Annotated in this window: 53 protein-coding genes and 1 tRNA gene (1 of these 54 only partly in view); 33 read left to right on the plus strand and 21 right to left on the minus strand. The window is 63.7% G+C overall.

Features of this window, described 5'->3' with window-relative positions:
* Positions 1-381: 381 nt before the first annotated feature.
* Complete coding sequence (locus IAE40_RS09990; protein WP_054891716.1) at positions 382-1,488, minus strand: GlxA family transcriptional regulator; 1,107 nt, start codon at positions 1,486-1,488, stop codon at positions 382-384.
* 390 nt (positions 1,489-1,878) lie between these two features.
* On the minus strand, positions 1,879-3,255 hold the full coding sequence (locus tag IAE40_RS09995; RefSeq protein ID WP_063542272.1) for an L-serine ammonia-lyase: 1,377 nt from the start codon (positions 3,253-3,255) through the stop codon (positions 1,879-1,881).
* 442 nt (positions 3,256-3,697) lie between these two features.
* Here IAE40_RS09995 and IAE40_RS10000 point away from each other — a divergent pair, with 442 nt between their 5' ends.
* The 3 genes from IAE40_RS10000 (at position 3,698) to choV (ending at position 6,885) form a co-directional block, all read left to right on the plus strand.
* Positions 3,698-4,645, plus strand: a complete 948-nt coding sequence (locus IAE40_RS10000) for a choline ABC transporter substrate-binding protein (RefSeq protein WP_153772446.1) — start codon at positions 3,698-3,700, stop codon at positions 4,643-4,645.
* Between the two features lie 216 nt (positions 4,646-4,861).
* The gene (gene choW / locus IAE40_RS10005; protein WP_172964837.1) at positions 4,862-5,710 is read left to right on the plus strand and encodes a choline ABC transporter permease subunit; all 849 of its coding nucleotides are present in this window, start codon (positions 4,862-4,864) and stop codon (positions 5,708-5,710) included.
* Entirely contained in the window at positions 5,707-6,885 is a 1,179-nt protein-coding gene (choV, locus tag IAE40_RS10010; protein WP_054891712.1) for a choline ABC transporter ATP-binding protein, read from the plus strand. The genes choW and choV overlap by 4 nt, the downstream gene beginning before the upstream one ends.
* A gap of 114 nt (positions 6,886-6,999) precedes the next feature.
* Here choV and hisF read toward each other — a convergent pair whose 3' ends face one another.
* From hisF to IAE40_RS10040, 6 genes are all read right to left on the minus strand, one after another.
* Positions 7,000-7,770: an imidazole glycerol phosphate synthase subunit HisF gene (hisF, locus tag IAE40_RS10015; RefSeq protein ID WP_008091498.1), complete on the minus strand. Its 771-nt coding sequence runs from the start codon at positions 7,768-7,770 to the stop codon at positions 7,000-7,002.
* Positions 7,771-7,780: 10 nt separating this feature from the next.
* Positions 7,781-8,518: a 1-(5-phosphoribosyl)-5-[(5-phosphoribosylamino)methylideneamino]imidazole-4-carboxamide isomerase gene (hisA, locus tag IAE40_RS10020; protein ID WP_003257484.1), complete on the minus strand. Its 738-nt coding sequence runs from the start codon at positions 8,516-8,518 to the stop codon at positions 7,781-7,783.
* 28 nt (positions 8,519-8,546) lie between these two features.
* A complete protein-coding gene (locus IAE40_RS10025) occupies positions 8,547-8,807 on the minus strand; it encodes a DUF2164 domain-containing protein (RefSeq protein ID WP_054891710.1) in 261 nt (86 codons plus the stop codon).
* Positions 8,808-9,446: an imidazole glycerol phosphate synthase subunit HisH gene (hisH, locus tag IAE40_RS10030; RefSeq protein WP_054891709.1), complete on the minus strand. Its 639-nt coding sequence runs from the start codon at positions 9,444-9,446 to the stop codon at positions 8,808-8,810.
* Positions 9,446-10,039: an imidazoleglycerol-phosphate dehydratase HisB gene (hisB, locus tag IAE40_RS10035; RefSeq protein ID WP_054891708.1), complete on the minus strand. Its 594-nt coding sequence runs from the start codon at positions 10,037-10,039 to the stop codon at positions 9,446-9,448. Before hisB ends, hisH begins: the two co-directional genes overlap by 1 nt.
* 189 nt (positions 10,040-10,228) lie before the next feature.
* Positions 10,229-11,887: an OFA family MFS transporter gene (locus IAE40_RS10040; protein ID WP_197889769.1), complete on the minus strand. Its 1,659-nt coding sequence runs from the start codon at positions 11,885-11,887 to the stop codon at positions 10,229-10,231.
* 474 nt (positions 11,888-12,361) lie between these two features.
* On the opposite strand from IAE40_RS10040, the gene IAE40_RS10045 reads away from it, so the two are divergent.
* The 4 genes from IAE40_RS10045 to IAE40_RS10060 all read left to right on the plus strand — a co-directional run bounded on the left by IAE40_RS10045 (position 12,362) and on the right by IAE40_RS10060 (position 16,116).
* Positions 12,362-14,617 carry an AsmA family protein gene (locus IAE40_RS10045; RefSeq protein WP_200603110.1) on the plus strand — a complete coding sequence of 752 codons (2,256 nt, stop codon included), beginning with the start codon at positions 12,362-12,364 and terminating at the stop codon, positions 14,615-14,617.
* Positions 14,614-15,681, plus strand: coding sequence for an A/G-specific adenine glycosylase (mutY, locus tag IAE40_RS10050; protein ID WP_153772450.1), 1,068 nt, complete (start codon positions 14,614-14,616; stop codon positions 15,679-15,681). The genes IAE40_RS10045 and mutY overlap by 4 nt, the downstream gene beginning before the upstream one ends.
* Complete coding sequence (locus IAE40_RS10055; protein ID WP_054891704.1) at positions 15,678-15,950, plus strand: oxidative damage protection protein; 273 nt, start codon at positions 15,678-15,680, stop codon at positions 15,948-15,950. Before mutY ends, IAE40_RS10055 begins: the two co-directional genes overlap by 4 nt.
* Positions 15,951-16,040: 90 nt before the next feature.
* Positions 16,041-16,116: transfer RNA gene (locus IAE40_RS10060), tRNA-Phe, on the plus strand.
* Between the two features lie 71 nt (positions 16,117-16,187).
* Here the strand turns inward: IAE40_RS10060 and IAE40_RS10065 are convergent.
* Complete coding sequence (locus IAE40_RS10065; protein WP_151925521.1) at positions 16,188-16,400, minus strand: hypothetical protein; 213 nt, start codon at positions 16,398-16,400, stop codon at positions 16,188-16,190.
* A gap of 190 nt (positions 16,401-16,590) precedes the next feature.
* On the opposite strand from IAE40_RS10065, the gene ppk2 reads away from it, so the two are divergent.
* On the plus strand, positions 16,591-17,574 hold the full coding sequence (gene ppk2, locus IAE40_RS10070) for a polyphosphate kinase 2 (RefSeq protein WP_234465118.1): 984 nt from the start codon (positions 16,591-16,593) through the stop codon (positions 17,572-17,574).
* Positions 17,575-17,628: 54 nt separating this feature from the next.
* Here the strand turns inward: ppk2 and IAE40_RS10075 are convergent, their stop codons facing one another.
* From IAE40_RS10075 to IAE40_RS10085, 3 genes are all read right to left on the minus strand, one after another.
* The gene (locus tag IAE40_RS10075) at positions 17,629-17,826 is read right to left on the minus strand and encodes a hypothetical protein (RefSeq protein WP_054891701.1); all 198 of its coding nucleotides are present in this window, start codon (positions 17,824-17,826) and stop codon (positions 17,629-17,631) included.
* Positions 17,827-18,010: 184 nt separating this feature from the next.
* Positions 18,011-19,117: an agmatine deiminase gene (aguA, locus tag IAE40_RS10080; RefSeq protein ID WP_054891700.1), complete on the minus strand. Its 1,107-nt coding sequence runs from the start codon at positions 19,115-19,117 to the stop codon at positions 18,011-18,013.
* A gap of 240 nt (positions 19,118-19,357) precedes the next feature.
* The gene (locus IAE40_RS10085) at positions 19,358-22,258 is read right to left on the minus strand and encodes an aminotransferase (protein ID WP_200603111.1); all 2,901 of its coding nucleotides are present in this window, start codon (positions 22,256-22,258) and stop codon (positions 19,358-19,360) included.
* A 277-nt stretch (positions 22,259-22,535) separates the two neighbouring features.
* Between IAE40_RS10085 and IAE40_RS10090 the strand changes: the two genes are divergently transcribed.
* The 13 genes from IAE40_RS10090 to IAE40_RS10150 all read left to right on the plus strand — a co-directional run bounded on the left by IAE40_RS10090 (position 22,536) and on the right by IAE40_RS10150 (position 34,791).
* Positions 22,536-23,282, plus strand: a complete 747-nt coding sequence (locus IAE40_RS10090) for a WbqC family protein (protein ID WP_200603112.1) — start codon at positions 22,536-22,538, stop codon at positions 23,280-23,282.
* The gene (locus tag IAE40_RS10095) at positions 23,279-24,007 is read left to right on the plus strand and encodes a class I SAM-dependent methyltransferase (RefSeq protein WP_054891698.1); all 729 of its coding nucleotides are present in this window, start codon (positions 23,279-23,281) and stop codon (positions 24,005-24,007) included. The genes IAE40_RS10090 and IAE40_RS10095 overlap by 4 nt, the downstream gene beginning before the upstream one ends.
* On the plus strand, positions 24,004-24,855 hold the full coding sequence (locus IAE40_RS10100; RefSeq protein ID WP_197889765.1) for an NAD-dependent epimerase/dehydratase family protein: 852 nt from the start codon (positions 24,004-24,006) through the stop codon (positions 24,853-24,855). Before IAE40_RS10095 ends, IAE40_RS10100 begins: the two co-directional genes overlap by 4 nt.
* Entirely contained in the window at positions 24,852-25,829 is a 978-nt protein-coding gene (locus tag IAE40_RS10105; protein WP_197889764.1) for an ATP-grasp domain-containing protein, read from the plus strand. Before IAE40_RS10100 ends, IAE40_RS10105 begins: the two co-directional genes overlap by 4 nt.
* Positions 25,810-26,529: a metallophosphoesterase family protein gene (locus IAE40_RS10110; protein ID WP_153772457.1), complete on the plus strand. Its 720-nt coding sequence runs from the start codon at positions 25,810-25,812 to the stop codon at positions 26,527-26,529. The genes IAE40_RS10105 and IAE40_RS10110 overlap by 20 nt, the downstream gene beginning before the upstream one ends.
* Positions 26,526-27,671 carry a dTDP-4-amino-4,6-dideoxygalactose transaminase gene (gene rffA / locus IAE40_RS10115; RefSeq protein WP_153772458.1) on the plus strand — a complete coding sequence of 382 codons (1,146 nt, stop codon included), beginning with the start codon at positions 26,526-26,528 and terminating at the stop codon, positions 27,669-27,671. Before IAE40_RS10110 ends, rffA begins: the two co-directional genes overlap by 4 nt.
* Before the next feature lie 62 nt (positions 27,672-27,733).
* Positions 27,734-28,816 carry a dTDP-glucose 4,6-dehydratase gene (rfbB, locus tag IAE40_RS10120; RefSeq protein WP_125930979.1) on the plus strand — a complete coding sequence of 361 codons (1,083 nt, stop codon included), beginning with the start codon at positions 27,734-27,736 and terminating at the stop codon, positions 28,814-28,816.
* The gene (rfbA, locus tag IAE40_RS10125; RefSeq protein ID WP_125930980.1) at positions 28,813-29,688 is read left to right on the plus strand and encodes a glucose-1-phosphate thymidylyltransferase RfbA; all 876 of its coding nucleotides are present in this window, start codon (positions 28,813-28,815) and stop codon (positions 29,686-29,688) included. The genes rfbB and rfbA overlap by 4 nt, the downstream gene beginning before the upstream one ends.
* Positions 29,685-30,230, plus strand: a complete 546-nt coding sequence (gene rfbC, locus IAE40_RS10130; RefSeq protein ID WP_200603113.1) for a dTDP-4-dehydrorhamnose 3,5-epimerase — start codon at positions 29,685-29,687, stop codon at positions 30,228-30,230. The genes rfbA and rfbC overlap by 4 nt, the downstream gene beginning before the upstream one ends.
* Complete coding sequence (rfbD, locus tag IAE40_RS10135; protein WP_200603114.1) at positions 30,227-31,087, plus strand: dTDP-4-dehydrorhamnose reductase; 861 nt, start codon at positions 30,227-30,229, stop codon at positions 31,085-31,087. Before rfbC ends, rfbD begins: the two co-directional genes overlap by 4 nt.
* Before the next feature lie 37 nt (positions 31,088-31,124).
* Positions 31,125-32,939 carry a sensor histidine kinase gene (locus IAE40_RS10140; protein ID WP_054891730.1) on the plus strand — a complete coding sequence of 605 codons (1,815 nt, stop codon included), beginning with the start codon at positions 31,125-31,127 and terminating at the stop codon, positions 32,937-32,939.
* A complete protein-coding gene (locus IAE40_RS10145) occupies positions 32,936-34,339 on the plus strand; it encodes a sigma-54-dependent transcriptional regulator (protein WP_200603115.1) in 1,404 nt (467 codons plus the stop codon). The genes IAE40_RS10140 and IAE40_RS10145 overlap by 4 nt, the downstream gene beginning before the upstream one ends.
* The gene (locus IAE40_RS10150) at positions 34,336-34,791 is read left to right on the plus strand and encodes a thioesterase domain-containing protein (RefSeq protein WP_112897131.1); all 456 of its coding nucleotides are present in this window, start codon (positions 34,336-34,338) and stop codon (positions 34,789-34,791) included. The genes IAE40_RS10145 and IAE40_RS10150 overlap by 4 nt, the downstream gene beginning before the upstream one ends.
* Before the next feature lie 29 nt (positions 34,792-34,820).
* Here IAE40_RS10150 and cysQ read toward each other — a convergent pair whose 3' ends face one another.
* Complete coding sequence (gene cysQ, locus IAE40_RS10155) at positions 34,821-35,648, minus strand: 3'(2'),5'-bisphosphate nucleotidase CysQ (protein WP_200603116.1); 828 nt, start codon at positions 35,646-35,648, stop codon at positions 34,821-34,823.
* Positions 35,645-36,211 (minus strand): ADP compounds hydrolase NudE, encoded by a 567-nt coding sequence (nudE, locus tag IAE40_RS10160; RefSeq protein WP_200603117.1) that lies wholly within the window; start codon positions 36,209-36,211, stop codon positions 35,645-35,647. The genes cysQ and nudE overlap by 4 nt, the downstream gene beginning before the upstream one ends.
* A 65-nt stretch (positions 36,212-36,276) precedes the next feature.
* Between nudE and yrfG the strand changes: the two genes are divergently transcribed.
* Positions 36,277-36,939 (plus strand): GMP/IMP nucleotidase, encoded by a 663-nt coding sequence (gene yrfG / locus IAE40_RS10165; protein WP_065864469.1) that lies wholly within the window; start codon positions 36,277-36,279, stop codon positions 36,937-36,939.
* Between the two features lie 45 nt (positions 36,940-36,984).
* On the opposite strand, the gene lysM is transcribed toward yrfG, so the two are convergent.
* The gene (gene lysM, locus IAE40_RS10170; RefSeq protein ID WP_200603118.1) at positions 36,985-37,425 is read right to left on the minus strand and encodes a peptidoglycan-binding protein LysM; all 441 of its coding nucleotides are present in this window, start codon (positions 37,423-37,425) and stop codon (positions 36,985-36,987) included.
* Positions 37,426-37,600: 175 nt separating this feature from the next.
* On the opposite strand from lysM, the gene fdhD reads away from it, so the two are divergent.
* From fdhD to IAE40_RS10195, 5 genes are all read left to right on the plus strand, one after another.
* Entirely contained in the window at positions 37,601-38,431 is an 831-nt protein-coding gene (fdhD, locus tag IAE40_RS10175; protein WP_153772466.1) for a formate dehydrogenase accessory sulfurtransferase FdhD, read from the plus strand.
* A gap of 5 nt (positions 38,432-38,436) precedes the next feature.
* Positions 38,437-40,782 (plus strand): FdhF/YdeP family oxidoreductase, encoded by a 2,346-nt coding sequence (locus tag IAE40_RS10180; RefSeq protein ID WP_200603119.1) that lies wholly within the window; start codon positions 38,437-38,439, stop codon positions 40,780-40,782.
* 234 nt (positions 40,783-41,016) lie between these two features.
* Positions 41,017-41,502, plus strand: coding sequence for a YMGG-like glycine zipper-containing protein (locus tag IAE40_RS10185; protein ID WP_054891683.1), 486 nt, complete (start codon positions 41,017-41,019; stop codon positions 41,500-41,502).
* Positions 41,503-41,717: 215 nt separating this feature from the next.
* Positions 41,718-42,521 (plus strand): CheR family methyltransferase, encoded by an 804-nt coding sequence (locus IAE40_RS10190; RefSeq protein ID WP_200603120.1) that lies wholly within the window; start codon positions 41,718-41,720, stop codon positions 42,519-42,521.
* 118 nt (positions 42,522-42,639) lie between these two features.
* Positions 42,640-43,296 (plus strand): response regulator, encoded by a 657-nt coding sequence (locus IAE40_RS10195; protein ID WP_063542230.1) that lies wholly within the window; start codon positions 42,640-42,642, stop codon positions 43,294-43,296.
* Here the strand turns inward: IAE40_RS10195 and IAE40_RS10200 are convergent.
* The 3 genes from IAE40_RS10200 to hslO form a co-directional block, all read right to left on the minus strand.
* Entirely contained in the window at positions 43,286-43,720 is a 435-nt protein-coding gene (locus IAE40_RS10200) for an acyl-CoA thioesterase (RefSeq protein WP_063542228.1), read from the minus strand. The two genes, IAE40_RS10195 and IAE40_RS10200, sit on opposite strands and share 11 nt — an antisense overlap.
* A 138-nt stretch (positions 43,721-43,858) precedes the next feature.
* Complete coding sequence (locus IAE40_RS10205; RefSeq protein ID WP_153772470.1) at positions 43,859-45,406, minus strand: phosphoenolpyruvate carboxykinase; 1,548 nt, start codon at positions 45,404-45,406, stop codon at positions 43,859-43,861.
* A gap of 179 nt (positions 45,407-45,585) precedes the next feature.
* Positions 45,586-46,485, minus strand: a complete 900-nt coding sequence (gene hslO, locus IAE40_RS10210) for an Hsp33 family molecular chaperone HslO (protein WP_153772471.1) — start codon at positions 46,483-46,485, stop codon at positions 45,586-45,588.
* Between the two features lie 116 nt (positions 46,486-46,601).
* On the opposite strand from hslO, the gene IAE40_RS10215 reads away from it, so the two are divergent.
* Positions 46,602-47,405: a phosphatase PAP2 family protein gene (locus tag IAE40_RS10215; RefSeq protein ID WP_063542224.1), complete on the plus strand. Its 804-nt coding sequence runs from the start codon at positions 46,602-46,604 to the stop codon at positions 47,403-47,405.
* A 20-nt stretch (positions 47,406-47,425) separates the two neighbouring features.
* Here IAE40_RS10215 and IAE40_RS10220 read toward each other — a convergent pair whose 3' ends face one another.
* Positions 47,426-47,827: an RNA-binding S4 domain-containing protein gene (locus tag IAE40_RS10220; RefSeq protein ID WP_197889754.1), complete on the minus strand. Its 402-nt coding sequence runs from the start codon at positions 47,825-47,827 to the stop codon at positions 47,426-47,428.
* A gap of 109 nt (positions 47,828-47,936) precedes the next feature.
* Here IAE40_RS10220 and rimB point away from each other — a divergent pair, with 109 nt between their 5' ends.
* Both rimB and rimK read left to right on the plus strand, forming a co-directional pair.
* The gene (gene rimB, locus IAE40_RS10225; RefSeq protein ID WP_063542222.1) at positions 47,937-48,419 is read left to right on the plus strand and encodes a retropepsin-like aspartic endopeptidase RimB; all 483 of its coding nucleotides are present in this window, start codon (positions 47,937-47,939) and stop codon (positions 48,417-48,419) included.
* Positions 48,416-49,321 (plus strand): 30S ribosomal protein S6--L-glutamate ligase, encoded by a 906-nt coding sequence (gene rimK, locus IAE40_RS10230; protein WP_015268602.1) that lies wholly within the window; start codon positions 48,416-48,418, stop codon positions 49,319-49,321. Before rimB ends, rimK begins: the two co-directional genes overlap by 4 nt.
* A gap of 54 nt (positions 49,322-49,375) precedes the next feature.
* On the opposite strand, the gene IAE40_RS10235 is transcribed toward rimK, so the two are convergent.
* Together IAE40_RS10235 and ompR are read right to left on the minus strand one after the other, a co-directional pair.
* A complete protein-coding gene (locus IAE40_RS10235) occupies positions 49,376-50,689 on the minus strand; it encodes an ATP-binding protein (protein WP_063542220.1) in 1,314 nt (437 codons plus the stop codon).
* 98 nt (positions 50,690-50,787) lie between these two features.
* Positions 50,788-51,528, minus strand: a complete 741-nt coding sequence (gene ompR / locus IAE40_RS10240) for an osmolarity response regulator transcription factor OmpR (protein ID WP_054891673.1) — start codon at positions 51,526-51,528, stop codon at positions 50,788-50,790.
* A gap of 228 nt (positions 51,529-51,756) precedes the next feature.
* On the opposite strand from ompR, the gene IAE40_RS10245 reads away from it, so the two are divergent.
* The 3 genes from IAE40_RS10245 to gshA form a co-directional block, all read left to right on the plus strand.
* Complete coding sequence (locus IAE40_RS10245) at positions 51,757-54,081, plus strand: Tex family protein (protein ID WP_063542218.1); 2,325 nt, start codon at positions 51,757-51,759, stop codon at positions 54,079-54,081.
* Positions 54,081-54,464: a PaaI family thioesterase gene (locus IAE40_RS10250; protein WP_054891671.1), complete on the plus strand. Its 384-nt coding sequence runs from the start codon at positions 54,081-54,083 to the stop codon at positions 54,462-54,464. The genes IAE40_RS10245 and IAE40_RS10250 overlap by 1 nt, the downstream gene beginning before the upstream one ends.
* Before the next feature lie 271 nt (positions 54,465-54,735).
* On the plus strand, positions 54,736-56,004 hold the 5' portion of the coding sequence (gene gshA, locus IAE40_RS10255) for a glutamate--cysteine ligase (protein WP_162714340.1). 309 nt of this gene lie beyond the right edge of the window; the window shows 1,269 of its 1,578 coding nt (coding positions 1-1,269); the start codon lies at positions 54,736-54,738; its stop codon lies beyond the right edge, outside the window.

Here is a 56,004-nt window from a genome sequence, read left to right on the forward strand (position 1 = left end):
ATCCCTGTGGGAGCGGGTTTACCCGCGAAGAAAGCGCCGCCGTCTCCCACAGGGATTGGGCTGGCCTTCAGATTTTGAGCAAGACAGTTGCTACACAGGGTCACGCGCCCCCTGTGGGAGCGGGTTCACCCGCGAAGAAGGCGCCGCCGTCTCCCACAAGGATTGGGCTGGCCTTCAGATTTTGAGCAAGACAGTTGCTACACAGGGTCACGCGCCCCCTGTGGGAGCGGGTTCACCCGCGAAGAAGGCGCCGCCGTCTCCCACAAGGATTGGGCTGGCCTTCAGATTTTGAGCAAGACAGTTGCTCGCACGGGGTCACGCGATCCCTGTGGGAGCGGCGGTTCGGCGCTCCGATTTACCCGCGAAGAAGGCGACCCCGTCTCAGAGCCTCACACTGGCAAAGGTCGACTCGTTACGCGCCTGGCTCAGGGCCGCCATCGGCCCGCTGTGCGGCGACAGCGCCATGGCCTGCGGAATCGGCATCATCGCCACCTGCTGCGCGGTATTGGAACCTACACGCTCGTCACGCGGCGGAATGCCGAAGTATTCGCGGTAGCACTTGGAGAAGTGCGGCGTGGAGACGAACCCGCACACCGACGCCACCTCGATGATCGACATCGGCGTCTGCTTGAGCAACTGCCGTGCACGGATCAGCCGCAGCTTGAGGTAGTAACGCGACGGCGAGCAGTGCAGGTACTTCTGGAACAGGCGCTCGAGCTGACGCCGCGACACGTTGACGTACACCGCCAGCTCGTCCAGGTCGATCGGCTCTTCGAGGTTCGCCTCCATCAGCGCAACGATCTCCTGCAGCTTCGGCTGGTTGGTGCCGAGCATGTGCTTGAGCGGCACGCGCTGGTGGTCCTGCTCGTTGCGGATGCGCTCGTAGACGAACATCTCGGAGATGGCCGCCGACAGCTCACGGCCGTGATCGCGGCTGATCAGGTGCAGCATCATGTCCAGCGGCGCAGTGCCGCCGGAGCTGGTGAAGCGGTTGCGGTCGAGGGTGAACAGGCGCGTGCTCATGTTGACCCGTGGGAAGGCCTCCTGCATCGCCGCCAGACACTCCCAGTGCACGCTGCAGTCGAAGCCGTCGAGCAGGCCGGCACAAGCCAATGCCCAGCTGCCAGTGCACACCGCGCCAAGCCTGCGCGACTGGCGCGCCTGGGCCTGCAGCCAGGTGACGTGTTCGCGGGTCACGGTGCGCTGGATACCGACGCCACCGCAGACGATCACGGTGTCCACCGGCGGTGCGCTGTGCATCGCGGCGTCCGGAGTGATCTGCAAGCCATCACTGGCCCAGACCTGGCCGCCATCGACGGTCAGCGTATGCCAGCGGTACAGCTCGCGCCCCGACAGCTGGTTGGCCATGCGCAGCGGCTCTACGGCCGAGGCGAGCGAGATCAGGGTGAAGTTGTCCAGCAGGAGAAAGCCGATGGACTGGGGGGCTGTGCGGTTCTGGGTTGGGTTCCCGGAGGTGTACGACGTCATCGCGGTTTCTCCTCACACAATGCAGGGTGTGCCTCAGGCGGGCACCGTTTCTTGTCATGGCCCCGATTCGTATGCAGGGGCTTTGCCAATCTCAACGCAATCGCCGTGCCTGAAATTGAACGGCTATCCAAAAAAACCCAAAAACGACGTTGCCGTGCGAGTTGTAGGGCCTTTCAAGGGGCGTTGGGTGAACACCGCAAACAGGCGTGCCAGCGCCTCTGCGTGTAACGACTGAGCAGTTCGGTAGCACTTGTGGGAAGGCTGCCCAGAAGCGACATTCATAAGTGTCACCGACAATGACACCACTGGTCGCGACAGCCGACAGCCGGTCGGCACCGGCTGTTGCACAATAAAGCAGCACAACCGCCGCAAGAGGGCCAGATCAGCGCATCAGCATTCGATGACGCTGACTGCCAACCCGCCGCGGGAGGTCTCCTTGTACTTGTCGTGCATATCGGCACCGGTGTCGCGCATGGTGCGGATCACCTGGTCGAGGGAGATGAAGTGTTCGCCGTCGCCACGCAGGGCCATCTGCACGGCATTGATCGCCTTTACGGCAGCGATGGCGTTACGTTCGATGCAAGGCACCTGGACCAGCCCACCGACCGGGTCGCAGGTCAGCCCGAGGTTGTGCTCCAGGGCGATTTCAGCAGCGTTCTCCAGTTGTGCCGGGGTAGCCCCGAGCACTTCGGCCAGACCCGCTGCAGCCATGGCGCAGGCCGAACCGACCTCGCCCTGGCAGCCCACTTCGGCCCCGGAGATCGAAGCGTTCTTCTTGCAAAGGATGCCTACCGCCGCTGCACCCAGGAAGAACTCCACCACGTTGGACTCATCCACCGCGTCGGAGAAGCGCATGTAGTAGTGCAACACCGCCGGGATGATGCCGGCCGCGCCGTTGGTAGGCGCAGTGACCATGCGCCCACCCGCGGCGTTTTCTTCGTTGACGGCCAGGGCGAACAGGTTCACCCACTCCATGGCACTCATGGTCGAGCCGATCACGTTGGGCTTGCCGATCTCCTGCAGGCTGCGGTGCAGCTTGGCTGCGCGGCGCCGCACATTGAGCCCGCCGGGCAAGATGCCTTCGTGCTTGAGACCGTTGTTCACGCATTCCTGCATGGCGCCCCAGAGCTTGAGCAGACCGGCGCGAATCTCGGCTTCGCTGCGCCAGACCTTCTCGTTCTCCATCATCAATTGCGACACGCGCATGTCGTTTTGCTTGCACAGGCGCAGCAGTTCGGCGGCGCTGTTGAAATCGTAGGGCAACACCGTCTGGTCGGCGTCCAGTACTCCGCTCGCGGCCTGCGCCGCATCGACCACGAAGCCGCCACCCACCGAGTAGTAAGTGTCGCGATGCAGCTCGCCCTCGGCACCTTCGGCCACCAGGGTCATGGCATTGGGGTGGTAGGGCAGGTTCTCGTCGAGCAGCAGCATGTCGCGGGCCCAGATGAATTCGATGGGCAGGCGGCTGTCGAGCTGCAAGGTGTTGGTTTCACGCAAGTCGGCGATACGCGGGGTGATCTGCGTGGGGTCGATTGCGTCGGGCCACTCGCCCATCAGCCCCATGATCGTGGCGTTGTCAGTGCCGTGACCGATGCCGGTGGCCGACAACGAGCCGTACAACCGTACCTCGATGCGCCGAACCCGCTCCAGATCGCCGCGTTCGCGCAGGCCCTGGACGAACAGCGCTGCGGCGCGCATGGGGCCGACGGTATGCGAGCTGGAAGGCCCGACGCCGATCTTGAACAGGTCGAACACGCTGATGGCCATTGTCGAATCACCTCTTGATGGGCTTGTCTCTGCGCGCCATGTGGCGGCGCAGCCAGCTGCTAGGCTGATAGCGGCGAGTTGCCGCGAATGCACGCATCATCGGGCTTTTACCCCTCCCCTCGCCGTCTGCAACCGACGTACTTTTGTCCGGCAGCGCCCTGTTGCGAAAGCCATCATTGCGCCGCTTTCAGGCGAACGGGTGACGCAAAGACACGGGCCGGGGCGGGGAAAAATCCGTAAGCGACATTGCCCGTACTGGATGCGACCTGTCCTGCACTGGTTACGACTCCACCAGTAGGCGATTGCCGAACGCTGGGGGATTATCGAAAGCGACTCGTATTGCACGGCCACGCAACCTGCCCTCTGCAGGCCAGATCGATCGACGCCCCAGAAAGCGACGACGATTACGCGAACCCGAAGAAAAAATCACAGGAGTCCACCCATGAAAGGTTCACCCTCGCTGTTGTTGGTTGCGTTGCTCGCAGCACCCGTGTTCGCCCAAGCCGCCGAACCGGAACAGTGTCAGACGGTCCGCTTCTCCGATGTCGGCTGGACCGACATCACCGTGACCACGGCAACCACCAGCGTTGTCCTCGAAGCGCTGGGCTACAAGACCCACACCACCATGATCTCGGTGCCGGTGACCTACAAGTCGCTGGCCACCGGCAAGGACCTCGACGTGTTTCTCGGCAACTGGATGCCGACCATGGAAAACGACATCAAGCAGTACCGCGACGCCGGCACTGTCGAGACGGTCCGCGCCAACCTGGAAAACGCCAAGTACACCCTGGCAGTGCCCCAGGCTCTGTATGACAAGGGTCTGAAGGATTTCAGCGATATTCCCAAGTTCAAGAAGGAACTTGACGGCAAGATCTATGGCATCGAACCGGGCAACGATGGCAACCGCACCATCCAGAGCATGATCGACAAGAACGCCTTCGGCCTGAAGGACGCCGGCTTCAAGATCGTGCAGTCGAGCGAGGCCGGCATGCTGTCGCAGGTCGATCGGGCCCAGAAGCGCGGCGAGGCCGTGGTGTTCCTGGGCTGGGAGCCTCATCCGATGAATACCCGCTTCAAGATGCAGTACCTGACCGGGGGTGATGAGTTCTTCGGTCCAGAATTCGGCAAGGCCACTGTACTGACCAATACCCGCAAGGGTTATGCGCAGGAATGCAGCAACGTCGGCCAGCTGCTGAAGAACCTGGTGTTCGAGCTCAAGGATGAAAGTACCATGATGGGTTATGTCCTGGACGACAAGATGAAGCCCGAGGCGGCCGCCAAGAAGTGGCTCAAGGACAACCCTGGCAAGCTGGATACCTGGCTGGCCGGCGTCACCACCGTGGATGGCAAACCAGGCCTGGAGGCAGCCAAGGCCAAGCTGACGCAGTAGCTGTCGGCTCTGTATGAAAAGTCTTGAGACGAAGGTCAGGCAAGGCGAAAACAGCCGAGGAAGCGGAGTTTACAAGTTGTAAATGAGCATTCCGAGGCTGTTTTCAACGCAGCATCACCGAGTATCAAGGCTTTTCGTACAGAGCCCAGGCACTACCTCGGGGTGGGACCGTGCTCACCCCGGACTGATTCCAATCATTGCAGGTGGAAGCTCGCTATCATGCTTATCGATCAGAAAATACCTCTGGGGCAGTACATCGCCTCATTTGTCGAATGGTTGACCCAGAACGGCGCCAACTACTTCGACGCTATCGCCCAAGGCCTGGAGTTCATGATCCATGGCGTCACCAGCGCCCTGACCTGGTTCAACCCCTTCGTCCTCATCGCCCTGTTCGCCGCCCTCGCGCACCTGATCCAGCGCAAGTGGGCGCTGACCGTCTTCGTCGCCCTGTCGTTCCTGTTGATCCTCAACCTCGGTTACTGGCAGGAAACCATGGAAACCCTGGCGCAAGTGAGCTTCGCCACAGTGGTCTGCGTAGCCATCGGCGTGCCGCTGGGCATCATTGCCGCGCACAAGCCGATGTTCTATACCGCCATGCGTCCGGTACTCGACCTGATGCAGACCGTACCCACCTTCGTCTACCTGATCCCGACCCTCACCCTGTTCGGCCTGGGAGTAGTACCGGGGCTGATTTCCACCGTGGTGTTCGCCATCGCGGCCCCCATTCGCCTCACCTACCTGGGCATCTGCGACGTACCGCAGGAGTTGATGGACGCCGGCAAGGCCTTCGGCTGCTCGCGTCGCCAACTGCTGACCCGTATCGAACTGCCGCACGCCATGCCGAGCATCGCTGCCGGCGTGACCCAGTGCATCATGCTGTCGCTGTCGATGGTGGTGATCGCCGCCCTCGTCGGCGCCGATGGCCTGGGCAAGCCGGTGGTCAACGCTCTCAACACCGCCGACATCTCGCTCGGCTTCGAAGCGGGCCTTGCGATCGTGCTGCTGGCGATCATGCTCGACCGTATCTGCAAGCAACCGGAACTGCCGGCAAGGAGTGAAGCATGAGCATCATTCGCTTCGAAGATGTCGATGTCATCTTCTCCAGCAAGCCGCGCGAAGCGCTGTCGCTGCTCGACGAGGGCAAGACCCGCGAGCAGATCCTCAAGCAGACCGGGCTGGTGGTCGGCGTCGAAAAGGCCAACCTGGATATCGAGAAAGGCGAAATCTGCGTGCTGATGGGCCTGTCAGGCTCGGGCAAGTCGAGCCTGCTGCGCTGCATCAATGGCCTGAACACCGTAAGCCGCGGCAAGCTGTTCGTCGAGCACGAAGGCAAGCACATCGACATCGCCCATTGCACCCCGGCGGAGCTGAAGATGATGCGCACCAAGCGCATTGCCATGGTGTTCCAGAAATTCGCCCTGATGCCCTGGCTGACCGTACGCGAGAACATCAGCTTCGGCCTGGAAATGCAGGGTCGCCCCGAGAAGGAGCGGCGCAAGCTGGTCGATGAAAAACTCGAGCTCGTGGGCCTGACCCAGTGGCGCAACAAGAAACCGGACGAACTGTCCGGGGGCATGCAGCAGCGAGTGGGCCTGGCCCGTGCGCTGGCGATGGACGCCGACATCCTGCTGATGGACGAGCCCTTCTCTGCACTCGACCCGCTGATCCGCCAGGGCCTGCAGGACGAGCTGCTGGAACTGCAGCGCAAGCTGAGCAAGACCATCGTCTTCGTCAGCCACGACCTGGACGAGGCGCTAAAGCTGGGTAGCCGCATCGCGATCATGAAGGACGGCCGGATCATCCAGTACAGCAAGCCGGAAGAAATCGTGCTGAATCCGGCCGATGAATACGTGCGTACCTTCGTCGCACACACCAACCCGCTCAATGTCCTGTGCGGGCGCAGCCTGATGCGCAGCCTGGACAACTGCAAGCGGATCAACGGTTCGGTGTGCCTGGACCCGGGTGGTGATTCATGGCTGGACCTGGGCGAGGGCGGCTCGATCAAGCGCGCGCGCCAGGGGCAGAACGGGTTGGACCTGCAGAATTGGGTGCCGGGGCAGGATGTGGAAAGCCTGGGTCGCCTGCCAACGCTGGTGCACGCCGACATCGGCATGCGCGAGGCACTGCAGATTCGTTATCAGACGGGCAACAAGCTGGTGCTGCAGGAGAACGACAAGGTGGTCGGGATTCTGGGCGACAGCGAGCTGTATCACGCATTGCTCGGCAAGAATCACGGTTGAAGCAATTGGGGCCGCGTCGCGGCCCTTCGCGGGCAAGCCCGCTCCCACAGGATTTACACAACCTGTGGGAGCGGGCTTGCCCGCGAAGGCTGCAAAGCAGCCCCAATCACTGATTCAGCGTACGACGATCCCGCGCGAAGCCATGTAGGCCTTGGCCTCGGGCACCGTGTACTCCCCGAAGTGGAAGATGCTCGCCGCCAGCACCGCGCTGGCATGCCCTTCCAGAATCCCATCGGCCAGATGCTGCAGGTTGCCCACACCACCGGAGGCGATCACCGGAATCCCCAGCGCATCGCTGATGGCACGGGTCACGCCAAGGTCGAAGCCGTTCTTCATCCCGTCCTGGTCCATGCTGGTCAGAAGGATCTCACCGGCGCCCAGCCCTTCCATCTTCTTCGCCCACTCCACCGCATCCAGACCGGTGGGCTTGCGCCCGCCATGGGTGAAGATCTCCCAGCGCGGCGTTTCGCCTGGGCCAGAAACCTTCTTGGCATCGATGGCCACGACAATGCACTGCGAACCGAAACGGTCGGCAGCTTCGCCAACGAACTCAGGGTTGAACACTGCGGCGGTGTTGATCGAAACCTTGTCGGCACCAGCGTTGAGCAGGTTGCGGATGTCCTGCACGGTACGCACGCCACCCCCGACGGTCAGCGGGATGAACACCTGGCTGGCCATGCGCTCGACGGTATGCAAGGTGGTATCACGGCCATCGACACTGGCGGTGATGTCCAGGAAGGTGATCTCGTCGGCGCCCTGCTCGTTGTAGCGACGGGCGATTTCCACCGGATCACCCGCATCACGGATGTTCTCGAACTTGACGCCCTTGACCACCCGGCCGTTGTCCACGTCCAGGCAAGGGATGATGCGCTTGGCCAGTGCCATGGTTCAGTCCTCAGCCTTGGTAGTTGTCGCAGAAGGCCTGGGCCTCGGCGACATCGAGGGTGCCTTCGTAGATGGCACGCCCGGTAATGGCGCCGATGATGCCTGGGGCCTTGGCGTCCAGCAGGGCCTTGATGTCACCCAGGTTGTGAATGCCGCCCGAGGCGATCACCGGGATCGAGGTCGCTTCGGCCAGGGCCTTGGTGAAGGGCACGTTGCAGCCCTGCATCATGCCGTCCTTGGCGATGTCGGTGTAGACGATCGCCGACACGCCATCGGCCTCGAATCGCTTGGCCAGGTCGATGACCTGCACCGAGCTCACTTCCGCCCAGCCGTCGGTGGCGACGAAACCGTCCTTCGCGTCCAGGCCGACGATGACCTTGCCCGGGAACGCCTTGCACGCCTCGGCGACGAACTCAGGCTGCTTGACCGCCTTGGTGCCGATGATCACGTAGCTGACGCCAGCCTTGACGTAGTGCTCGATGGTTTCCAGCGAACGGATGCCGCCGCCGATCTGGATCGGCAGTGTCGGGTAGCGCTTGGCGATGGCAGTGACCACTTCGCCGTTGACCGGCTGGCCCTCGAAGGCGCCGTTGAGGTCGACCAGGTGCAGGCGGCGGCAGCCACCCTCGACCCACTTGGCAGCCATGCTCACCGGGTCGTCGGAGAATACCGTCGAGTCTTCCATGCGGCCCTGGCGCAGGCGCACGCAGGCACCGTCCTTCAGATCGATAGCGGGGATAATCAGCATCTTGGAAACCTGTTCTAATCGGTGGAGTTCAGGGCTTCTCGAGCGCCCACAAGTCGCTTTCGATGCTCTCGAACCGCTCCTTGAGGTGCAGTTGAACATCGGCAATCGCCCTGTTGTAGTAATGGGGTGCAATTTCCTTGCTGAACAATTCGAGGACCTCGGCCACCTCGAACGAGCCGAGGGTCAGCTCGAAGCGGTCTTCAAGGAAGCGCTTGAGCACATCGAGTGCCTCGCGCTCCTGCTCGGGGGCCAGAGTGATGACCGGGGCCTTGGTCTTCGACCTGCTCATTTACCAGCGCCCGTCCCAGGCGACGAAGTTCTGCAGCAGCTGCAGACCGTGCGTGTGGCTCTTTTCCGGGTGGAACTGCACGGCAAAGCGCGAGCCGTCGGCCAGCGCAGCGGCGAAGTCGACGCCATAGTGGCCGCGACCGACCACCTGGCCCGGCTTGCCGGCATTGATGTAGTAGCTGTGCACGAAATAGAAACGCGCGCGGTCCGGGATGTCGTGCCACAGCGGGTGGTCGATGCACTGGCTGACTTCGTTCCAGCCCATGTGCGGCACCTTCAGGTGCTCGCCGTCTTCCTCCAGGCCCTTGCCGAAGAAGCGCACCTGGCCGGGGAACAGGCCGATGCAGTCGACGCCTTCGTTTTCCTCGCTGTGCTCGAGCAGCGCCTGCATGCCGACGCAGATGCCGAGGAAGGGGCGGTCCTGGCTGACTTCACGCACCAGGCTGTCGAAGCCCAGGCGACGGATTTCAGCCATGCAGTCGCGGATCGCGCCGACGCCTGGGAACACCACGCGATCGGCCTCGCGGATCACCGCCGCGTCGCTGGTGACCAGCACCTTGCCGGCGCCCACGTGCTCGAGAGCCTTGGCCACCGAGTGCAGGTTGCCCATGCCATAGTCGATGACGGCGACAGTCTGCATTACAGGCATCCCTTGGTCGACGGCATCTGGCCAGCCATGCGCTCATCGAGCGTCACGGCCATGCGCAGGGCGCGGCCGAAGGCCTTGAACACGGTTTCGATCTGGTGGTGGGTGTTGTGGCCACGAATCGTGTCGATGTGCAGGGTCACCAGGGCGTGGTTGACGAAGCCCTGGAAGAACTCCTGGAACAGGTCGACGTCGAAGCCGCCGACCGAGGCGCGGGTGAACGGCACATGCATCTGCAGGCCGGGACGGCCGGAGAAGTCGATGACCACGCGCGACAGCGCTTCGTCCAACGGCACGTAGGCGTGGCCGTAGCGGAAGATGCCCTTCTTGTCGCCAATGGCCTTGGCGAAAGCCTGGCCGAGGGTGATACCGACGTCTTCGACGGTATGGTGATCGTCGATATGCAGGTCGCCCTTGCATTCGATGTCCAGATCGATCAGCCCGTGCCGGGCGATCTGGTCGAGCATGTGTTCAAGGAAAGGCACACCGATATCGAATCGGGCCTTGCCGGTGCCATCCAGGTTGATCGAGGCCTTGACCTGGGTTTCCAGGGTATTGCGCTCGACGGAAGCCTTACGTTCGACCATCACCAGCTCCGCAAAATCATTGGGCGAAAAGGGCTCCATTATAGGCCCAGAATGCGCCGGCTTGAAACGCGGATGACGTGTGGCAGCACAAAGCATTCGCGGGCGAGCCCACTCCCACAAGGGCAACATCGCCTTGCAGGAGCGGGCTCGCCCGCGAAAGGGCCCTTTCAGGCCCGGCAAATCAGTGCATCAGTGGAACAGCACCGCCGTCTTCTGCAGGGTGATCCACACGCCCCAGGCCAGCGGAATCACCACCACGGCCCAGGCCAGCAGCACCAGCGGCAGGCTGCCAGGCGCTGCATGCCACTCCAGCGACTGCGCGCCATCGGCGCCCTTGTCGTGGCTCAGCGCGCGCTCGGCAGCGAGCTCGGCGTCGGTCATGAAGTACTTGTCGGCTACCGGACGCACCAGCAGGTTGCAGATGAAGCCCAGTACCAGCAGGCCGGCGAGGATGTACAGGGTCATGTCGTAGGCTGCCGCGCGCGGTACACCGGCCGCCAGCTGCGACTCGCGCAGGTAGGTGATCAACACCGGCCCCAACACGCCGGCCGCAGCCCAGGCGGTCAGCAGGCGACCATGGATGGCGCCGACCATCTGCGTGCCGAACAGGTCGGCCAGGTAGGCCGGAACGGTGGCGAAACCACCACCGTACATCGACAGGATGATGCAGAACGCCGCCACGAACAGCGCGACGTTGCCGATGTGGCCCATGTTCGGCACCAGGGTGTACAGGCCCACGCCGATGGCGAAGAAGGCGAAGTAGGTGTTCTTGCGCCCGATGTAGTCGGAGAACGACGCCCAGAAGAAGCGCCCGCCGATGTTGAACAGGCTCAGCAGGCCGGTGAAGCCGGCAGCGATGGCAGCGATCTGCGCCAGCTGCGCGGCATTCAGCTCGCTGAAGCTCAGGTCGTTGCCCAGCAGCTTGCCGCCGAACACTTCCTGCAGCAGTGGCGAGGCCATGCCCAGGATGCCGATACCGGCCGAGACGTTCAGGCACAGCACCAGCCACACCAGCGCGAACTGTGGGGTCTTCCAGGCCACGCTGACGTGCACGTGACGGTCGGTGACCATGGCGTTGGCCTTCTTCACCGGCGGCGTCCAGCCTTCAGGCTTCCAGCCGGTCGGCGGCACGCGGTACGCCAGGGCGCCAGCGGTCATGAACACGAAGTAGATCGCCGCCATGGCGATGAAGCTCTGCCATACGCCGACTTCCTGGCCGTTGGCGAAATGCCCCATCAGTGCAGTGGCCAGTGGCGCCCCCACCATCGCGCCGCCGCCAAAGCCCATGATCGCCATGCCGGTCGCCATGCCGCGCTTGTCCGGGAACCACTTGATCAGCGTCGAAACCGGCGAGATATAGCCCAACCCCAGGCCAATACCGCCGATGACGCCCGAGCCCAGCCACATCAGCCAGAGCTGATGGGTCTTGATGCCGATTGCCGAGATGACCAGGCCGCCGCACCAGCACAGCGCCGATACCAGGCCAGCCTTGCGCGGGCCGGCGTGTTCCAGCCAACCGCCCAGCACGGCGGCCGAGCAGCCGAGGAAGACGAAGAACAGGGTGTAGATCCAGCTGAGCATCGAAATCTGCCAGTCGCAGTCGGCGCTGAACAGACGGGCGATGAAGCCCATGTCAGGCGAGCAGGCGACCGGTGCGGTGATGCCGATGGCCTGGGACAGGGGCAGCCAGAACACCGAGAAGCCATAGGCCATGCCGATGCACAGGTGAATGGCCAAGGCGGCCGGTGGAACCAGCCAGCGATTGAACCCTGGCCGGGCGATGATGCGCTCCTTCGACAGGAAGCCCGGCGCGCTCGTCGCCGCTCCTGCCGTAATACTGCTATTCATGGATTCGATCCTTTTATGTATGGTTGCGCTTTCGGATCGTTTCCCTGGCTGTTTCGCGGCACACAAGGCGAAATTGGCACCGTTTTCGGCGTCGTTGCCCCGCGACAATAGGTCGCGGTCACTCCGGAAGCTGCGCAAGGTTACCAGCATAAGATGACGGCGAGATCAATCTGACATCATTATTTTTCATAAAACTGAACCGGTACAGGTCGGACGCGCAACCGTTTGCGATGTGCAGCGACCTCTTCGCGGGCTAGCCCGCTCCCACAACGGCGGTACCACGCGGCTTTCGTGGGAGCAGGCTTGCCCGCGAACGAGACCGACGCCGACTCGAACGTGGAACTGCCCAAGCCAGAACTGTCGAATCCGATTCGCAGGAAACGCCCTGTATCTCTTGTCAGATACTCAGAAGCGATGGTCGCGGCGCTATACTCTGCCGCTCGAATTCACCTATCGGACTACAAGGACTCGCCCATGAAAGCGTTCGGCAAATTCCTGGGGCTGGGACTTCTCGGGTTGTTGCTGATCATCGTGGCGCTGGGCTTCGCCCTGACCCACCTCTTCGATCCCAACGACTACAAAGACGAAATCCGCCAGCTGGCCCGCAACAAGGCCCACGTCGAGCTCACCCTCAACGGTGACATCGGCTGGAGCCTGTTCCCCTGGCTGGGCCTGGAACTGCACGAGGCGAGCATCGCCACGCTGAACAACCCCAAGCAGCCGTTCGCCGACCTGCAGATGCTCGGCCTGTCGGTGCGCGTGCTGCCGCTGCTGCGCCGTGAGGTGCAGATGAGCGACGTGCGCATCGAGGGCTTGAACCTTACGTTGCTGCGCGACGAACACGGCCATGGCAACTGGGAGGATATCGGCAAGCCGCTCCCCGACCCGAATGCCACGGCCAGCAACCAGCCTGCCCCTGCCGCAGGCGCGCCCGCGCAGCCATCGGCGCAGGCGCAGGCCAGCAGCGAACGCGCGGTGAAGCTGGACATCGACAGCCTGACCGTCAACAACGCGCGAGTGCAGTTCACCGATGAGCAGAGCGGCAAAAGCTATGGCGCCGAAAGCATCCAGTTGAGCAGCGGGCCCATTCACGATGGGGTCAACACCCCAATCAAGGCCAGCGCCTTCCTCAGCGCCAGCGAGCCGAACATCAAAGCCCGCACCGAACTGGTCGGCGACCTGCGCTTCGACCGCAAGCTCAAGCGCTACAGCCTCGAAGACATGCGCCTGTCCGGCGAAACCTCGGGCGAGCCGACCGCTGGCAAGACCGTGACCTTCGCCGCCCAGGGCCAGGTGCTGGTCGACCTGGGCGCCAACGTCGCGTCCTGGAGCGGCCTGAAGGTCTCGGCCAACCAGTTGCGCGCCCTCGGCGAGCTGAGCCTGCGCGACCTGGACAAGGCGCCGCAAATCAGCGGCGGGCTGTCCATCGCCCAGTTCGACCTGCGTACCTTCCTCGACGGCATCGGTCATCCGCTGCCAGCAACTGCCGACCCGGCGGCCTTCGCCAAGCTGGAACTGGTCGGTCGCCTGCAAGGCACCCAGAACTCGATCGCCATGGAAGACTTGGCGGTGAAACTCGACCAGAGCACCTTCACTGGCCGTGTCGCCGTCGAAGACTTCGCCAAGCAGGCCCTTCGCGTGCAGCTCAAGGGCGACACCTTCGATGCCGACCGCTACCTGCCTGCCAAGAGCGATGAGGCCAAGGGCGCCAAGGCCGCGCGCCAGGCCGAGGTCAAGCAACAGGAAGCCAGCGCGGTCGCCGGTGCCGGCACCACGCCGCTGCCCAACGCCCCCACTCAAGTAGCCTGGAGCAACGACAAGCTGTTGCCGGTCGATCGCCTGCGCGCCCTCGACCTGCAGGCCGATCTCTCGTTCGGCGCGCTGACCCTCGACAAGCTGCCGATCACCGACGCCCAGCTCAAGGCCAATGGCCAGGGCGGCCTGGTCACCCTGGAGACCCTCCGCGGTGGCCTGTACAACGGCACCTTCGAAGCCAAGGGCACCGTCGACGTACGCCCTGCCGTGCCGCAACTCGGGGTGAATACCAGGATCAACCGGGTACCGGTCGAGCACTTCATCAAGCGCGAAAGCCCGGATCAGGCACCGCCGGTCAAGGGTCTGCTGACCTTGTCGAGCGACCTGACCGCCACCGGCAACAGCCAGAAAGCGCTGATCGATACGCTCAACGGCAACGCCAGCTTCACCATCAACGACGGTGTGCTGGTCAACGCCAACCTCGAGCAGCAGCTGTGCCAGGCCATCGCCACCCTCAACCGCAAGCAGCTCAGCGGCGAGCCACGGGCCAAGGACACGCCATTCCAGGAGCTGCGCGGCACGCTGGTGGTACGCAATGGCGTGGCCAGCAACCCAGACCTCAAGGTGCGCATCCCGGGCTTGACCGTGAACGGCCAGGGCGACCTGGACCTGCGCGTACTGGGCATGGACTACGGCGTCGGCGTGGTGGTCGAGGGCGACCAGCGCGCCATGCCGGACCCGGCGTGCCAGGTCAATGAGCGCTATGTCGGCGTCGAAGTGCCACTGCGCTGCCGCGGCCCGCTCGAACTGGGGGCCAAGGCCTGCCGCCTGGACCAGGACGGCCTGGGCAAGGTTGCCGCGAAGCTTGCCGGCAACCGCCTGAAAGACAAGATCGACGAAAAGCTCGATGAAAAACTCGGCGACAAGGTGAGCCCTGAATTGAAAGACGCGCTCAAGGGGCTGTTCAAACGATGAGCCCCCAGCAGTTCTCCAGCGCCGTGCTGGCGTGGTTCGACCAGCACGGGCGTCATGATCTGCCCTGGCAACAGGGCATCACTCCCTACCGGGTGTGGGTGTCGGAAATCATGTTGCAGCAGACCCAGGTCAGTACCGTGCTCAACTACTTCGACCGCTTCATGCAGGCCCTGCCCACCGTGCAGGCCCTGGCCGAGGCGCCGGAGGACGAGGTCCTGCACCTGTGGACGGGCCTGGGCTACTACACCCGCGCGCGCAACCTGCAGAAGGCCGCGAAGATCGTCGTCGCCCAGCATGGCGGCGAATTCCCGCGCAGCGTCGAGGCGCTGACCGAGCTACCCGGTATCGGCCGTTCCACCGCAGGCGCCATCGCCAGTATCAGCATGGGCATCCGCGCACCGATCCTCGACGGCAACGTCAAGCGCGTCCTGGCGCGCTTCACCGCCCAGGCCGGTTACCCCGGCGAGCCGAAGGTGGCCAATGCGCTGTGGGCCGCAGCCGAGCGTTTCACCCCCATGACCCGGGTCAACCACTACACCCAGGCGATGATGGACCTGGGCGCCACGCTGTGTACACGCAGCAAGCCCAGTTGCCTGATCTGCCCGCTGCAGCAGGGTTGCGAGGCGCACCTGCTCGGTGACGAGAAACGCTACCCCGAACCCAAGCCGCGCAAGGCCCTGCCCCAGCGCAAGACGCTGATGCCGCTGCTGACCAACAACGAAGGCGCCATCCTGCTCTACCGCCGCCCCTCCAGCGGCCTGTGGGGCGGCCTGTGGAGCCTGCCAGAGCTCGACAGCCTGGCGCAGCTCGACGACCTCGCCTACCAGCACGGCCTGCGTATGACCGAAAGCCAGGCACTGCAAGGCCTGACCCACACCTTCAGCCACTTTCAGCTGGCGATCGAGCCGTGGCTGGTGCGTGTCGACCCGGTCGGATCGCACGTGGCCGAGCCTGACTGGCTCTGGTATAACCTCGCCACCCCGCCGCGCCTGGGCCTGGCAGCCCCGGTCAAGAAGCTGCTCGCACGCGTGGCCGACGAATTGATTGCAGGAGAAGCCCGATGACCCGCACCGTGAAGTGCCGCAAGTACAACGAAGAACTGCCAGGCCTGCCACGCCCGCCCTACCCTGGCGCCAAGGGCCAGGACATCTACGAGCACATCTCGCAGAAGGCCTGGGACGAGTGGCAGAAGCACCAGACCATGCTGATCAACGAGAAGCGCCTGAACATGATGAATGGCGAGGATCGTAAATTCCTCCAGGCGGAAATGGACAAGTTCTTCGCCGGCGAGGACTACGCCCAGGCCGAAGGCTACGTTCCACCCAGCGAATGACCAGCAAAACCGTAAGCAACGGAATTAATTTAAAAAATTTTCAAAAAGTCGTTGACGCAAACCTGAAAAAGCCTTTTAATGCGCCCCGTTGCCCAGATAGCTCAGTCGGTAGAGCAGAGGATTGAAAATCCTCGTGTCGGCGGTTCGACTCCGTCTCTGGGCACCAAAACACTAAAACCCTGAATCGAAAGATTCAGGGTTTTTTTATGCCTGCCACTTTTTATTCCAGCGACCTCACTAGTCCTGCGGATACAGAGAGCCGAACTCCTCCTCGCTCATGCACCCCAGGTAAGACACCGCCACCAGCTCCAGACCTTCGATAGACTCCAGCATCGGCCGGATAGCCGTACCCGGCAGTTTCTGTTCATCCTGGACAAAGACGTGACCCCGAAAGAACTGTACGCCGTCGTCGCCATAGCCGGTGCAGGTTGCGTAAAAGTAATGCTTCATCTCAACACTCCATATACCCCCGCGTTGTGCGAGGACTGCCACCAAGCTACGCATCAGCCAACCAAAGCATCAGTTGGAAAGCTGACGCTTCGTGTTCACACGATCAGCTCTGCGTTGATCAGCATCAAGGGGCCGGCGGGCAAGTATCCATACACTGCTTGATGGATACCCGATCCCCGAAAGGACCTCCATGAGCGACGATTCCCCCCTCCCCCTGCCCAACCCCGTCGAAGCTGCTCCGGCTACGCCACTGCGTACACCGCGCCCTCGCAAGCGCAAACCGCAAGCGTCCATCACCCGGATCAGCCAGCAGCCTACCGCCCTGGAAGTCGCTACCGCCCCTAAAGGCAGTAACGAAGACAGCACCAGCGCGCGCCTGCCGGCCAGCTACCCCTACCGCACGCGCATGCGCCGCCAGGAGTACGAAAAGGCCAAGCACGCGCTGCAGATCGAGCTGCTGAAGGTGCAGAGCTGGGCGAAAGATACCGGCCAGCGCATCGTGGTGCTGTTCGAGGGGCGCGATGCAGCGGGCAAGGGCGGAACCATCAAGCGCTTCATGGAGCACCTGAATCCGCGAGGGGCTCGCATCGTAGCGCTGGAGAAGCCGTCCGAGCAGGAAAAGGGCCAGTGGTACTTCCAGCGCTACATCCAGCACCTGCCTACGGCGGGCGAAATGGTGTTCTTCGACCGCTCCTGGTACAACCGCGCCGGGGTCGAGCGGGTCATGGACTTCTGCTCACCGCTGCAGTACCTGGAGTTCATGCGCCAGGCACCTGACCTTGAGCGGATGCTGTGCAACAGCGGCATCCTGCTGTTCAAGTACTGGTTCTCGGTGAATCGCGAAGAACAGCTGCGCCGCTTCATCTCCCGGCGGGACGACCCACTCAAGCACTGGAAGCTGTCGCCAATCGACATCAAGTCGCTGGACAAGTGGGACGACTACACCGCCGCCAAGGAGGCGATGTTCTTCCATACCGACACCGCCGATGCGCCCTGGACAGTGATCAAGTCCGACGACAAGAAGCGCGCCCGGCTCAACTGCATCCGGCACTTCCTCCACTCGCTGGATTACCCGGGCAAGGATCACAGCGTCGCCCACGCGCCAGATCCACTGCTGGTGGGTCGTGCCGCTCGCGGGTTCGAGGAAGAGGACGCTGCCGAGCTGGCCAGCTGAAACAAAAACGCCACCGTCGATACGGTGGCGTTTTCGTTATGCGATGCCTTGCCTTCAGTGCCAGACAGCAACCAGAGCCTCGAGCTCCGCTTCACTGAGCAGGCCTTGAGGGTAACGACCATCCAGAAGGCGGCGCGTATCGGTCTTCCTGACCCGGATGTTTCCATGGTGCTTCAACCATTGCGCCAGCACCTTGAGCGATTCGTGATTGATCGCCATTGGAGACAAAGCCGACTCACTTGTTGCATTCATTCGACACGTACTCCCTGGGGCCGTGAGCGGCTAAATTACTGTGAGATTGTTACAGAACAGCGTGGACCGCCGCCCCGAAACACCCCAGGGAAATGCAATACAAGAGCTGTGCCAGCGCGTGGATAAATCGTTTGCGCGAAGCAAAAGGGCCTGTCATTCGACAGGCCCTTTGAGTGTTCGGCGATCAGCGCTTGACCGGTGCCGGTTGCTGCTGGGTGAGGCAGTGGATGTTGCCGCCCCCCAGCAACAGCTCGCGACCCGGGATCATCACCACTTCATGGTCCGGGAAGACCTTGGCCAGAATCGCTCTAGCCTGGGCATCTGCCGGGTCGTCGAAGCTCGGCGCGATGATGCCGCCGTTGACGATCAGGAAGTTCACGTAGGAGCCGGCCAGGCGCACCGACGGGTCACGCTCCTGGCTGCCAGCGACCTGGTCAACGCCGGCGCATTCTTCCTCGGTGGCGAACAGCGGCCCGGGAATGGGCATCTTGTGCACCACGAACTCGCGCCCCTTGGCATCGCGGGTGTTTTTCAGCACCTCGTAGGCAGCGTGGCAGCGCGCATAGTTGGGGTCGTTGGAATCATCGGTCCAGGCCAGTAACACTTCGCCCGGGCTGACGTAACAGCAGAAGTTGTCGACGTGGCCGTCGGTTTCATCGTTGTACAGGCCTTCGGGCAGCCAGACGATGGTCTCGACTGCCAGATGTTCGCGCAGCACGTCTTCGATCTGCTCACGCGTGAGGTGCGGGTTGCGGTTGCGATTGAGCAGGCACTCTTCGGTGGTGATCAGGGTGCCTTCGCCGTCCACGTGGATCGAACCGCCCTCGAGCACGAAGCCTTCAGTGTGGTAGCGCTGGCAGCGCTCCATCTCCATGACCTTGGCGGCCAGTTCTTCGTCACGGTTCCAAGGCGCATACAGGCCGCCATCGAAACCGCCCCAGGCATTGAAGCCCCAGTCCACGCCACGCACTTCGCCATGATCGTTGATCACGAAGGTCGGGCCGGTGTCGCGGACCCAGGCGTCGTCGTTGCTGATCTCGACCACGCGAATATTGGGCAGGTCGAGCTGGCGGCGGGCATTTTCGTACTGGCCCGCAGATACCGCCACGGTGACCGGCTCGAAGCGGGCAATGGCCTTGGCCAGGGTGACGTGCGCCGCCTGCGCGGGCTTGCCGCCCAGACGCCAGTTGTCCGGGCGCTCCGGCCAGACCATCCATACCTGGGTTTGCGGGGCCCACTCGGCGGGCATGTGGAAACCGTCGGCGCGGGGAGTCGAGTTCAGGGTCTTCATGAGTAGCCTCTGGATGGCCCGGCAGGCTGGTGCCAGGGTTGATTGTGCGGGTGTCTGTCAGGGCCTCTTCGCGGGCAAGCCCGCTCCCACAGCGGCAGCATCAATTACCTGTGGGAGCGGGCTTGCCCGCGAAGGGCCAGCGAATACGACCAATCTAACCGATAGATATCGACTTTTAAAGCCTGAAATAAAATCAAAATAGATATTTCAAGAAATTTAATCGATATAAATCGATTTAGATCAACTCAGTTCCGCCAACACACGGTCCACGCAATCGACGAAGTAGTCCACGCTCTGCCGCGTGGTGCACATCGGCGGCTTGATCTTGAGGATGTTCAGGTAGTCTCCCGTGGGCTGCATGAAGATCCCCAGGTCGCGCAGGCGATCGCACAGGACCATGGTCTCCTCGGTGGCTGGTTCCAATGTCTGGCGGTCACGCACCAGTTCCAGCCCCAGGTAGAAGCCCGAGCCGTGGGCAGCACCAGCAAGCGGATGTTTATCGACCAACGCTTGCAAGCGCGCCATGAAGTGGCGGCCAACATCGCGGGCGTTATCCCACAGCCCTTCGTCGCGCATCACATCCAGCACTGCCATGCCGATGCGGCAGCTCACCGGGCTGCCCCCGGCCGAGGAGAAGAAATAACCCTCGGCCTCGAGCGCTTCGGCGATGTCGCGCCGGGTGATCACCGCCCCCAGCGGCTGGCCATTACCCATGCCCTTGGCCATGGTGATGATGTCCGGCACCACGCCCTGCTCCTCGAAGCCCCAGAAGTACTCGCCCAGGCGGCCGTAACCAACCTGCACTTCATCGGCGATGCACACACCGCCGCGCGCCCGCACCTTTGCATAGGCCTCGCGCAGGTAGCCCTGGGGCAGCGAGATACCGCCGGCATTGCCGTACACAGGCTCGCAGATCATCCCTGCAAGCTGGCGGCCACGGGCATCCAGGTCGGCGAGCTTGGCGTCGACATCGCGCAGGTAATCACTGGCACTGTCAGCGCCGCGGTAACGGCCGCGGAACGTATTGGGCGCCTCTACCGGATGCACCCAGTCCGGTCGGGTTTCCAGAGCCTGGGGATTGTCGGCGATCGAGGTGGAGATAGCATCGGTGGCCACCGACCAGCCGTGATAGGCCTCCAGCACGCTGAGCAGGTCACGCCCGCCGCTGTAGGCCCAGGCCAGACGGATCGCCAGATCGTTGGCCTCGGTACCGCTGTTGACCAGGAACACCCGGTCGAAGCCTTCCGGCGCTAATTCGAGCAGACGCTCGGAGAACTCGGCGACGGCCGCGTAGTGGAAGCGCGAGTTGGTATTGACCAGCGACCACTGCCGCGCCGATTCGGCGACCATGCGCGGATGCCCATGCCCGAGCACCGCCACGTTGTTGAGCATGTCCAGGTAGGAACGCCCCTGCATGTCGATCAGGTAGTTGCGCCAGCCGCGCTCGATATGGGGCGGCTGGGCATAGTAGTGCTTCTGCGAGCGGGCGAAGCTGGCATCGCGCCGCGCCAGCAGGGCCTGGGCATCGACCAGCGGCTCGGCATCGCAGTCGAAGCCCAGCAGTGCCGCCGGCGACGGGCAAAGCGCCAGCCAGGCCTGTGCCTGGGACGGTTTGGCAAAGAACGGCGGCGCAATGTTCGGATCCAGGCACAGCTGTACGCTCAGGAAGCCACAGGTCGAACCGAGCATCTGGCCCTTGCGCACCGATTCGCCATCCTCCGGCGCCTGCTCCAGGCCGCTCAGCCACAGCCCCCAACCGGCGGAGCTCAGGCACCCGCGGCCATCCCCCGTGCTCAGCCAGATACCGGTTTGCGGCGCGTGCAACACCGTGCCGCCCGGCAGGTTCAGTTCCACGCCCAAGGCACAGGTGGCAGGCTCGTCAGGGCGGTCAAAATGGGTTTGCGACAGACGGTACTGCCCATGCAGCGTGGTGGCGGGAGCCGGGGTGGCAAGCAACAGGTGCTGGTCGAATCCAGGCTGCTGCCAGTTTCCAGCCTCGCAGTGCGGGCTCAGCACCCCCAGATCGAGCCGACGCACGGTCTGGCCGGCCAGGCTCGGCAGCAGTGCTGCACAGTCGCCGAGGTCCAGGGTGTCCGGGGCAAGGCCCGCGGCCTGCAGGATCGCCGCTTCCATCAGGGCGGCAGGCACCGCAGTGGCGGTATCGAAGATTTCCCACTCATGGGCGATGTTGTCGCGGGTGTACTGGTTGTCCGGATCGACGGTGAGTTGCTGCTCGCTGCTGAGCACCAGCACCGCGGAACGGTTGAGCACCAGCGGCCACAAGGCGCGCAATTCGGCTTCGCTCAGCGGATTGACCGCCTGGTAGGCCGCAACCACCGGCAAGATCCGTAGCGGATCGCCTTCGGCATGATGCAGCAAGGCCGCGCAGGTGACCGAGAGGTCGGCGATACGCCAGGTGTGTGACAGGTCGCCGAAGTCGATAACGCCTTGCGCCTGCCACTGACGATGCTCGTCAAGCGCCCAGACCACGTTGTCATCGGTGATGTCCAGATGCACCGCCTGCGTCGGAAGCTGTCCGACCAGCGGCTGCAGACGCGCCCGCGCCTGACTGGCCACACCCTCGACGCGCTCGCGCCGGGCCTCATCCTTGATGACCGGCAGCAGGTGCTCGATCAACTCCTCGGCATGGCGTGGGTCCCACTGCAGCGTGCGCTCCAGCCCCGGGTGCTCGAAACCGGCCAGGGCCTTGCCAAGTTGCGCACACAGCGCCCCCAGCTCGGCCATCAGCCTATCCGGCATGTGCTTGAGGCGGGTCAGCGGCTGGCCTTCAATGTACTCGAGCAACCGGCCACGCAGGGCCTGCCCGCCGATTTCCAGCGCCAGCAGCCCCTCACCATTGAGCGCCGGGCGCACCGCAGGCACCGGTAAACCCTGCCCGCGCAGGTAGGCCAGTGCAGCATGCTGCGCTTCGAGCTCAACCTGGGCATAGCTGCCATGGCACAGCTTGAAGACGAAGCGCCCCTGCTCGCTGTCCAGCCGGAAGTTCACGTCCTGCTGGCTACCGAGGGGCACCAGCGCGCCGTGCAGGCCGTAATAGGCCTGCAGGGCATGGCTGGCCTGCACCTCGGAAACCTCGGGACGTGGAAGGCTGGAGCGGTGGATCAGGGTGTGCAACGGCATGGTGCGAACCTCGGCCTCTTTTTTGCTTATATCGCCATTACCACTGCCCGGAAGCAAGGGGGTGAAGCGCAGACTGTCGTTGCCAATCTGCAACGATCATTGCCAAAGCCGCGCCCCAGAAGGCCTGGCCTCGCCCGCTGTCCACCAGGAGCTCGATGTCGATGCACGCTGCACCACTGTTGTTGTCGCCTCTCCCGCACCGGCTCCTTGACGCCGTGGCATCGTCGCGCCAACTGCCTGCGTCAGAAGTCCGTCATCCAGACACAGGGGCAGGGTCATGAAGAAAGTCGCCATCCTGCAATCGAACTACATCCCCTGGAAGGGCTACTTCGACCTGATCGCCGCCGTGGACGAGTTCATCCTCTACGACGACATGCAGTACACCAAGAACGACTGGCGCAACCGCAACCAGATCAAGACGCCCAAAGGCGTGGAATGGCTGACCGTCCCTGTCGGCCAGGGCATCGACCGGCGCATCCGCGACGTCGAGCTGCACGACCAGCGCTGGCAGGTCAAACACTGGAAGACCTTGGAAGCCAACTACGCCAAGGCCCCGCATTTCAAGGCTATCGCCGAATGGCTCAAGCCGCTGTACATGGAACAGGCCCACCGCCATCTCAGCACCCTGAACCACAGGCTGTTGCAGGCCATCTGTGGGTATCTGGGCATCGGCACACGCATCAGCCACTCCTGGGACTATCGCCTGGGTGAAGGCAAGAGCGAACGCCTGGTCGACTTGTGCCTGCAAGCCGGTGCCAGCGAATACCTTTCCGGCCCCGCCGCGCGCGACTACCTGGATGAAAGCCTGTTCGCCGCACAGGGCATCACCGTCAGTTGGTTCGACTACAGCGGCTACCCCCAATACCCGCAGCAGTGGGGTGATTTCACCCATGGCGTGACCATCCTCGACCTGCTGTTCAACTGTGGCCCGGACGCACCGCGCTTCATGAAGCATGTGCGACCACCGGCTCCTGAATCCACCGCGCCGACGGGCGCAGCACCCGACATGCGAGTCTCCCCATGAGCAATGCACTAGACAGCTACATCGGCGCCTACAGTGATCGTTTCGGCTTCGCTTTCGACAACGACATCATGCTCAACTGGTATCCCCAGCGGATCATGAAGCTATGCCAGGAACATCACTCGATTCTGGAATTGGGCGTCGGCCACGGTTTCTCGACCAACCGCTTCTCGCGCTTCTTCGCCTCGCATACGGTGATCGACGGCTCACCCTCGGTCATCGCCCAGTTCCGCGAAAACTACCCCGACAGCCCGGTCGAGATCGTCGAAAGCTATTTCGAGCACTTCGACACCGAGCGGACCTTCGACCTGATCGTGATGGGCTTCATCCTCGAACACGTCGACAACCCGCAGCAGGTCCTGGAGCACTTCCGTCGCTTCCTCGCGCCTGGCGGCCGACTGTTCGCCCTGGTGCCCAATGGCGAGTCGCTGCACCGGCGTATCGGCCACGCGGCAGGCAAGCTCGACGACATGATGAAGCTGGGCCAGGGTGACCTGGAACTGGGCCACCAGCGCACCTACTCGGTCAGCCGCCTGACCGATGAGCTGGAGCAGGCCGGCTATCGCATCGTGCGCAAGGAGGGGGTATTCCTCAAGCCGCTGATGACCTCGCAACTGCAGCCGCTGGGGCTGTCCAACGAGATCATCGAAGGGATGTGCACGGTCGGCATCGACTATCCCGAGCTCTGCTGCGCCCTGATGTTCGAGGCCCAGGTCGAGCCGACATGAGAAGCCTGTTGATCGGCAGCACCTCGGTCATCGGCCAGGCCATCGCCGCCCGGCTTGCCATGCTGGGTGAAGTCAGGACCGCCGGGCGTCGCGAAGCGGACTTCCCGTTCGACCTGGAGCGGTCAGACAACCCGCCCTTCGATGGCGGGCATTTCGATACCGTGGTGCTGGTGGCCGCCGCCTTCGGCGGAACCTCCAGCGAAGCGCTGATCAAGGCCGAACAGGTCAACGCGGTCGGTACCCTGCGCGCTTGCGAGCTTGCTGCGCAAAGCGGCGCCCGACACCTGATCCTGGTGTCTTCGGTGTTCGCAGGCTTTAACGCCGACGACCCTCACTACAACATCTATTCGCTGTCGAAGCGCCATTCCGAGGAGCTTGCACAGCTGTTCTGCAAGCAACGCGAAATCGCCCTGACCATCCTGCGTCCCAGCCAGGTCTACGATGCAGCCGGTGCCTGCCGCAAACACCAGGGACTGCTGTACCTCATCGCCGAAACGGCGCGCGCAGGCAAGACGGTGCAGCTGTATGGCAACAACGACGCGCAGCGCAACTACCTGTTTCTGGACGACCTGGCCGAGATCGTGAAACGCGTGGCGCAGCGCACGGTGGTCGGTCGCTTCGACTGCGTGCACCCGCACAGCCCCAGGCTGTCGGAGATCGCCGAAGCGGCCTTTGCCGCCTGCGCCCGCAGCGCCGACATCCACTTCCTGCGCGACAAGCCGGACATCGCCGACATGCCGGCCATGCAGGCCGATGCGCAACTGCACCAGGCCATCGACTATTGGCCAGCCACCGACATTCGTACCGGCCTGCAACTGATGCAGGCTCATCAGGAGGCCCAGCAATGACCACGGCAATGGTCACCGGCGTCGGCGCGATAATGGGCTACGGCCTGCTGAAATCGCTGCGCGCCGCCGACCCGACGATCAGGCTGCTGGGCACCGACATCTACGACGATGCGGTAGGCCAGGCCTGGTGTGACCACTTCGAACAGGCCCCGTTGACCGCCGACCCCAGGTATCAGGACTGGCTGCTGCGGATGATCGAGCAGTACCGGGTCGATCTGCTGATTCCCGGTATCGAACAGGATGTGCACTGGCTCGACGAACACCGTGACGCACTGGCTGCCACCGGCTGCCGGATTGTGCTCAACGATGCCCGGCTGATCAGCCTGTCGCGCGACAAATACGCCATGGACCAGGCCCTGCTGGCACATGAAGACGACGCCCGTATCCCCAGCCATCTGACCGGCGACTTTGCCTCGCTTTCGCAGCAGCTGGGCCTGCCGTTCCTGCTCAAGCCACGGCGCAGCTACGCTTCCAAGGGCCTGGTGTGGGTCCGCGAAGAGCGTGATTTCACACCCTGGGCACCCCTTCTCGGGGAGGTGCTGATGGCCCAGCCGATCATCGGCAGCGCCAGCCAGGAGTACACCGTGGCGGTGTTCGGTGACGGCCAGGGCGGCATCTGCGCCGCGATCACCTTCCAGCGCAGCCTGGCCTCTGACGGCTCCACAGCCAAGGCCAAAGTGCGCCACGACGCCAGCCTGGATGCTGTGGTGACGCGCCTGTGCCAGCACTTCAAACCGGTCGGGCCCACCAACCTGCAGTTCCGCCGGGCAGACGACGGCACCTGGAAGCTGCTGGAGATCAATCCCCGGATCTCTTCCACCAGTTCCATCCGCACCGCTTTCGGCTACAACGAGGCCGCCATGTGCCTGGCCTGGTATCTCAAGGGCGAAAGGCCCCGGCAACCAGCGCTGCGCGCAGGTTTTGCTGTGCGCTACATCGAGGACTACGTGGTTCATGATCGGGATCATTTCTGACATCCACGGCAATTTCGCCGCACTGTCCACCGTGCTCGCCGAGCTCGATCGGATGGGTGTGGACGAGATCATCTGCCTGGGCGACACCGCCGGTTACTACAGCCAGGTCAACGAGTGCTGCGATACCTTGCGCGCTCGCGGGATCTTCTCGCTGATGGGCAACCACGATGCCTACATCGCGCTCAACCAGCCCTGCCCACGCTCCAACAGCGCCAATGCTTGCCTGGACTATCAGCGCGAGGTACTCAGCGCCGACAACCGCCGCTGGCTCGAAAGCCTGCCGGAGCGTGCCAGCCTGCACGGCCTGGAGTTGATCCACGGTGGCTGGAACGACCCACTCGACGAATATCTCGAGCCCAGCGAAGCCTATTTCGCTGAACACCCGGGGCGCTTCTTCGTCTCCGGCCACAGCCATGTGCAGTTCCTCTGGCAGGGCCGCGACAAGACCTGGTGCAACCCCGGCTCGGTCGGCCAGCCCCGCGACGGCGACCCTCGAGCGGCCTTCGCCACATGGGACGGCCAACGCTTCGCGCTCTACCGCATCGCCTATGACATCGAGGCCGCGCAACGTGCCATGGCACACGCAGGCTTCACCGACTATTTCTACGAGAACCTTGCCAAGGGCACGCAGATCGGCGGGCGCGTCAGCGCGATCCGCAGCGACCTTCCGCCCGCGAACTCTGCAGGAAACCGCCCATGAGCCTGGAAAAGATCCCCTTCAACCGCCCCTACATGACCGGCAAGGAGTTCCACCACATTGCCGAGGCCAACCTGGGCCAGATGCTTGCCGGTGACGGACCGTTCACCAAGCGCTGCCATGCCTGGCTCGAGGAGCGTACCGGCAGCAGCAAGGCGCTGCTGACCCATTCCTGCACCGCAGCGCTGGAGATGTGCGCGCTGCTGCTCGACCTCCAGCCCGGCGATGAAGTGATCATGCCGTCCTACACCTTCGTCTCCACCGCCAATGCTTTCGTCCTGCGCGGCGCGGTGCCGGTGTTCGTCGATATCCGCGAAGACACGCTCAACCTCGACGAACGCCTGATCGAAGCTGCCATCACCCCACGCACCAAGGCCATCGCCGTGGTCCACTACGCTGGAGTCGCCTGCGAGATGGACAGCATCCTGGCCATCGCCCACAGGCACGGCCTGAAGGTGGTGGAGGATGCCGCGCAAGGCGTCATGTCCAGCTACAAGGGGCGTGCGCTGGGCAGCATTGGTGATCTGGGAGCGTTCAGCTTCCATGAAACCAAGAACGTCATCAGCGGCGAGGGCGGAGCCCTGCTGGCCAACGATCCAGAGCTGGTGATGCGCGCGGAAATCATCCGCGAGAAGGGTACCGATCGCAGCCGCTTCTTCCGCGGCCAGGTCGACAAGTACACCTGGCAGGAGGTCGGATCGTCGTTCCTGCCCGGCGAGCTGACCGCCGCCTTCCTCTGGGCACAGTTGCAGGAAGCCGAAGCGATCACCAACAGCCGCCTGGCTACCTGGGCGCGCTATCACCACGCCCTCGTTGGCCTCGAGGCGGACGGGCTGCTGCGCAGGCCGATCATCCCGCAGGACTGCCAGCACAACGCCCATATGTACTATGTGCTGCTCGCCCCGGGCATTGACCGTCAGGCCGTGTTGCAGAGGATGCGAGACGAAGAGGTGTATCCCGTGTTCCACTATGTGCCACTGCATTCCTCGCCCGCCGGCGAGCGCTACGGACGTGCACATGGCTCGATGCAGCTCACCGACGAACTGTCAGACCGCCTGGTACGCCTGCCGCTGTGGTGCGGCCTGGGCGATGAACGTCAGGACAGGGTGATTTCAGCCTTGAGTACCGCGCTCGCGCGCCGTTGAAACAACGGCTGTTGCGCGCCTGCAGCACAATGCCACTACCACCAGCAGGATAGTCACACCCCATGCGTATTCTCATTACCGGCGGTGCCGGCTTCATCGGTTCGGCGCTGATCCGCTACTTGATCGGCCATACCGACAACGAAGTGCTGAACCTCGACAAATTGACCTACGCCGGCAACCTCGAGTCGCTGCGCGGTATCGCCGATAACAGCCGCTATGAGTTCGTACAGGCCGATATCGTGGATCAGGAGACCGTCAGCGCTGTCCTCGAACGTTTTCAGCCTGATGCAATCATGCACCTGGCCGCCGAGTCGCACGTCGATCGCTCCATCGACGGGCCGGCAGCATTCATCCAGACCAACATCACCGGCACCTATACCTTGCTGGAGGCCACTCGCGCGTGGTGGAGTCGCCAGCCGGAAGAGGCACGCGCCGCGTTCCGCTTTCACCACATCTCCACCGACGAGGTGTACGGCGATCTGCACGGTGCCGACGACCTGTTCCGCGAAACCACGCCCTATGCCCCAAGCTCGCCCTACTCTGCCAGCAAGGCGGCATCCGACCATCTTGTCCGCGCCTGGCATCGTACCTACGGCCTGCCGGTGCTGATCACCAACTGCTCGAACAATTACGGCCCATATCACTTCCCCGAGAAACTCATCCCGTTGATGATCCTCAACGCCCTCGCCGGCAAGCCACTACCGGTGTACGGCAACGGCCAGCAAGTGCGTGACTGGCTGTTCGTCGAGGACCATGCCCGCGCGCTGCTCAGGGTGGTGACCGCAGGCAAGGTCGGCGAGACCTACAATATCGGCGGGCACAACGAACAGAAGAACCTCGATGTAGTACACGCGCTCTGCAATCTGCTCGAAGAACTCGCGCCCCAGCGGCCCGCCAACATCGTCCACTTCAGTGACCTCATCACCTTCGTCCAGGACCGCCCCGGCCACGACCTGCGCTACGCCATCGACGCGGGCAAGATCGAGCGCGAGCTGGGCTGGGTGCCGGAGGAGACCTTCGAGTCCGGTCTGCGCAAGACCGTGCAGTGGTACCTCGACAACCTGGAATGGTGCCGCCACGTCCAGGATGGCAGCTATCAGGGTGAGCGCCTGGGCAATTCCGACTTCAAGGACCTGATCGCATGACCAAGGGCATCGTCCTCGCCGGAGGCTCCGGTACACGCCTGCACCCCATCACCCTCGGCGTGTCGAAACAGCTGCTGCCGATCTACGACAAACCGATGATCTACTACCCGATCTCGGTGTTGATGCTTGCCGGCATCCGCGACATCCTGCTCATCTCCACACCTCAGGACTTGCCGCAGTACCGCCAGCTGTTCGGCGACGGCAGCCAGTTCGGCATCAACCTCAGCTACGCCGAGCAGCCCTCGCCTGATGGCCTGGCCCAGGCCTTCCTGATTGGCGAAGACTTCATCGGCGACGATTCGGTGTGCCTGATCCTCGGCGACAACATCTTCCATGGCCAAGGTTTCAGCGAACAGTTGCTGCGTGCGGTCAACCGCCCCTCCGGTGCGACGGTATTCGGCTACCTGGTCAAGGATCCGGAGCGCTTCGGCGTGGTCGAGTTCGACGCGCAGGGCAATGCCCTGTCCATCGAGGAAAAGCCGGTCGCGCCGCGCTCCAGCTACGCGGTGACCGGCCTGTATTTCTACGACAACGATGTGGTCGAGATCGCCAAGGGTGTACGCCCTTCGCCTCGGGGCGAACTGGAAATCACCGACATCACCAACGCCTATCTCAAGCGCGGCGACTTGAGGGTCGAACGCTTCGGTCGCGGATTCGCCTGGCTCGATACCGGCACCCACGACAGCCTGCTGGAGGCTTCCCAGTACGTGCAGACCATCGAGCACCGCCAGGGTTTGAAAGTGGCATGCCTGGAAGAAATCGCCTATCAGAAGGGCTGGATCTGCCGGGAAAGGCTGCTGGCCAAGGCCAACGAACTTAAAAAAACCGGCTACGGCCAATACCTGAGCAAACTGGCTGAAGAAACGCCATGAACGTCATCAATACCGCAATCCCCGAAGTCCTCATCATCGAGCCCAAGGTATTCGGTGACAGTCGTGGTTTCTTCTTCGAAAGCTTCAATGCCCGCACCTTCGCCGAACGCACCGGCGTCCATGCCGAGTTCGTTCAGGACAATCATTCGCGCTCCCAGCAAGGCGTACTGCGCGGTCTGCATTACCAGTTGCAGAACCCGCAAGGCAAGCTGGTCCGCGTGACCCTGGGCGAGGTGCTGGACGTGGCCGTGGACATCCGCCGCGGCTCACCGACCTTCGGGCGCTGGGTCAGCGCACGCCTGTCCGCCGAGAACCACCGCCAGATGTGGATCCCTGCGGGCTTCGCCCACGGTTTCGTGGTACTCAGCGAGTCGGCCGATTTCCTGTACAAGACCACCGACTATTACAACCCCGCTGCCGAACGCTGCATTCGCTGGGACGATCCGCAGTTGGCCATCGACTGGCAACTGACGTCGGAACCGCTGCTGTCAGCCAAGGACCAGGCCGGGGTGCTGCTTCAGGACGCGGAGCTGTTCCCATGAAGATCCTCGTCTGCGGCCGCAACGGCCAGGTCGCCCAGGCCCTTCAGCAGGCACTGGCCGGGCTTGGCGAGCTGCACCTGCTCGGCCGCGACCAGCTCGACCTGGCTCACCCCGAAGCCGTGCGTGAGCCTCTGCGCCAGCTCGCCCCGGACCTGATCATCAACGCCGCGGCGCACACTGCGGTAGACCAGGCCGAAAGCGAAGCGTCGCTGGCTCACGCGATCAATGCCGAAGGTCCGAGGGTGTTGGCCGAGGAAGCCGCACGCCTGGGTGCGCCGCTGATCCACTACTCCACCGACTACGTATTCGACGGCAACAAGACAACGCCTTATGTCGAGGATGACCCGGTGCATCCGCTGGGCGTCTACGGCCAGAGCAAACTCGCAGGCGAGCAGGCGATTGCCGCGGTCGGCGCCGAGCACCTGATTCTGCGTACCAGCTGGGTGTACTCGCTGCATGGGCGCAACTTCCTGCTGACCATGCAACGCCTGCTGCAGGAGCGCCCGCAATTGAAGGTGGTCGACGACCAGATCGGCGCACCGACCTGGGCCGGGACGATCGCCGCGAGTACCCGCGCCTTGATCGAGCGCTGGCAGGCCGGCCAGGCGGGTGCGTGGGGCACTTATCACCTGACGGCCCAGGGCGAAACCTCCTGGTTCGGCTTCGCCCAGGCCATCGCCGAGCAGTTGAAGGCCCGCGACCTGCCCTGCGCCGAACTGCTGCCGATCCCCAGCAGCGAATATCCGACCCCGGCCCGCCGCCCGCTCAACTCTCGTCTGGACTGCTCACGCCTGGCACGTGAATGGCAGGTCAGCCAGCCGCATTGGCAGCAAGCGCTGATCGACTGCCTGAAGTAGCGCATAATTGCGCCAGTTCATTCTGGCGCACTTGGCGATGACCTCGACTTCAATCACTTCGCAACGACCCCGCTGGCGCAGCCTGGCCCTGCTGGCCCTGTGCCTGGCTCCGCTGCTGTGGCCGCTGCATCATCTTGCCGAGCGCTACTACCAGGACCAACTGGCCTCGCAGAACCGCCAGACCCTCGACCTCTATGTCGCCAACCTGCTCGGCACCCTGCACCGCTACGAGACCCTGCCGCAGATCCTCGGTGACCTGCCGGCCCTGCGTGGCGTGCTGGCCGACCCGTTCAGGCTGGAGGCGGTGACCAACGCCAATCGCCTGTTGCGCGAGATCACCCAGCAGACCGGCGCCGAAGTGATGTACCTGATGGACGTCAGCGGCAACACCCTGGCGGCCTCCAACTGGGACAAGCGCGACAGCTTCGTCGGCCGCAACTTCGCCTTCCGCCCGTACTTCATCGAAGCGATGGAAGGGCGGCTGGGCCGCTTCTTCGGCCAGGGCACCACCTCGGCCAAGCGCGGCTACTTCTTCGCAGCCGCGGTGCGTGACGGTGAACGTGTGATCGGCGTGCTGGTGGTCAAGGTCGACCTCGACCACACCGAAACCCTCTGGGGACGCACCCCGGAACAATTGCTGCTGACCGACCAGTACGGCGTGGTGGTGCTCACCTCGCGCCCGGAGTGGCGTTTCCGCGCCACCCGTGTACTGAGCGAAGCAGAACGCAAGGCGATGATCGCCATCCAGCCTTACCCAACCCAGGCCCCGCAACCACTGCGCCTGGAGCCCGAGGCCTGGCTGACCCAGACCCGCGATATCAAGGAGACCGGCTGGCAGGTGAGCATCCTTGCGCCGCGTATCCTGGTCGATCGCTCGGTGCAGACCGTCATGGCCATCGGCGCCGGCGCGTTGCTGGTAACCATGCTCCTGGCCGGGCTGGTGATGCAGCGCCGCCGCCACTACATGGACCGCATCGAACTGGAGGCCCGTGGCCGCCAGGAACTGGAAAACCGCGTGGTGGCGCGCACCGCCGACCTCGAATGGCTGAACAACCGCCTGAAGAACGAAGTGCTGGAGCGCGAGCAGGCACAGCAGGAACTGGTACGCGCCCAGGACGAGCTGGTCCAGGCCGGCAAGCTGTCGGTGCTTGGCACCATGTCGGCGAGCATCAGCCACGAACTCAACCAACCGCTGGCGGCGATCCGCAGCTACGCCGAGAACGCCGAGATCCTGCTCGATCACCAGCGCACCGAGGATGCCCGTGGCAACCTCAAGCTGATCGGCGAACTGACCGGACGCATGGCCTCGATCATCGCCCACCTGCGCGCCTTTGCCCGCCGCGACCGGCATGCCCCGGAAAGCGTGGCCCTGCAACCGGCGCTGGACGATGCCCTGGCCTTGCTGGCCAAGCGCCGTCGGGCGATGGCGGTAGAACTGATCCGCGATCTGCCGGACGCCACCCTGTGGGTCCAGGCCGGTGAAACCCGCCTGCGCCAGGTGCTCGGCAACCTGCTGGCCAACGCCCTTGACGCACTCACCGAAAAAGCCAACCCACGCCGCCTCTGGCTGAGTGCCGAGACGCGCGACGACTGCGTCTACCTGTACATTCGCGACAACGGCCCGGGCTTTACCCGGCAAGCGCTGGAGCATGCCAAGGAACCCTTCTTCACCACCAAGACCCGTACCCAGGGCCTTGGCCTGGGCCTGGCGATCTGCGAAAGCCTGATGCGTGCGCTCGGTGGCGAGCTGCTGATGGGCAACCACCCGGAAGGGGGCGCCCTGCTCACCCTGCAACTGCGCATCGCAGCCCCCGGCGCCAACCTGAAACCTTCGGAGGATTCCTCGGCATGACCGAGACACTGATCGACAGTCAAACCCAGGTCATCCTGGTCGATGACGATCCGCACCTGCGCCAGGCCCTGAGCCAGACCCTGGACCTGGCAGGCCTCAAGGTTGCCGCCCTGGCCGACGCCCAGGGCCTGGCCGAGCGCATCGAGCCCGACTGGCCTGGCGTGGTGGTCAGCGATATCCGCATGCCCGGTATCGACGGCCTGCAACTGCTGGAGCAATTGCACACACGGGACAGCGAACTGCCTGTGTTGCTGATCACCGGCCACGGCGATGTGCCGCTGGCAGTCCAGGCGATGCGTGCCGGGGCCTATGACTTCCTGGAAAAGCCTTTCGCCAGCGATGCCCTGCTCGACAGCGTGCGCCGTGCCCTGGCGCTGCGGCGCCTGGTGCTGGACAACCGCAGCCTGCGCCTGGCCCTGAGCGATCGCCAGCAGTTGTCGACACGGCTGGTCGGTCATTCACCATCGATGCAGCGCCTGCGCGAACAGATCGGCGCCTTGGCAGGCACCCGTGCCGACGTGCTGATCCTCGGCGAAACCGGCGCTGGCAAGGAGGTGGTCGCGCGTGCCCTGCACGACCTGTCGAGCCGCCGCGACGGCCCGTTCGTGGCCATCAACGCCGGCGCCCTGGCCGAGTCAGTGGTCGAGAGCGAGCTGTTCGGCCACGAACCCGGCGCCTTCACCGGCGCGCAGAAGCGCCGTATCGGCAAGTTCGAGTTCGCCAACGGTGGCACGCTGTTCCTCGACGAAATCGAGAGCATGAGCCTGGACGTGCAGGTCAAGCTGCTGCGCCTGCTGCAGGAGCGCGTGGTCGAGCGCCTGGGCGGCAACCAACTGATACCGCTGGACATCCGCGTGATCGCCGCGACCAAGGAAGACCTGCGTCAGTCGGCCGATCAAGGGCGTTTCCGCGCCGACCTCTACTACCGCCTGAACGTCGCACCGCTGCGCATCCCGGCGCTGCGCGAACGCGGTGACGACATCCTGGTGCTGTTCCAGCACTTCGCCGATGCCGCCAGCCAACGTCATGGCCTGGCACCGCATACCCTGCAACCGGCGCAGCGGGCCATGCTGTTGCGTCACGAATGGCCAGGCAACGTACGCGAACTGCAGAACGCGGCAGAGCGCTTCGCCCTTGGCCTGGAGCTGGCCCTGGACGGCCAGGCGCCCTCTGCCACCGACAGCGCCGAACCGGCACGTGTCGGCAACCTCAGCGAGCAGGTCGAGCAGTTCGAGCGTTCGCTGATCGCCGCCGAGCTGAACCAGCCGCACAGCTCCATGCGCAGCCTGGCCGAGGCCCTCGGCATCCCGCGTAAAACGTTGCACGACAAACTGCGCAAGCACGGTCTGAGCTTCGCCGACGGCATCAGCCATGACGATCACGAGGAGCCGCGGCCATGACCACCGACAGCCAGTACCTGCAGGCAGTCCTGCACAGCGATATACCGCTGACACGGGAAATGGGCATGCAAGTCATCGACTGGCGCGAGCAGTGCCTGCGTCTGCAATTGCCGCTGGCGCCCAATGTCAATCACAAGAGCACCATGTTCGGCGGCAGCCTCTACTGCGCCGCCGTACTGGTCGGCTGGGGCTGGCTGCACCTGCGTCTGCGCGAGCTGGGGATTGATGACGGGCATATCGTCATCCAGGAGGGGCAGATCAGCTACCCGTTGCCCGTGACCGGTGTAGCGGTAGCACGCTGCCCGGCACCGGACGAAAAGGCCTGGGAGCGCTTCCTGACGATGTACCAGCGTCGCGGCCGGGCGCGCCTGACCCTGGAGACGGTGGTGAGCAATGCGGGGAGTGAAGAGGCGGCAGTGAGATTCAGCGGGCAGTATGTGCTGCACCGCTGATCAGGCGAGGAGCGAGGCGGCTTCGGTAATTACTGCCCGATAGCCGCTGCAATGACTTTTTGCCGCCATGGCGCCTTGGCCGGCAGCGCCAGGAAGAACGGATTGAGCAGCGACTCCCGCGCCGGGTAGCGGAACGCCTGGCCATCCAGCCCGATCACCTCGCCCCCTGCGCCTTCGACTACCCCTTGCGCCGCCGCGGTGTCCCACTGCGAGGTCGGCGCCAGGCGCGGGTAGAAATCGGCAGCGCCCTCGGCCAGCAGGCAGAACTTCAGCGAGCTGCCGATATTGGCCAGTTCCAACGCGCCAACCTCGGCACCGAGCCCAGCCAGCAAGGCTTCCTGCTCGGGGCTGGTATGGCGGCGGCTGGCAACCACGGTGAAACGGCCATCGGCAGGTGGCGCGTTGCGCACGTGAATCGACCGGGGCTCTGCCTGTGGCTCTGCACGCCATGCTCCCAGATCACGACCACCGAAGTAACAGCGACCATTGGTCGGCATCGACACCACGCCAAACACCACCTCGCCGCGCTCGATCAGGGCAATGTTGACGGTGAATTCCTCGCTGCCGGCGATGAACTCCTTGGTGCCATCAAGCGGATCGACCAGCCACCAACGCGACCAACCCTCGCGGGTGGCCAGCGGAATGTTGCAGTCTTCCTCGGACAACACCGGAATCTGCGGTGCCAGCACCTGCAGGCCGTCGGCGATGATCCGGTGGGCGGCCAGGTCGGCAGCGGTCACCGGCGAGTCATCGGCCTTGTTGGTGACTGCGACGCCAGAGCGCCAGAACGGCAGGATCGCCTCGCCCGCCAGTTGCACCAGTTTCACCACTTCGTGCATCAGTTGCAGGTCGTTCATGCGCTCAGCAGCCCCCGCCGGATCAGCAGGTCACGGGCCAGGTACAACGCTGCCAGCGCTCGCCCTTCGCTGAACTGCGGGTGCATGGCCAGGGCCGAGAGCTCACGCAGGTTGACCTTGTCGACGCGCATCGGCTCGGGCTCGTCGCCTTCCAGGCGCTCTTCGTAAAGGTCAGTGGCCAACACCACCTGGATCTTCTGGCTCATGTAGCCGGGCGACAGTGACAGTTCGGTGAGGTGCTCCAGTTGCCGGGCACCGAAACCGGCTTCTTCCTTGAGCTCACGGTCAGCGGCAGCCAGCACGTCCTCGCCCGGCTCGATCAGGCCCTTGGGCAGCGACAGCTCGTATTCGTCGGTGCCGCCGCAGTACTCCTCGACCAGCACCGCATGCTCGGCGTCGAGCATGGCCACGATCATCACCGCCCCATAACCGTTGCCTCGACCGACCAGGCGCTCGTAGGTGCGCTCGTTGCCATTGGAGAAGCGCAACTGCACCGCTTCGACCCGGAACAGGCGGCTGCTGGCGACGATCTCGCGACTGAGGACAGTGGGTTTCTGGCGCATGGGTGCGGCTCCTTGGCGTGAACGGGTTACTATACCGTGGCTTGCCGACCGATCGAGAATTTCCAATGCCTGTTCTGCCCTGGTCCACCATCGATACCGTCCTGCTGGACATGGACGGCACCCTGCTCGACCTGCACTACGACAACCGCTTCTGGCTCGAACACCTGCCCCAGCGCTACGCCGAGCTGCATGGCGTAAGCCGCGCGATGGCCGAGCTGGAGTTGCGACCGCTGTTCGAGCGCCATGCCGGCACCCTGAACTGGTATTGCCTGGACTTCTGGAGCCGCGAACTGCGCCTGCCGATCCGCGAACTCAAGCGCGAGATCGCCGACCTGATTGCCCTGCGCCCAGACGCCGACACCTTTCTTGCCGCCATCGGCAAGGCTGGCAAGCGCGTGGTGATGATTACCAACGCCCACCGCGACTCACTGTCGCTGAAGCTCGAGAAGGTGCAGCTTGCGCCGTATTTCGAACGGCTGATCAGCTCGCACGACTACGGCTACCCGAAAGAGAGCCCGCAGTTCTGGGATGCCCTGCGCGCCGATATCGGCTTCGAGCCCGCGCGCAGCCTGTTCATCGACGACACCCTGGCGATCCTGCGCAGTGCGCAGCGGTTCGGGGTGAGGCATCTGCTGGCAGTGCGCCAGCCCGATAGCCGGGCGGATGTGCGCGATACGCAGGAATTTGCGGCGGTCGAGGATTACCGGGAGTTGTTGCTGGGGCTTTGAGGGCCTCATCGCGGGACAAGCCCGCGATGAGCGCAACACCGATCCTCAGTCAGGAATGCGCAGCACCTGCCCCGGATAGATCTTGTCCGGATGTGACAACAACGGCTTGTTGGCCTCGAAGATCTTCTGGTATTTGCTGGCATCGCCATACTCGGCCTTGGCGATCGCACTCAGGGTGTAGCCCTTCTTCACCGTGACGAACCGGGCCGCCTGCGCCACCGGCCCGGTGACGGTGATCTGGTCATCCACCGAAGCCACCCCGGCGATGTTGCCTGCCGCCAGGATGATCTTCTCCTTCTCCTCCTGACTCGCCACCTCGCCCTTGAGGATGACCTTGTCACCCTCTACGGTGGCCGAAATGTTCGGATTGCCCAGGCCCACGCTCTCCACGTGCTTCTTCAACTGTTCCTCGGCATTGGCATTGCCGGGGGTCAGCAGATCGATCAACTTCTCGCCGGCTTCCTTCACGAAACTGAACAGGCTCATGACGCGCTCCTTGTTGATGATTCCTCGGAACCTGAGAGTCTAGGCCAGGAATCCTTACCCCGCTCCACTGCGACCAATCGACGCGGTCTATCAGGGCATCGACCCTAGCGATTAGACGCGGCGCGCCCACAAGCCTAGGCTTGTGCAAGTAAAAAGCCGCCGGTGATCCGCCCCGATGAACAGCAAGCCTCCGGTCTGTGCGGCATCAACGCCTCTGTCACTGCCTGCCGCCAGCAACATCTACGACTACGTGCAACTCTCCGACCAGGCGAGCGACAGTACGCCCCTGGCCGAAGAAGTCGCCCTGGCGATCGTCTACAACGGCCTCAACCAGGCGGTGATGCTGGTCAGCCCGACCGATCTGGAAGATTTCGCCGTTGGCTTCAGCATTGGCAGCGGCATCGTCTCCAGCACTGAAGACATCTACGACCTGAAGCTCTCCGGCAGCGGTTCGGCGCTGTATGCCGACCTCGAGATCTCCAGCCGTGCGTTCTGGAACCTCAAGGACCAGCGCCGCCAGTTGGCCGGTACCAGCGGCTGCGGCCTGTGTGGCGTCGAGGCCCTGGAGCAGGCGTTGCCCGAACTCGAGGCTCTGCCCGGCGCGCCCCTGCCGCCGGTGGAATGGCTCAAGGACCTGCGCCAACGCATCGACGCCTTCCAGCCCCTGGGCCAGCACTGCGGCGCTGTTCATGCGGCGCTGTTCATGGACCGCCACGGCGAACTGCTGCTGGGCCGCGAAGACATCGGCCGGCACAACGCCCTCGACAAGCTGATCGGTGCCCTGCTGCGCCAGCGCATCGACACCCACGGCGGCCTGGCCATCGTCACCAGCCGCTGCAGCCTGGAGCTGATCCAGAAAGTCCTGCGTGCCGGCATCCAGACCCTGGTCAGCCTGTCGGCACCGACCGGCCTTGCCCTGCAATGGGCACGCAAGCACAACCTCAACCTCATCCATCTGCCCAAACACAGCGCACCGCGGGTATTCAGCCCAGCGGCGGAGTCGTAAAAGCCGTGACCTCCTTCGAGAAACTTCCAGACAACGCCCCCGCTTCCACCCCACGCTACAAGCCCTACCACGGCCCAGCCGGCGGCTGGGGCGCACTGCGCAGCGTGGCCAAGGCCTGGGTCGGCAGCGACAACGCGCTGAAGAACCTGCGTGCACTTCTCAAGACCAACCAGAACGGCGGCTTCGACTGCCCTGGCTGCGCCTGGGGCGACTCGCCCGAGAGCGGCATGGTCAAGTTCTGCGAGAACGGCGCCAAGGCCGTCAACTGGGAGGCCACCAAGCGTCGCGTCGACGCCGCCTTCTTCGCCCGCTACAGCGTCAGTGCGTTGCTTGAGCAGAGCGATTACTGGCTCGAGTACCAGGGCCGCCTGACCGAGCCGATGGTCTATGACCCGGCCAGCGACCGTTACCAGCCGATTGCCTGGGATGCAGCCTTCGAGCTGATCGCCAGCCACCTCAAGGCGCTGGAGTCACCAGACCAGGCCGAGTTCTATACCTCCGGGCGGGCCAGCAACGAGGCGGCGTACCTGTACCAACTGTTCGTGCGCGCCTTCGGCACCAACAACTTCCCTGACTGCTCGAACATGTGCCACGAGGCCAGCGGCGTGGCCCTGGGGCAGAGCGTCGGCGTCGGCAAGGGCACCGTCACCTACGACGACTTCGAACATGCCGACGCGATCTTCGTCCTGGGCCAGAACCCCGGCACCAACCATCCACGCATGCTCGACCCGCTGCGCGATGCAGTGAAGCGCGGCGCCCAGGTGGTTTGCGTCAATCCGCTCAAGGAGCGCGGCCTGGAGCGCTTCCAGCACCCACAACATCCACTGGAGATGTTGCTCAACAGCGACCGGCCGACCAATACCGCGTTCTTCCGCCCGGCACTGGGTGGCGACATGGCGCTGCTGCGCGGCATGGCCAAGTTCCTGCTGCAGTGGGAGCGTGAGGCTCAAGCCAATGGCGAACCTGCGATCTTCGATCACGTGTTCATCGCCGAGCACGGCCAGGGCGTGAACGAGTACCTGGCGGTGGTCGATGCCACGCCGTGGGAGCAGATCGTCGAACAGTCAGGCCTGACCCTTGACGATATCGAGTTGTCGGCACGCATGTACTGCAAAGGCAAACGCGTGATCATGTGCTGGGCGATGGGGATCACCCAGCACCGCCACTCGGTGCCGACCATCCAGGAAATCGTCAACCTGATGCTGCTGCGCGGCAATATCGGTGTGCCTGGCGCCGGCCTGTGCCCGGTACGCGGCCACAGCAACGTACAGGGCGACCGCACCATGGGCATCAACGAGCGCCCGCCGGTAGCCCTGCTCGATGCCATCGAGAAGCGCTTCGGCTTCCCGGTGCCACGCAGCAACGGTCACAACACGGTCGAGGCGATCCACGCCATGCTCGAAGGCCGGGCCAAGGTGTTCATCGGGCTGGGCGGCAACTTCGCCCAGGCCACCCCGGATACCGAACGCACAGCCCAGGCCCTGCGCAACTGCGCGCTGACCGTGCACATCAGCACCAAGCTCAACCGCAGCCACCTGATCCATGGCCAGCAGGCGTTGATTCTGCCGTGCCTGGGCCGCACCGATATCGACCTGCAGGCCGAAGGCCCGCAGGCGGTCACGGTGGAAGACTCGTTCAGCATGGTCCACGCCTCCAACGGCCAGTTGCGCGCGCTGTCCAAGCAGATGCGCTCGGAACCTGCGGTAGTCGCCGGCATCGCCGCCGCCACCCTGGGCAACCATCCTGTGGACTGGAACTGGGTAGTGGCCGACTATGATCGGATCCGCGACCTGATCGCCGATACCATCCCCGGTTTTGCCGACTTCAACCAGCGCCTGAACCTGCCGGGTGGTTTCTACCTGGGCAACAGCGCCGGCAGCCGCCAGTGGAAGACCGCAAGCGGCCGCGCCAACTTCAAGCCCAACCTGCTGCCCGACACCCTGCTCGACGAGCGCGTACGCGCCAGCGGCCAGGTGCCTGACCTGATCATGCAGTCGATGCGTTCGCACGATCAGTACAACACCACCATCTACGGCCTGGACGACCGCTACCGCGGCGTGCGCGGCCAGCGCGAGGTACTGTTCGCCAACGAGGCCGACATCGTTCGCCTGGGCTTCCAGCCAGGGCAGAAGGTCGACATCGTGTCGTTGTGGGGTGATGAGCATGTGCGTCGGGTGGAGGGTTTCACCCTGCTGGCCTTCGACATTCCGGCGGGGCAGGCAGCCGCCTACTACCCCGAGGTGAATCCGCTGGTTCCGCTGGAGAGCATCGGCGACGGCAGTCACACGCCAACCTCGAAGTTCATCGCCATCAAGCTCGAGGCGGCGCGCGGGAACGGGCGTATCATCTGAAAGGCGCGGACCGTCCTGCGCTGACGGCCGACCAGAAAACAAAAAGCCCCGGCGTAGTAACCGGGGCTTTTTGTTGTCTCAAGTAACCTGAGACCGACAAAAACGAATAAAGTTTCATAGCCAAATCAGCAAGTTAGGAAATTGTGTACAACTCGTGCTACTCGTCGGATTTCCATTGCCAGCCGCTTCGCCGAGCCTCAAATTCCGCCTCGTCATCCCTCTGAGGCTCTCTTGATGAAGAAGTACTCCTCGATTCTGTTGTTGTCTTTTGGTCTGCTCAGCGGCGTTGCCATGGCAGGCGGCACCACCGAGGCCGGCATTGGCGGCGCATTGGGTGGGGTACTGGGCTCGGTGGTCGGCCAGTCCATCGGCGGCAACACCGGCTCGGCCATTGGCGCGGGCCTAGGTGGTGCGGCGGGCAGTGCCGTCGGTGCCGACAAGCGCCAGCGTGGTGAAGCCGCCATTGGTGGTGCCCTGGGCGCGGCGGGCGGTAACGTCGTCGGCCGCCAGGTCGGCGGCAGCACCGGTAGCCTGATCGGCGCAGCCGCAGGTGGCGGTGCCGGCGGTGCGCTCGGCAACTACATGGGCAACAAGGCCGACGAAGACGACCGCCACGACCGCGATCGTGACCGGCGTTACCGCCGTGGCGACGACCGTCGCCATTGGGACAACGGCCATCACTATGGCCATCGCAAGCACAAGCGCCACTGGCGTGACTGATCGGCGTCCATTCACCTACGCCTGATGCCTAAGGCCCCGCCCTCACCCGGCGGGGCCTTTGCATTCCGGCAGGTCGAGGGCTTAAGGGACACCCCGATATGGAGGCAACTAGCCACTAGCTATCATTTCCCACCGCCATCACAACAGGGGACGCAGGGAATGCGCACGAGCCTCGTCAATCCAATACGCCAGCCCGACGCCGGGGAAGCAGAAGGATGACGGACGATACGCGCCCGCCGCACCTCGACCACGCCTGCTTCCAGCGCATCCGACAGCGGGTTTCCCAGGCCACCGGCCTGCAACTGGCTGACGATCGCCAGAACGTGGTCGCCCATCGGCTGCATGCACGCTTGCGGTTACACCGGCTGGCGAGCTTTGAGGCCTACCTCGACCTGATCGATGCACACCCCAGTGAACAGACGCACCTGCTGCACCTGCTCATCGCCCGGGACACCTACTTCTTTCGCGAGCACCGCCACTTCGAACAGTTGCTGCGCTGGCTTCCCACACTCGCTCATCCTGCGCGCCTGTGGAGTGCGGCCTGTGCCAGTGGCGAAGAGGCCTGGAGCCTGGCCATGGTCGCGCAACAAAGCACATCCGCCGGCTGGCAGGTGCTGGCCAGCGACTACGACAGCGCACTGCTGCGACAGGCTGAGGCCGGTGTCTACGACATCGCCCAGGCCCGCTACTTTCCCCATGGCTGGCTGGACCGCCATTGCCTGTGTGGCGCCGACGAAGCAGCCGGTCGTCTACGTATCGCACCGGGCCTGCGCGAACGGATACGCTTCGAGACAATCAACCTGATCAAGCCATTGCCGACCGATCTGGGCGAGTTCGATGTGATCCTGCTACGCAACCTGCTCGCGGGCTTCGACGCGCGATGCAAGGCCGATGTCCTGCTGCGCCTGATGCCTCACCTGCGTCCGGGCGGACTGCTGATGATCGGCCACAGCGAAAGCATCCACGGCCTGGATCTGCCCCTGCGGCCACTACTGCCGTCGGTGTTCGAACGCCTATGATGAATAGCACTGCCGCATCAAACGGCAGACAAGGACTGGTCGCGCCCCCGCGCGGCAGTGCGCTTGTGGATCGAGCAGGCCTGCCGCCCCCCATCCCTTGCGAAACAGGCCTTGACCCATGCCCTGCCGAATCCTGCTTGCCGACGACTCGCCACTTTTCCGCGCCGGCCTGCGCGCCCTGCTCGAACAGAAGAAGGAATATGCCGTGGTCGGAGACACCAACGACGGCATGAGCGCCGTGGCGCTGGCGGAGAAGCTGCGGCCGGAGATCGTCGTGCTCGACATGAACAGCGATGCGCTGGATTGTCAGCAGGTGTTGCAGGAGCTGTTCATCCGGGTTCCGGCCACACGCGTGCTGATGCTCTCGACCCGCTCGGAACTGGAGCATGTGATGAGTTGCCTGCAACTCGGCGCCCAGGGCTTCCTGCTCAAGAGCGCCACCGTCGCAGAATTCGAGCAGGCCTTGCAGACCTTGCGCAGCGGCGGACAGTACCTTTCCTCGACAGTGCTGCCAATGGTCATCGGGCAGGCCCTCAAGCACAGTCGCAAACGTCCGCCCAGCCCCGCACAAGCGCCGCTGACCACGCGTCAGCTGGAAGTCCTGCGCCTGATCGCTCGCGGCGAGAGCACCCGCTCCATCGCCGATGGGCTGGGGCTGAGCATCAAGACCATCGAGGCCCATCGCTCGCAGATCATGCACCGCCTGCAGATCCACGATGTGCCAGGGTTGGTGCTGTTTGCCGTGCGCGAGGGGATCATCCGCCTCAACGATTGAGCGACAGCCCCGCCAGGATCAGTTGCAGGGTTTCCGGCAGCACTGCCGGTTGCCCCGTGCTGCGTTCGATGAACACCTGTACCACAGTGCCCGCCGCACAGGGCTCGACCTCGCCCGGCCGGTACAACGCCAGGCGAAACTCCACTGTGCTGCCAGCAAGCCGCGTTACTCCCAGGCCAACCTCCAGCACATCGGGAAACCCGGGCAAGGCATAGAAATCCGCGGCAGAACTGACCACGAACCCGGCCAGCTCACCGTCGCGCAGGTCCAGCTCGGCCTGCTCGACGAGAAATGCCTGAATGGCCGTCTCGAAGAAGGCATGCACCGTGGAACCGCCAAGGTGGCCGTTGTGGTCGTTGTCCTGTGGACGCGTGAGGATGGGGTGGAAATGAGAAAAGGCGCTGCGTTGGATGGTCTCGGTCATGGGGTATCCAAGGCGGGTGGCAGGAAAGGGGAGCTTCCCACATCTGGTCTGGAAAACCATAGCCGCAAACACAGTGCTCGCTCGCCAGACATGAAAAAGCCGCCCCGAAGGGCGGCTTTTCACTGCGGGCAGTACAGCTTACAGCTGCGGGCCAGCGGCCTTGATGGCGTCGGAAACTTCGAACTTCTTGAAGTTTTCGATGAACAGCTTGGCCAGGCCTTTGGCGGCCTCGTCGTAAGCGGCCTTGTCAGCCCAGGTGGCGCGCGGGTTGAGCAGCTCGGTATCGACGCCTGGAACGGACTTCGGTACGTCCAGGTTGATGATGTCCAGGTGCTCGGTTTCAGCACCGACCAGAGCACCGCTCTGGATCGCGGCGATCACGCCACGGGTGGTCGGGATGCTGAAGCGCTTGCCAACACCGTAGCCACCGCCGGTCCAGCCGGTGTTGACCAGGTAAACCTTGGAGTTGAAGCCGTTGATACGCTTGATCAGCAGCTCGGCGTACTCGCCTGCAGGACGGGCGAAGAACGGCGCGCCGAAGCAGGTGGAGAAGGTCGACTTGATGCCGCCGCCCGAACCCATTTCGGTGGAACCGACCAGCGCGGTATAGCCCGACAGGAAGTGGTAGGCCGCCTGCTCGTTGTTCAGGATCGACACCGGAGGCAGAACGCCGGTCAGGTCGCAGGTCAGGAAGATGACCGCGTTAGGCTCGCCACCCAGGTTGGCTTCGGCGCGCTTGGCGACGTGCTCCAGTGGGTAGGCGGCACGGCTGTTCTGGGTCAGGCTGACATTGGTGTAGTCGGCGTGGCCGGCTTCGTCGATGACGACGTTTTCCAGCACCGCGCCATGCTTGATGGCTTTCCAGATGACCGGCTCGTTCTTCTCGGACAGGTCGATGCACTTGGCGTAGCAACCACCTTCCATGTTGAAGACGACGCCCTCGCCCCAACCGTGCTCGTCGTCACCGATCAGGTAACGGCTTTCGTCGGCGGAGAGGGTGGTCTTGCCGGTGCCGGACAGGCCGAAGAACAGGGTCACATCGCCGTCTTCGCCGATGTTGGCCGCGCAGTGCATCGGCAGCACGTCGACTTCCGGCAGCAGGAAGTTCTGTACCGAGAACATGGCCTTCTTCATTTCGCCGGCGTAGCGCATGCCTGCGATCAGCACTTTCTTCTGGGCGAAGTTGAGGATCACGCAACCATCGGAGTTGGTGCCGTCACGCTCTGGAACGCACTCGAAGTTGGCGACGTTGAGGATCTGCCACTGGTCGCGGCCGGCCGGGTTGAACTGGCCTTTTTCCGGATTGATGAACAGGCAACGGCCGAACAGGTTCTGCCAGGCGGTCTGGGTGGTCATCTTGACCGGCAGGTAGTGCTCGGCTGCGGCACCGACATGAACGTAGGAGACGAAGTGTTCCTGGGCGTTGTTGAACGCCTCGACGCGGTCCCACAGGGCATCGAACTTGTCGGCCGGGAACTTGCGGTTGATCGGGCCCCAGGCGATGGCGGCAGAGGTGCTCGGTTCATCGACGATGAAACGGTCAGCGGGCGAACGGCCAGTACGGTGACCGGTTTCCACGACCAGTGCGCCAGTATCGGCCAGCACGCCTTCACCGCGTTGCAGCGCATGTTTTACCAGCTCGTCGACGGTCAGGTCGGTGTACACGGTGTTGTTGGCTTGCGTCATGAGATACCCCATCCGGCCCGAGGCCGAGTGCTCCAAACGTTTTGTAGTGGCCTGTTTCAAACTACTACAGCGAAAAAAGTGGCCGGATTATGCCAGAAACGCCCAAAAAAAGTAGGCCCCTCCTGTCGTAACTGCGCTTTTACGCAATTAGACAGGAGAATCTCCTGTAGTGAAGCGTTTCAGTGGCGAGTTTCTGACGCCTCGTCCGTGCCACCACCCGCAAACAATTGCGCTACATCGCTGGCATCGAAGAAATACCGCTCGTTGCAGAACTGGCAATCGATCTCGACCTGGCCACCGCATTCCTCCACCAGCGCCTTGGCATCCGCCTCGCCGAGGCTGACCAGGGCGTTGCCGGAACGCTCACGCGAGCAGCTGCAGTGGAAGCGCAGCGGCTCGATGTCGAAGAGGCGTACGGCGTCCTCGTGATAGAGGCGATGCAGCAGGGTTTCGTTGCCTTCGGCCCACTCTTCAGGCTTGAGGGTCTTGGCCATGGCCACCACGTACTGCCAGCTTTCCTCACGTTCTTCCTCGTCACGCTGACGATCGACCGGCAACTGCTGCAGCAGCAGGCCACGGGCCTTGCCGGTCGAGGTATCGAGCCAGAAGCGGGTGTTGAGCTGCTGGGACTGGACGAAGTAGTTGGTGAAGCACTCGGACAGGTTGGCGCCCTCGAGCTCGACGGTGCCCTGGTAGCGCTGGCCCTTGACCGGATCGATGGTCAGCGTGAGGTGACCATCCGGCATCAGGTCGGCCAGGGTCGCGTCAGCCGTGATCTGCTCGGCCTCGTAACGCGCCATGCCGCGGATGTCGCGCTCGCCCGAGCACTCCACCATCAGCAGCGGGATTGGCCCTTCCGAGCGTGCCTGCAGGATCAGCAGGCCATCGAACTTGAGTGCGCCGACCAGCAGCGAAGTAGCAGCCATCAGCTCACCCAGCAGAGCGGCAACCGGCTGCGGATAAGGGTGACGGGCAAGCACTTCGCTGTAGCTCTTGTCGAGCTCGACCCATTCGCCGCGCACATCGCGCTCTTCGAACAGGAAGCGTTGGGTGAAATCGGTATCCGGTAAATCGCTCATGGTTTTGGCTATCTGAAAATTCTGAAAAGAGTGACAAAATGATTACAGGAGCCTACAAAGGCCCGTGGTAAAGCGCATCCGACGCGCGGAAATTCAGCTGGTAATTGAGGTATTTTATGGATAATCGACCACTGTTCCAAGAAAAGTGGTCCTGGGGACCTCTGGCAGCCTGCACGTTACTGCCCATCGCTCTACTGTGTTTCTGGTTGTGGCCGTTTGGCCAGATCCTGTTCCTGACTTTCGACGAGTGGCTATTCCGTGCACTCAACGGCCCACTGGCAGACAGCACCACCTGGCGCTACATCTGGACCCTGGGCAGCCTGCGCCCCTTCGACATCGTCGTCGGTCTGATCCTGCTCCTGCTGCTGATCAAGGGCGACTGGGTGTTCAAGGCCGTGCAGGTACGGCAGGCATTCTTCGGCTTTTTCGTCAGCCTGCTCCTCTTAGTGGTGGTTCGCGCGCTGTTTTCCAAGTGGGTGGATGCATCCGGATGGCAACATGACAGCCCGTCGATCGTATTCGACGACGCCGTGCGCCTGAGCCACTACTACCCGAACCTTGAAGCCCACTGGGAACTGAAGGACCGTTCCAGCAAGAGCTTCCCGGGCGATCACGCCTCGGTACTGCTCCTCTGGGCACTGTTCATGAGTCTGTTCAGTCGCCGGCTGGTGCAAAGCCTGGTGATCTGGGGGCTGGCCGTGCTGTTCATGCTGCCGCGTCTGGTCGCTGGCGCGCACTGGGGGCAGGATGACTACATCGGTGGTCTGGGGATGGCATTACTGGCTCTGGGCTGGACCGTGCATACACCTCTCGCGGCCAAGGCCAGCGCGGCACTGGTGCGCTGGACCTCACCGCTGTTCAGGGTACTCGGCAAGCTGCCGCTGATCGGGCGCATGAGCGTGATGCGTACAGCCTTCTAAGCGCAACTGACGGCGCAGGTCTACTCGAAACTGCCATGCAGTTGGTGGATCTGCCGCCGTTGCTTCTTGTTGGGCCGGCCGTCGGTGGCCACACCCATCGCCCCGGCCTTGCGCAGTTCGGCGGCCTGCTCGCGGCGCTTCACGCTGTCGGCAGTTTCCTCGTAGAGGGTCTGCGCCTCGGGCGCCCCACGACGCACCACCGACAGCGCCTTGACCACCACGGTCTTCTCGTCGAAACCGGTGCGCAGCACGAACTCGTCACCTACCCGCGGTTCCTTGCCCGGTTTGCAGCGCTCACCACGGCAATGCACCTTGCCACTCTCGATCGCCGCCTTGGCCAGCGCACGCGTCTTGTAGAAGCGCGCCGCCCACAGCCATTTGTCCAGGCGGACCTTGTCGTCGTCTTCCGCTTTCTGTGCCATCCCTCTACCTCGAATTCTGTCTTTAACGGAACTGTACTACCGTAACTGTCGGATGCAAAAAGTCCGCGCCATGCTTACAGTTCACCACCTCATTCGCAGGGTGTGCTTCGTGAAAACATTTGACCATCTGACAGTGATCGGCCTGCGCGAGTGGATCGCCCTGCCCGACCTCGGTCTCGCCGGGCTTCGGGCCAAGATCGACACTGGCGCCAGCACCTCCAGCCTGCACGCCACCGACATCGAACCCTTCGAGCGAGACGGCCAGTCCTGGGTACGTTTCACCGCGCACCTGGGTTCTGTAGTGCAACTGCGTCATCGCCGCTGCGAAGCGCCTCTGGTGACCATGAAGACCATCAAGAGCTCCAACGGACATGCCCAGACCCGCTATGTGATCCGAACGCCATTGGCATTGGGCGACCGAGTCTGGGAAGTGGAATTCACCCTGGCTTGCCGCAAGAGCATGCGCTATCGGTTGTTACTTGGATCGAAAGCCTTGGTCCACGGTCAACTGGTCGTCAACCCCGGCCTCAAGTACGTTCAGGACAAACCGGCCTTCCCGGCCACTCTCTCCCCTGTCACAGGTGCTGCATGAAGATCGCCGTGCTTTCGCGCAACCCGCGTCTGTATTCCACCCGCCGCCTGGTCGAAGCCGGCACCCAGCGCGGCCATGAAATGGTCGTGATCGACACCCTGCGCGCCTACATGAACATCGCCAGCCACAAGCCGCAGATCCACTATCGCGGCAAACCGCTGGAAGGTTTCGATGCAGTGATCCCGCGTATCGGCGCCTCGGTGACCTTCTATGGCTGCGCAGTGCTGCGCCAGTTCGAGATGATGGGCGTCTACCCGCTCAATGAATCGGTGGCCATCGCCCGCTCGCGCGACAAGCTGCGCTCTTTGCAATTGCTGTCACGCCGCGGCATCGGTCTGCCGATCACAGGTTTCGCTCACTCGCCGGATGACATTCCCGACCTGATCCAGATGGTCAATGGTGCACCGCTGGTGATCAAGGTGCTCGAAGGCACCCAGGGCATCGGCGTGGTGCTGTGCGAAACGACCAAGGCTGCCGAGTCGGTCATCGAAGCGTTCATGGGCCTGAAGCAGAACATCATGGTCCAGGAATACATCAAGGAGGCTGGCGGCGCCGACATCCGCTGCTTCGTGGTCGGCGACAAGGTCATCGCCTCGATGAAGCGCCAGGCCAAGCCCGGTGAGTTCCGCTCCAACCTGCACCGCGGTGGAGTGGCCAGCCTGATCAAGATCACCCCCGAGGAACGCATGACGGCCATTCGCGCGGCCAAGGTCATGGGCCTCAGCGTGGCCGGCGTGGATATCCTGCGCTCCAATCATGGCCCGCTGGTGATGGAGGTGAATTCGTCGCCGGGGCTGGAGGGCATCGAAGTCACCACCGGCAAGAACGTTGCCGGGATGATCATCGAACACCTGGAGAAGAACGGCGGACCGAACCAGACCCGGACCAAAGGCAAGGGTTGATTCGAAATCGTGGCGGTCTATTCGCGGCTTTAGCCACAAAGAGACCACAGAACCTCACACGGCATCGCGCGGCAGCAACAGCCCCAAGGGCAAACGTACCCGCGCCTCGATCCCGCCACCGGAGCGGTTGCGCAACTCGACATTGCCGCCATGCTGGGCGGCGATCCGCTTGACGATCGCCAGGCCCAGCCCGGTGCCCTTGCCCCCACGTGCACGGTCGCCGCGAATGAACGGATTGAAGATGGTCTCCAGTTCCGATTCGTCGATCCCCGTACCCCGGTCAAGCACGCTGAGTACCACGTACGGCGCCCCCTGCTCACCTGACACATAAGCCGCCACCTCGACGCCCTTGCCCGCATGGTGCAGGGCATTGCCGATCAGGTTGCCCAGCATGCGCTTGAGCGATACGCGCCGTAGCGGGAAGGGTGGAATAGGCTCCAGGCACAGGCGCACGCGCTCTTCGGGCTGGTTATACGGCGCCACCACCTCGCGAATCAGATCACCCAGGTCGACTTCTTCCACCGGCTCGTCGCGGCCATCGCGAATGAAGGCCAGGAACTGGTCGAGAATGGCGTCCATGTCTTCGATGTCGCGCACCATGTCGTCGCTGAGCTCACTTTCGTTCCCCATCAGCGACAGCGACAGCCGTAGCCGGGTCAATGGCGTACGCAGGTCGTGGGAGACCCCCGCCAGCATGAGCTCGCGCTCGCGCCCGGCCTGCTCGACATCCTCGGCCATCTGGTTGAACGCACGGTACACCTCGGTCATCTCGCTGGGTGTATCGCTGATGGGCAGGCGCACGCTGCGCCCCTGCCCAAGCTGACGGGCAGCGAACACCAGGCGTTTGAGCGGCTGGTTGAGCTGGCGCACGAAGATCCAGGCCGACGCGGTGGACAGCAGGCCGATGGCCAGGAACCAACCGAGCACGTTCCAGATCTTCTGCCCGCGCAACGGGTGCGGATACAACGGCACCTTCAGCCAACCCGGCCCCAGGCTCGGCGCATTGACCCACAGTGCCGGCGGCGCATGGATGCGCAGGCGTACCTCGGTATCCTCGCCCAGCTCAGCCTGCATCTGGCGCTGGTAGATCTCGCTGTACGGCCAGTGCTGCTCACCCTCCGGCACACCCGAGCCGGTCACGCGGATCAGACCGGCTGCCTCGGCGATCTGGTCCCGGTTCTCTTCATCGGCCGCCCAATAGGCACGCAAGGTCAGCGCCACACCGTGGCTGTACTGGCGGTCGACCAGAACGTCCTCGTTCATCAGCAGGTACACCAGCGTCAGCGCCTTGGAAAACAGGACGACGATCAGTACCAGCCACAAGGTGCGGGCGAAGAAGCTTTGCGGAAACCAGAGAGGCGTTTTCATTGGCGACGATTACTGCACGGCGGGAACAAGCAAGGCGGGGACCACAGACGAAAACAGGGCGACCCTTGCGGGCCGCCCTGCCGTGTCATGGCAGCGGTTCATTTACCGGCATTTCCGTCCGGCACGAAGACATAACCCACACCCCAGACCGTCTGGATGTAGCGAGGCTTCGATGGATCGGGCTCGATCATGCGGCGCAGACGCGAGATCTGCACATCGATGGAGCGCTCCAGGGCATCCCACTCACGGCCGCGGGCCAGGTTCATCAGTTTGTCGCGGGTCAGCGGTTCGCGAGCATGCATGACCAGAGCCTTGAGCACGGCGAATTCACCGGTGGTGAGCATGTGCACTTCATCGCCGCGCTTGAGTTCGCGGGTCGCCAGCGACAGCTCGTAGTCGCCGAACGTGACGGTTTCTTCCTCGCTGCCCGGGGCGCCAGGAACGCTCGGAGCCTGGCGCCGCAGCACGGCCTTGACCCGCGCGACCAACTCGTCGGGGTTGAACGGCTTGGCGAGATAATCGTCAGCGCCCAGCTCAAGGCCCTTGATCCGGCTAAGCTCGTCGCCCTTGGCGGTGAGCATGATGATCGGGATCTGGTTGTTCGCCGCGCGCAGGCGGCGGCAGGCGGAGAGGCCGTCTTCACCCGGCAGCATGAGATCGAGCACCACCAGGTTGAACACTTCACGGGCCAGCAGGCGGTCCATCTGCTCGACGTTCGGCACGGCGCGGGCACGGAAGCCCTTGCTGGTGAAGAAACGCTCCAGCAGGCTGCTCAGCCCCGGATCGTCGTCAACGATGAGAATCTTTTCGCCTTCAGCAATGTTTGCGGTGCTGGTCATCAATAACTCCTCTGATATCGCCGCGCATTATGGCGTAGCCATTGCGACGCGTGCCGTGTGCATTGTTAGCAGATTTTTCCCCGGGTGCCACTTCTCGCTCGACACACATGGCTCAGCGCCATCACCGCAAGCCGGACTCGATGGGTATAATGCGCGGCTTTCATCCAGTGCCGCCGGGCCTGAACCCCCACTGCGGCCTTAGTATTCACTATTTGTCAGGTGGTTCTCATGGACAGCATCAACAGCCGTATCGCCGAGGAACTGGGCGTGCGCCCACAACAGGTCGAGGCGGCCGTGGGCCTGTTGGACGAAGGCTCGACGGTGCCCTTCATCGCCCGTTACCGCAAGGAAGTGACCGGCAGCCTGGACGATACGCAACTGCGCCACCTGGAAGAGCGCCTGCGTTACCTGCGTGAACTCGACGAGCGCCGCGCCAGCATCCTGGCCAGCATCGAGGAGCAGGGCAAGCTGACCCCGGAACTGGCCCGCGAGATCAAGCTCGCCGACACCAAGACCCGCCTCGAAGACCTTTACCTGCCTTACAAGCAAAAGCGCCGCACCAAGGGCCAGATCGCTCTGGAAGCCGGCCTGGGCGAACTGGCCGACGGCCTGTTCGACGACCCGCAGCGCGACCCTGAAAGCGAAGCCGCGCGCTTCGTCGACGCCGACAAGGGCGTCGCCGACGTCAAGGCCGCCCTCGAAGGCGCCAAGTACATCCTCATGGAGCGCTTCGCCGAAGACGCCGCCCTGCTCGACAAACTGCGCGGTTTCCTCAAGCAGGAGGCGGTGCTCACCGCGCGCGTGGTGCCGGGCAAGGAAGAGGAAGGCGCCAAGTTCCGCGACTACTTCGCCCACGACGAACTGCTGCGCAACGCCCCGTCGCACCGCGCCCTGGCGATCTTCCGCGGTCGCAACGAAGGCGTACTGAGCGCCTCGCTCAAGGTCGGCGAGGAACTACCGGGCACCCTGCACCCGTGCGAGCTGATGATCGCCAGCCACGTTGGTATCGAAAACCGCGGCCGCCCGGCCGACAAATGGCTGGGCGAGGTGGTGCGCTGGACCTGGAAGGTCAAGCTCTACACCCACCTGGAAACCGACCTGTTCGGCGAGCTGCGCGACAACGCCGAAAGCGAGGCGATCAACGTCTTCGCCCATAACCTGCACGACCTGCTGTTGGCCGCCCCCGCCGGCCCGCGTGCCACCCTGGGCTTCGACCCGGGCCTGCGCACTGGCTGCAAGGTCGCGGTAGTCGATGCCACCGGCAAGCTGCTGGACTACACCACCGTCTACCCGCACGCGCCGAAGAACGACTGGGACCGCACCCTCGCCGTACTGGCGGCCCTGTGCGCCAAGCATTCGGTGGAGCTGATCGCCATCGGCAACGGCACCGCCAGCCGCGAAAGCGACAAACTGATCGCTGACCTGGTGAAAAAATACCCGGCACTGCAGATCACCAAGATCATGGTCTCCGAGGCGGGCGCCTCGGTGTATTCAGCGTCCGAACTGGCTGCCCGCGAATTCCCCGATCTCGACGTCTCGATCCGCGGCGCGGTGTCGATTGCCCGTCGCCTGCAGGACCCGCTGGCCGAACTGGTGAAGATCGATCCGAAGTCCATCGGGGTAGGCCAGTACCAGCACGATGTGTCGCAGGTGAAATTGGCGCGCGGCCTGGACGCTGTGGTCGAGGACTGCGTGAACGCCGTGGGCGTGGACGTCAACACCGCCTCGGTGGCCTTGCTGACCCGCATCTCCGGCCTCAATGCGACGCTGGCACAGAACATCGTCGCCCACCGCGACGCCAACGGCCCGTTCGCCACCCGGGCGGCACTGAAGAAAGTCAGCCGCCTCGGCGAGAAGACCTTCGAGCAGGCCGCAGGCTTCCTGCGCGTGATGAACGGTGACAACCCGCTGGACGCCTCTGCCGTGCACCCCGAGGCCTATCCGCTGGTGCAGCGCATCGCCGCCGACACCGGCCGCGATATCCGCTCGCTGATCGGCGACAGCAGCTTCCTCAAGCGCCTCGACCCGAAGAAATTCACCGACGAATCCTTCGGCCTGCCGACCGTCACCGACATCCTCCAGGAGCTGGACAAGCCCGGCCGCGACCCGCGCCCTGAGTTCAAGACCGCGACCTTCCAGGATGGCGTCGAGGACCTCAAGGACCTGGAGCCCGGCATGATCCTCGAAGGCGTGGTGACCAACGTCACCAACTTCGGCGCCTTCGTCGACATCGGCGTGCACCAGGATGGCCTGGTGCACATCTCGGCGCTGTCGGAGAAGTTCGTCAAGGATCCGCGCGAAGCGGTCAAGGCCGGCGACGTGGTCAAGGTCAAGGTCATGGAAGTGGATATCCCGCGCAAGCGTGTCGGCCTGTCCATGCGCATGAGCGATACCCCAGGCGAGAAGGTCGAAGGCAACCGTGGCGGCCCACGCGGCAACGGCGGCAACCGTTCGCAACAGGCACCACGCCCGCGCGAAACCGCCACCGCCGCGCCGGCCAACAACGCCATGGCCGCGCTGTTCGCCAACGCCAAGCAGTTGAAGAAGAAGTGATGGACGTCCCGAAGGAATACGTCGAAAGCGCCTTCAGCCAGCTCCTGGGCTGCCGCCTGCAGCGCCTGGACACAGGCGTTGCCGAGGTGGCACTGGCGCTGGAACCACACCTGCGCAACCGTGGCCAGAAACTGCACGGCGGGGCGATCTTCAGCCTGGTGGACATCGCCATGGGCCTGGCCTGCTCGGCCAGCCATGGCTTCGACCAGCAAAGCGTGACCATCGAATGCAAGATCAACTACATGCGCGCTGTCAGCGACGGCGAAGTGCTGTGCACCGCCCGGGTGATACACGCAGGGCGGCGCACGCTGGTGGTCGACGCCGACGTGCTCCAGGGCGACAAGCTGGTGGCCAAGGCACAGGGAACCTTCGCGGTTCTCTAGCTGCCCGAGTGATAACTGCGGTATTTTTGCCGGTATTGGTCGGGCGCTGTCACTGACCCTATCGCGGGACAAGCCCGCTCACACAGGTGCCTCGGTGCTTTTGTGGGAGCGGGCTTGTCACGCGATGGGTTCGGCAAGGCCCCGAAGTATCTGCGCTACCAGCACCGGAACCGCGTAAACCAGGCGACAACGCCAGTTCCTTTGTCCCTACCCTTGTAGACCGTCATTTCTACCCCCATATTGGGGCGACTGACGCGTGAAGGAATCCATCTTGAGCGACCTCCTCAATCGCCGCCTGAGCTTGCTCGGCGCCAATCTCTCCCTGCTCAAGCAGTGCCTGCACGGCATTGAGCGCGAATGCCTGCGAGTGACCGACGAAGGTCGGCTGGCCCAGACCCCACACCCCGAAGCCCTGGGTTCGGCACTGACCAACGAGCAGATCACCACCGATTACTCCGAATCGCTGCTGGAGTTCATCACCCCGGCCCTGCCTGACCCGGCCAAGGTGCTTGAGAACCTCGAGGAGATCCACCGCTTCGTCTACACCAAGCTCGGCGACGAATACCTGTGGAGCCCGTCGATGCCGTGCGCGCTGCCCGCCGAGGAAGACATTCCGATCGCCGAGTACGGCAGCTCCAACATCGGCAAGCTCAAGCACGTGTACCGCAAGGGCCTGGCCCTGCGCTACGGCCGCACCATGCAGTGCATCGCCGGCATCCACTACAACTTCTCGTTGCCCGAGGCCCTCTGGCCCCTGCTGCGTGAAGCCGAAGGCAGCGAACAGGACGACCGTGACTATCAGTCGTCGGCCTACATCGCGCTGATCCGCAACTTCCGCCGCTACAGCTGGCTGCTGATGTACCTGTTCGGCGCCTCGCCAGCGCTGGACAAAGGCTTCCTGCGCGGCCGCCCGCACCAGCTCGAAGAGCTGGACGCCGACACCCTCTACCTGCCCTACGCCACCAGCCTGCGCATGAGCGACCTGGGATACCAGAGCAACGCCCAGGCAGGCCTGACGCCGTGCTACAACAATCTGTCCAGCTACACCGACAGCCTGCGCAAGGCCGTTGGCACGCCTTACCCACCCTATGTCGAAGTGGGTACGCACAAGGACGGCGAATGGGTGCAGTTGAACACCAACATCCTGCAGATCGAGAACGAGTACTACTCGAACATTCGCCCCAAGCGCGTGACCTACACCGGCGAACGTCCGATCCAGGCCTTGATCTCGCGCGGCGTGCAGTATGTCGAGGTGCGTTGCCTGGACATCAACCCGTTCCTGCCGGTGGGCATCGACCTCACCGAGGCGCGCTTCCTCGACGCCTTCCTGCTGTTCTGCGCGCTTGATGAGAGCCCGTCGCTGGACAACGGCGAATGCGGCCAGTGCACCAGCAACTTCCTCACCGTGGTCAAGGAGGGGCGCCGCCCAGGCCTGGAGCTGCAGCGCGATGGCCAGCCGGTCACACTGCGCGAATGGGCCAGCGAGCTGATCGCCCGCATCGGCCAGCTGGCCGGACTGCTTGACCAGGCCCAAGGTGGC

Origin of the sequence: Pseudomonas sp. S44, from assembly GCF_016624805.1 — a bacterium.
Lineage (GTDB): Bacteria > Pseudomonadota > Gammaproteobacteria > Pseudomonadales > Pseudomonadaceae > Aquipseudomonas > Aquipseudomonas machongensis.

Excerpts from the sequence above, each read along its gene's own strand:
- IAE40_RS09990 (WP_054891716.1), bottom strand. The coding sequence starts at position 1,488 with ATGACGTCGTACACCTCCGGGAACCCAACCCAGAACCGCACAGCCCCC.
- IAE40_RS09995 (WP_063542272.1), bottom strand. The coding sequence starts at position 3,255 with ATGGCCATCAGCGTGTTCGACCTGTTCAAGATCGGCGTCGGGCCTTCC.
- IAE40_RS10000 (WP_153772446.1), top strand. The coding sequence starts at position 3,698 with ATGAAAGGTTCACCCTCGCTGTTGTTGGTTGCGTTGCTCGCAGCACCC.
- choV (WP_054891712.1), top strand. The coding sequence starts at position 5,707 with ATGAGCATCATTCGCTTCGAAGATGTCGATGTCATCTTCTCCAGCAAG.
- hisF (WP_008091498.1), bottom strand. The coding sequence starts at position 7,770 with ATGGCACTGGCCAAGCGCATCATCCCTTGCCTGGACGTGGACAACGGC.
- hisA (WP_003257484.1), bottom strand. The coding sequence starts at position 8,518 with ATGCTGATTATCCCCGCTATCGATCTGAAGGACGGTGCCTGCGTGCGC.
- IAE40_RS10025 (WP_054891710.1), bottom strand. The coding sequence starts at position 8,807 with ATGAGCAGGTCGAAGACCAAGGCCCCGGTCATCACTCTGGCCCCCGAG.
- hisH (WP_054891709.1), bottom strand. The coding sequence starts at position 9,446 with ATGCAGACTGTCGCCGTCATCGACTATGGCATGGGCAACCTGCACTCG.
- hisB (WP_054891708.1), bottom strand. The coding sequence starts at position 10,039 with ATGGTCGAACGTAAGGCTTCCGTCGAGCGCAATACCCTGGAAACCCAG.
- IAE40_RS10040 (WP_197889769.1), bottom strand. The coding sequence starts at position 11,887 with ATGAATAGCAGTATTACGGCAGGAGCGGCGACGAGCGCGCCGGGCTTC.
- IAE40_RS10045 (WP_200603110.1), top strand. The coding sequence starts at position 12,362 with ATGAAAGCGTTCGGCAAATTCCTGGGGCTGGGACTTCTCGGGTTGTTG.
- mutY (WP_153772450.1), top strand. The coding sequence starts at position 14,614 with ATGAGCCCCCAGCAGTTCTCCAGCGCCGTGCTGGCGTGGTTCGACCAG.
- IAE40_RS10055 (WP_054891704.1), top strand. The coding sequence starts at position 15,678 with ATGACCCGCACCGTGAAGTGCCGCAAGTACAACGAAGAACTGCCAGGC.
- IAE40_RS10065 (WP_151925521.1), bottom strand. The coding sequence starts at position 16,400 with ATGAAGCATTACTTTTACGCAACCTGCACCGGCTATGGCGACGACGGC.
- ppk2 (WP_234465118.1), top strand. The coding sequence starts at position 16,591 with ATGAGCGACGATTCCCCCCTCCCCCTGCCCAACCCCGTCGAAGCTGCT.
- IAE40_RS10075 (WP_054891701.1), bottom strand. The coding sequence starts at position 17,826 with ATGAATGCAACAAGTGAGTCGGCTTTGTCTCCAATGGCGATCAATCAC.
- aguA (WP_054891700.1), bottom strand. The coding sequence starts at position 19,117 with ATGAAGACCCTGAACTCGACTCCCCGCGCCGACGGTTTCCACATGCCC.
- IAE40_RS10085 (WP_200603111.1), bottom strand. The coding sequence starts at position 22,258 with ATGCCGTTGCACACCCTGATCCACCGCTCCAGCCTTCCACGTCCCGAG.
- IAE40_RS10090 (WP_200603112.1), top strand. The coding sequence starts at position 22,536 with ATGAAGAAAGTCGCCATCCTGCAATCGAACTACATCCCCTGGAAGGGC.
- IAE40_RS10095 (WP_054891698.1), top strand. The coding sequence starts at position 23,279 with ATGAGCAATGCACTAGACAGCTACATCGGCGCCTACAGTGATCGTTTC.
- IAE40_RS10100 (WP_197889765.1), top strand. The coding sequence starts at position 24,004 with ATGAGAAGCCTGTTGATCGGCAGCACCTCGGTCATCGGCCAGGCCATC.
- IAE40_RS10105 (WP_197889764.1), top strand. The coding sequence starts at position 24,852 with ATGACCACGGCAATGGTCACCGGCGTCGGCGCGATAATGGGCTACGGC.
- IAE40_RS10110 (WP_153772457.1), top strand. The coding sequence starts at position 25,810 with ATGATCGGGATCATTTCTGACATCCACGGCAATTTCGCCGCACTGTCC.
- rffA (WP_153772458.1), top strand. The coding sequence starts at position 26,526 with ATGAGCCTGGAAAAGATCCCCTTCAACCGCCCCTACATGACCGGCAAG.
- rfbB (WP_125930979.1), top strand. The coding sequence starts at position 27,734 with ATGCGTATTCTCATTACCGGCGGTGCCGGCTTCATCGGTTCGGCGCTG.
- rfbA (WP_125930980.1), top strand. The coding sequence starts at position 28,813 with ATGACCAAGGGCATCGTCCTCGCCGGAGGCTCCGGTACACGCCTGCAC.
- rfbC (WP_200603113.1), top strand. The coding sequence starts at position 29,685 with ATGAACGTCATCAATACCGCAATCCCCGAAGTCCTCATCATCGAGCCC.
- rfbD (WP_200603114.1), top strand. The coding sequence starts at position 30,227 with ATGAAGATCCTCGTCTGCGGCCGCAACGGCCAGGTCGCCCAGGCCCTT.
- IAE40_RS10140 (WP_054891730.1), top strand. The coding sequence starts at position 31,125 with ATGACCTCGACTTCAATCACTTCGCAACGACCCCGCTGGCGCAGCCTG.
- IAE40_RS10145 (WP_200603115.1), top strand. The coding sequence starts at position 32,936 with ATGACCGAGACACTGATCGACAGTCAAACCCAGGTCATCCTGGTCGAT.
- IAE40_RS10150 (WP_112897131.1), top strand. The coding sequence starts at position 34,336 with ATGACCACCGACAGCCAGTACCTGCAGGCAGTCCTGCACAGCGATATA.
- cysQ (WP_200603116.1), bottom strand. The coding sequence starts at position 35,648 with ATGAACGACCTGCAACTGATGCACGAAGTGGTGAAACTGGTGCAACTG.
- nudE (WP_200603117.1), bottom strand. The coding sequence starts at position 36,211 with ATGCGCCAGAAACCCACTGTCCTCAGTCGCGAGATCGTCGCCAGCAGC.
- yrfG (WP_065864469.1), top strand. The coding sequence starts at position 36,277 with ATGCCTGTTCTGCCCTGGTCCACCATCGATACCGTCCTGCTGGACATG.
- lysM (WP_200603118.1), bottom strand. The coding sequence starts at position 37,425 with ATGAGCCTGTTCAGTTTCGTGAAGGAAGCCGGCGAGAAGTTGATCGAT.
- fdhD (WP_153772466.1), top strand. The coding sequence starts at position 37,601 with ATGAACAGCAAGCCTCCGGTCTGTGCGGCATCAACGCCTCTGTCACTG.
- IAE40_RS10185 (WP_054891683.1), top strand. The coding sequence starts at position 41,017 with ATGAAGAAGTACTCCTCGATTCTGTTGTTGTCTTTTGGTCTGCTCAGC.
- IAE40_RS10190 (WP_200603120.1), top strand. The coding sequence starts at position 41,718 with ATGACGGACGATACGCGCCCGCCGCACCTCGACCACGCCTGCTTCCAG.
- IAE40_RS10195 (WP_063542230.1), top strand. The coding sequence starts at position 42,640 with ATGCCCTGCCGAATCCTGCTTGCCGACGACTCGCCACTTTTCCGCGCC.
- IAE40_RS10200 (WP_063542228.1), bottom strand. The coding sequence starts at position 43,720 with ATGACCGAGACCATCCAACGCAGCGCCTTTTCTCATTTCCACCCCATC.
- IAE40_RS10205 (WP_153772470.1), bottom strand. The coding sequence starts at position 45,406 with ATGACGCAAGCCAACAACACCGTGTACACCGACCTGACCGTCGACGAG.
- hslO (WP_153772471.1), bottom strand. The coding sequence starts at position 46,485 with ATGAGCGATTTACCGGATACCGATTTCACCCAACGCTTCCTGTTCGAA.
- IAE40_RS10215 (WP_063542224.1), top strand. The coding sequence starts at position 46,602 with ATGGATAATCGACCACTGTTCCAAGAAAAGTGGTCCTGGGGACCTCTG.
- IAE40_RS10220 (WP_197889754.1), bottom strand. The coding sequence starts at position 47,827 with ATGGCACAGAAAGCGGAAGACGACGACAAGGTCCGCCTGGACAAATGG.
- rimK (WP_015268602.1), top strand. The coding sequence starts at position 48,416 with ATGAAGATCGCCGTGCTTTCGCGCAACCCGCGTCTGTATTCCACCCGC.
- IAE40_RS10235 (WP_063542220.1), bottom strand. The coding sequence starts at position 50,689 with ATGAAAACGCCTCTCTGGTTTCCGCAAAGCTTCTTCGCCCGCACCTTG.
- ompR (WP_054891673.1), bottom strand. The coding sequence starts at position 51,528 with ATGACCAGCACCGCAAACATTGCTGAAGGCGAAAAGATTCTCATCGTT.
- IAE40_RS10245 (WP_063542218.1), top strand. The coding sequence starts at position 51,757 with ATGGACAGCATCAACAGCCGTATCGCCGAGGAACTGGGCGTGCGCCCA.
- IAE40_RS10250 (WP_054891671.1), top strand. The coding sequence starts at position 54,081 with ATGGACGTCCCGAAGGAATACGTCGAAAGCGCCTTCAGCCAGCTCCTG.